The 55,263-nt window shown below is 57.2% G+C and carries 58 protein-coding genes (2 of these 58 running past the window's edge); 32 read left to right on the top strand and 26 right to left on the bottom strand.

All coding sequences use genetic code 11. The features are described from left to right. The 6 genes from AACY11_RS03700 to AACY11_RS03675 all read right to left on the bottom strand — a co-directional run. A protein-coding gene (locus AACY11_RS03700; protein WP_339493895.1) for an ATP-grasp domain-containing protein crosses the window boundary here: on the bottom strand, positions 1-1,195 show its 5' portion. The gene continues 35 nt to the left of window position 1, outside the view; only the first 1,195 of its 1,230 coding nucleotides appear in the window; its start codon is at positions 1,193-1,195; its stop codon lies off the left edge, out of view. Between the two features lie 31 nt (positions 1,196-1,226). Beyond that, positions 1,227-2,558, bottom strand: coding sequence for an ATP-grasp domain-containing protein (locus AACY11_RS03695; RefSeq protein WP_339493893.1), 1,332 nt, complete (start codon positions 2,556-2,558; stop codon positions 1,227-1,229). 71 nt (positions 2,559-2,629) lie between these two features. Beyond that, on the bottom strand, positions 2,630-3,970 hold the full coding sequence (locus AACY11_RS03690) for an ATP-grasp domain-containing protein (RefSeq protein ID WP_339493892.1): 1,341 nt from the start codon (positions 3,968-3,970) through the stop codon (positions 2,630-2,632). Positions 3,971-3,985: 15 nt separating this feature from the next. Next, entirely contained in the window at positions 3,986-4,738 is a 753-nt protein-coding gene (locus AACY11_RS03685) for a hypothetical protein (protein WP_339493891.1), read from the bottom strand. 63 nt (positions 4,739-4,801) lie between these two features. Then, positions 4,802-5,098, bottom strand: coding sequence for a 2Fe-2S iron-sulfur cluster binding domain-containing protein (locus AACY11_RS03680; RefSeq protein ID WP_339493890.1), 297 nt, complete (start codon positions 5,096-5,098; stop codon positions 4,802-4,804). A 96-nt stretch (positions 5,099-5,194) separates the two neighbouring features. Continuing rightward, positions 5,195-6,457: an MFS transporter gene (locus AACY11_RS03675; RefSeq protein ID WP_339493889.1), complete on the bottom strand. Its 1,263-nt coding sequence runs from the start codon at positions 6,455-6,457 to the stop codon at positions 5,195-5,197. 151 nt (positions 6,458-6,608) lie between these two features. On the opposite strand from AACY11_RS03675, the gene AACY11_RS03670 reads away from it, so the two are divergent. Continuing rightward, complete coding sequence (locus tag AACY11_RS03670) at positions 6,609-7,064, top strand: winged helix-turn-helix transcriptional regulator (RefSeq protein WP_339493887.1); 456 nt, start codon at positions 6,609-6,611, stop codon at positions 7,062-7,064. A 162-nt stretch (positions 7,065-7,226) separates the two neighbouring features. Here the strand turns inward: AACY11_RS03670 and AACY11_RS03665 are convergent, their stop codons facing one another. From AACY11_RS03665 to AACY11_RS03650, 4 genes are all read right to left on the bottom strand, one after another. Then, complete coding sequence (locus tag AACY11_RS03665; RefSeq protein ID WP_339493885.1) at positions 7,227-7,793, bottom strand: hypothetical protein; 567 nt, start codon at positions 7,791-7,793, stop codon at positions 7,227-7,229. A gap of 32 nt (positions 7,794-7,825) precedes the next feature. Further along, positions 7,826-8,125, bottom strand: a complete 300-nt coding sequence (locus AACY11_RS03660) for a hypothetical protein (RefSeq protein ID WP_339493884.1) — start codon at positions 8,123-8,125, stop codon at positions 7,826-7,828. 60 nt (positions 8,126-8,185) lie between these two features. Further along, entirely contained in the window at positions 8,186-9,265 is a 1,080-nt protein-coding gene (locus AACY11_RS03655) for an endonuclease/exonuclease/phosphatase family protein (protein WP_339493882.1), read from the bottom strand. A 75-nt stretch (positions 9,266-9,340) separates the two neighbouring features. After that, positions 9,341-10,015: a YciC family protein gene (locus tag AACY11_RS03650; protein ID WP_339493881.1), complete on the bottom strand. Its 675-nt coding sequence runs from the start codon at positions 10,013-10,015 to the stop codon at positions 9,341-9,343. 179 nt (positions 10,016-10,194) lie between these two features. On the opposite strand from AACY11_RS03650, the gene AACY11_RS03645 reads away from it, so the two are divergent. The 3 genes from AACY11_RS03645 (at position 10,195) to AACY11_RS03635 (ending at position 12,217) form a co-directional block, all read left to right on the top strand. Continuing rightward, the gene (locus AACY11_RS03645) at positions 10,195-10,953 is read left to right on the top strand and encodes a DUF2076 domain-containing protein (RefSeq protein WP_339431421.1); all 759 of its coding nucleotides are present in this window, start codon (positions 10,195-10,197) and stop codon (positions 10,951-10,953) included. A gap of 138 nt (positions 10,954-11,091) precedes the next feature. Continuing rightward, a complete protein-coding gene (locus AACY11_RS03640) occupies positions 11,092-11,571 on the top strand; it encodes a LabA-like NYN domain-containing protein (protein WP_007949802.1) in 480 nt (159 codons plus the stop codon). A 40-nt stretch (positions 11,572-11,611) separates the two neighbouring features. Further along, positions 11,612-12,217, top strand: coding sequence for a 3'-5' exonuclease (locus AACY11_RS03635; protein WP_339431375.1), 606 nt, complete (start codon positions 11,612-11,614; stop codon positions 12,215-12,217). A 28-nt stretch (positions 12,218-12,245) separates the two neighbouring features. On the opposite strand, the gene AACY11_RS03630 is transcribed toward AACY11_RS03635, so the two are convergent. The 3 genes from AACY11_RS03630 to AACY11_RS03620 are packed head-to-tail and all read right to left on the bottom strand — an operon-like array spanning position 12,246 to position 15,259. Next, positions 12,246-13,277, bottom strand: a complete 1,032-nt coding sequence (locus AACY11_RS03630) for a nucleotidyltransferase family protein (protein ID WP_339431376.1) — start codon at positions 13,275-13,277, stop codon at positions 12,246-12,248. A gap of 4 nt (positions 13,278-13,281) precedes the next feature. Next, positions 13,282-14,067 carry a CAP domain-containing protein gene (locus AACY11_RS03625; protein WP_339431377.1) on the bottom strand — a complete coding sequence of 262 codons (786 nt, stop codon included), beginning with the start codon at positions 14,065-14,067 and terminating at the stop codon, positions 13,282-13,284. Continuing rightward, positions 14,057-15,259, bottom strand: coding sequence for an MFS transporter (locus tag AACY11_RS03620; protein ID WP_273897722.1), 1,203 nt, complete (start codon positions 15,257-15,259; stop codon positions 14,057-14,059). Before AACY11_RS03620 ends, AACY11_RS03625 begins: the two co-directional genes overlap by 11 nt. Before the next feature lie 287 nt (positions 15,260-15,546). On the opposite strand from AACY11_RS03620, the gene AACY11_RS03615 reads away from it, so the two are divergent. The 15 genes from AACY11_RS03615 (at position 15,547) to AACY11_RS03545 (ending at position 29,122) form a co-directional block, all read left to right on the top strand. Next, complete coding sequence (locus AACY11_RS03615; protein WP_273897723.1) at positions 15,547-15,720, top strand: hypothetical protein; 174 nt, start codon at positions 15,547-15,549, stop codon at positions 15,718-15,720. A gap of 357 nt (positions 15,721-16,077) precedes the next feature. Next, a complete protein-coding gene (locus tag AACY11_RS03610; RefSeq protein ID WP_339431378.1) occupies positions 16,078-16,362 on the top strand; it encodes a hypothetical protein in 285 nt (94 codons plus the stop codon). A 72-nt stretch (positions 16,363-16,434) separates the two neighbouring features. After that, the gene (locus AACY11_RS03605) at positions 16,435-17,145 is read left to right on the top strand and encodes a hypothetical protein (protein WP_339431379.1); all 711 of its coding nucleotides are present in this window, start codon (positions 16,435-16,437) and stop codon (positions 17,143-17,145) included. 37 nt (positions 17,146-17,182) lie between these two features. Then, positions 17,183-18,019 (top strand): hypothetical protein, encoded by an 837-nt coding sequence (locus AACY11_RS03600; protein WP_339493880.1) that lies wholly within the window; start codon positions 17,183-17,185, stop codon positions 18,017-18,019. Further along, the gene (locus AACY11_RS03595; RefSeq protein WP_339431380.1) at positions 18,003-18,794 is read left to right on the top strand and encodes a class I SAM-dependent methyltransferase; all 792 of its coding nucleotides are present in this window, start codon (positions 18,003-18,005) and stop codon (positions 18,792-18,794) included. The genes AACY11_RS03600 and AACY11_RS03595 overlap by 17 nt, the downstream gene beginning before the upstream one ends. Beyond that, on the top strand, positions 18,791-19,651 hold the full coding sequence (locus AACY11_RS03590) for a putative PEP-binding protein (RefSeq protein WP_339431381.1): 861 nt from the start codon (positions 18,791-18,793) through the stop codon (positions 19,649-19,651). The genes AACY11_RS03595 and AACY11_RS03590 overlap by 4 nt, the downstream gene beginning before the upstream one ends. 19 nt (positions 19,652-19,670) lie before the next feature. Further along, complete coding sequence (locus AACY11_RS03585) at positions 19,671-21,080, top strand: PLP-dependent transferase (protein WP_339431382.1); 1,410 nt, start codon at positions 19,671-19,673, stop codon at positions 21,078-21,080. Further along, complete coding sequence (locus AACY11_RS03580) at positions 21,067-22,431, top strand: hypothetical protein (protein ID WP_339431383.1); 1,365 nt, start codon at positions 21,067-21,069, stop codon at positions 22,429-22,431. Before AACY11_RS03585 ends, AACY11_RS03580 begins: the two co-directional genes overlap by 14 nt. 2 nt (positions 22,432-22,433) lie before the next feature. Beyond that, positions 22,434-23,444: a PLP-dependent cysteine synthase family protein gene (locus AACY11_RS03575; RefSeq protein ID WP_339431384.1), complete on the top strand. Its 1,011-nt coding sequence runs from the start codon at positions 22,434-22,436 to the stop codon at positions 23,442-23,444. Positions 23,445-23,447: 3 nt separating this feature from the next. Next, positions 23,448-24,203 carry a hypothetical protein gene (locus AACY11_RS03570; RefSeq protein ID WP_339431385.1) on the top strand — a complete coding sequence of 252 codons (756 nt, stop codon included), beginning with the start codon at positions 23,448-23,450 and terminating at the stop codon, positions 24,201-24,203. Between the two features lie 8 nt (positions 24,204-24,211). Next, positions 24,212-25,021 (top strand): hypothetical protein, encoded by an 810-nt coding sequence (locus AACY11_RS03565; RefSeq protein WP_339431386.1) that lies wholly within the window; start codon positions 24,212-24,214, stop codon positions 25,019-25,021. A gap of 12 nt (positions 25,022-25,033) precedes the next feature. Continuing rightward, positions 25,034-26,026, top strand: coding sequence for a hypothetical protein (locus AACY11_RS03560; protein ID WP_339431387.1), 993 nt, complete (start codon positions 25,034-25,036; stop codon positions 26,024-26,026). A 188-nt stretch (positions 26,027-26,214) separates the two neighbouring features. Continuing rightward, complete coding sequence (locus tag AACY11_RS03555) at positions 26,215-26,799, top strand: GNAT family N-acetyltransferase (protein ID WP_339431388.1); 585 nt, start codon at positions 26,215-26,217, stop codon at positions 26,797-26,799. Next, a complete protein-coding gene (locus AACY11_RS03550; RefSeq protein WP_339431389.1) occupies positions 26,796-27,659 on the top strand; it encodes a putative PEP-binding protein in 864 nt (287 codons plus the stop codon). Before AACY11_RS03555 ends, AACY11_RS03550 begins: the two co-directional genes overlap by 4 nt. Positions 27,660-27,781: 122 nt before the next feature. Beyond that, positions 27,782-29,122, top strand: a complete 1,341-nt coding sequence (locus AACY11_RS03545) for a DEAD/DEAH box helicase (protein ID WP_027612869.1) — start codon at positions 27,782-27,784, stop codon at positions 29,120-29,122. A gap of 117 nt (positions 29,123-29,239) precedes the next feature. Here the strand turns inward: AACY11_RS03545 and AACY11_RS03540 are convergent, their stop codons facing one another. After that, positions 29,240-30,481: a TIGR03862 family flavoprotein gene (locus AACY11_RS03540; RefSeq protein ID WP_339431390.1), complete on the bottom strand. Its 1,242-nt coding sequence runs from the start codon at positions 30,479-30,481 to the stop codon at positions 29,240-29,242. 281 nt (positions 30,482-30,762) lie between these two features. Further along, the gene (locus tag AACY11_RS03535; protein ID WP_339431391.1) at positions 30,763-31,683 is read right to left on the bottom strand and encodes a histone deacetylase family protein; all 921 of its coding nucleotides are present in this window, start codon (positions 31,681-31,683) and stop codon (positions 30,763-30,765) included. A gap of 83 nt (positions 31,684-31,766) precedes the next feature. On the opposite strand from AACY11_RS03535, the gene AACY11_RS03530 reads away from it, so the two are divergent. From AACY11_RS03530 to AACY11_RS03520, 3 genes are all read left to right on the top strand, one after another. Then, complete coding sequence (locus AACY11_RS03530; protein ID WP_339493878.1) at positions 31,767-32,336, top strand: GNAT family N-acetyltransferase; 570 nt, start codon at positions 31,767-31,769, stop codon at positions 32,334-32,336. Positions 32,337-32,445: 109 nt separating this feature from the next. After that, positions 32,446-33,315, top strand: coding sequence for an acyl-CoA thioesterase II (tesB, locus tag AACY11_RS03525; RefSeq protein WP_339431393.1), 870 nt, complete (start codon positions 32,446-32,448; stop codon positions 33,313-33,315). Then, a complete protein-coding gene (locus AACY11_RS03520; RefSeq protein WP_339493877.1) occupies positions 33,312-33,905 on the top strand; it encodes an HAD family hydrolase in 594 nt (197 codons plus the stop codon). Before tesB ends, AACY11_RS03520 begins: the two co-directional genes overlap by 4 nt. A 138-nt stretch (positions 33,906-34,043) precedes the next feature. Here AACY11_RS03520 and AACY11_RS03515 read toward each other — a convergent pair whose 3' ends face one another. Then, on the bottom strand, positions 34,044-34,997 hold the full coding sequence (locus AACY11_RS03515; protein ID WP_339431395.1) for an alpha/beta hydrolase: 954 nt from the start codon (positions 34,995-34,997) through the stop codon (positions 34,044-34,046). Further along, complete coding sequence (gene ypfJ, locus AACY11_RS03510; protein WP_339493875.1) at positions 34,998-35,885, bottom strand: KPN_02809 family neutral zinc metallopeptidase; 888 nt, start codon at positions 35,883-35,885, stop codon at positions 34,998-35,000. A gap of 230 nt (positions 35,886-36,115) precedes the next feature. Here ypfJ and AACY11_RS03505 point away from each other — a divergent pair, with 230 nt between their 5' ends. Together AACY11_RS03505 and AACY11_RS03500 are read left to right on the top strand one after the other, a co-directional pair. Beyond that, the gene (locus tag AACY11_RS03505) at positions 36,116-36,892 is read left to right on the top strand and encodes an IclR family transcriptional regulator (RefSeq protein WP_339493873.1); all 777 of its coding nucleotides are present in this window, start codon (positions 36,116-36,118) and stop codon (positions 36,890-36,892) included. A 146-nt stretch (positions 36,893-37,038) separates the two neighbouring features. After that, complete coding sequence (locus AACY11_RS03500) at positions 37,039-37,917, top strand: DMT family transporter (protein WP_339493872.1); 879 nt, start codon at positions 37,039-37,041, stop codon at positions 37,915-37,917. Positions 37,918-38,032: 115 nt separating this feature from the next. Here the strand turns inward: AACY11_RS03500 and AACY11_RS03495 are convergent, their stop codons facing one another. After that, the gene (locus tag AACY11_RS03495; RefSeq protein WP_339431400.1) at positions 38,033-39,370 is read right to left on the bottom strand and encodes an MFS transporter; all 1,338 of its coding nucleotides are present in this window, start codon (positions 39,368-39,370) and stop codon (positions 38,033-38,035) included. A 261-nt stretch (positions 39,371-39,631) separates the two neighbouring features. On the opposite strand from AACY11_RS03495, the gene quiC reads away from it, so the two are divergent. Beyond that, complete coding sequence (quiC, locus tag AACY11_RS03490; RefSeq protein WP_339493870.1) at positions 39,632-41,533, top strand: 3-dehydroshikimate dehydratase QuiC; 1,902 nt, start codon at positions 39,632-39,634, stop codon at positions 41,531-41,533. Positions 41,534-41,635: 102 nt separating this feature from the next. Next, entirely contained in the window at positions 41,636-42,304 is a 669-nt protein-coding gene (locus AACY11_RS03485; RefSeq protein WP_339431402.1) for a TetR family transcriptional regulator, read from the top strand. A 24-nt stretch (positions 42,305-42,328) separates the two neighbouring features. Here AACY11_RS03485 and AACY11_RS03480 read toward each other — a convergent pair whose 3' ends face one another. From AACY11_RS03480 to AACY11_RS03465, 4 genes are all read right to left on the bottom strand, one after another. Next, positions 42,329-43,183: a shikimate dehydrogenase gene (locus AACY11_RS03480; protein ID WP_339493869.1), complete on the bottom strand. Its 855-nt coding sequence runs from the start codon at positions 43,181-43,183 to the stop codon at positions 42,329-42,331. 5 nt (positions 43,184-43,188) lie between these two features. Beyond that, positions 43,189-43,629, bottom strand: a complete 441-nt coding sequence (gene aroQ, locus AACY11_RS03475) for a type II 3-dehydroquinate dehydratase (RefSeq protein WP_339431404.1) — start codon at positions 43,627-43,629, stop codon at positions 43,189-43,191. 193 nt (positions 43,630-43,822) lie between these two features. Beyond that, positions 43,823-44,902, bottom strand: coding sequence for a tRNA (uridine(54)-C5)-methyltransferase TrmA (gene trmA / locus AACY11_RS03470; RefSeq protein WP_339464702.1), 1,080 nt, complete (start codon positions 44,900-44,902; stop codon positions 43,823-43,825). Then, entirely contained in the window at positions 44,899-46,194 is a 1,296-nt protein-coding gene (locus AACY11_RS03465) for an NCS2 family permease (protein ID WP_339431406.1), read from the bottom strand. Before AACY11_RS03465 ends, trmA begins: the two co-directional genes overlap by 4 nt. 221 nt (positions 46,195-46,415) lie before the next feature. Between AACY11_RS03465 and AACY11_RS03460 the strand changes: the two genes are divergently transcribed. Continuing rightward, positions 46,416-46,865 carry a DUF4879 domain-containing protein gene (locus tag AACY11_RS03460; protein ID WP_339431422.1) on the top strand — a complete coding sequence of 150 codons (450 nt, stop codon included), beginning with the start codon at positions 46,416-46,418 and terminating at the stop codon, positions 46,863-46,865. A gap of 66 nt (positions 46,866-46,931) precedes the next feature. Continuing rightward, positions 46,932-47,483 (top strand): DJ-1 family glyoxalase III, encoded by a 552-nt coding sequence (locus AACY11_RS03455; protein ID WP_339431407.1) that lies wholly within the window; start codon positions 46,932-46,934, stop codon positions 47,481-47,483. A 6-nt stretch (positions 47,484-47,489) separates the two neighbouring features. On the opposite strand, the gene AACY11_RS03450 is transcribed toward AACY11_RS03455, so the two are convergent. After that, a complete protein-coding gene (locus AACY11_RS03450) occupies positions 47,490-48,728 on the bottom strand; it encodes an MFS transporter (RefSeq protein WP_339431408.1) in 1,239 nt (412 codons plus the stop codon). A 392-nt stretch (positions 48,729-49,120) separates the two neighbouring features. Between AACY11_RS03450 and AACY11_RS03445 the strand changes: the two genes are divergently transcribed. The 3 genes from AACY11_RS03445 to AACY11_RS03435 are packed head-to-tail and all read left to right on the top strand — an operon-like array spanning position 49,121 to position 51,799. Beyond that, positions 49,121-50,563, top strand: a complete 1,443-nt coding sequence (locus AACY11_RS03445; RefSeq protein WP_339431409.1) for a cytochrome ubiquinol oxidase subunit I — start codon at positions 49,121-49,123, stop codon at positions 50,561-50,563. 3 nt (positions 50,564-50,566) lie between these two features. Next, positions 50,567-51,574: a cytochrome d ubiquinol oxidase subunit II gene (gene cydB, locus AACY11_RS03440; RefSeq protein WP_339431410.1), complete on the top strand. Its 1,008-nt coding sequence runs from the start codon at positions 50,567-50,569 to the stop codon at positions 51,572-51,574. 57 nt (positions 51,575-51,631) lie between these two features. Beyond that, positions 51,632-51,799: a DUF2474 domain-containing protein gene (locus AACY11_RS03435; RefSeq protein WP_221730131.1), complete on the top strand. Its 168-nt coding sequence runs from the start codon at positions 51,632-51,634 to the stop codon at positions 51,797-51,799. 73 nt (positions 51,800-51,872) lie between these two features. Here AACY11_RS03435 and AACY11_RS03430 read toward each other — a convergent pair whose 3' ends face one another. Beyond that, a complete protein-coding gene (locus AACY11_RS03430) occupies positions 51,873-52,997 on the bottom strand; it encodes a class I SAM-dependent methyltransferase (RefSeq protein ID WP_339493867.1) in 1,125 nt (374 codons plus the stop codon). Positions 52,998-53,174: 177 nt separating this feature from the next. Then, positions 53,175-53,888, bottom strand: a complete 714-nt coding sequence (locus AACY11_RS03425; RefSeq protein ID WP_339431412.1) for an autoinducer binding domain-containing protein — start codon at positions 53,886-53,888, stop codon at positions 53,175-53,177. A gap of 281 nt (positions 53,889-54,169) precedes the next feature. Between AACY11_RS03425 and AACY11_RS03420 the strand changes: the two genes are divergently transcribed. Then, complete coding sequence (locus tag AACY11_RS03420) at positions 54,170-54,946, top strand: ferredoxin--NADP reductase (protein WP_339431413.1); 777 nt, start codon at positions 54,170-54,172, stop codon at positions 54,944-54,946. Positions 54,947-54,989: 43 nt separating this feature from the next. Here the strand turns inward: AACY11_RS03420 and mscL are convergent, their stop codons facing one another. Continuing rightward, positions 54,990-55,263: the 3' portion of a large-conductance mechanosensitive channel protein MscL gene (gene mscL / locus AACY11_RS03415; RefSeq protein WP_339431414.1), read on the bottom strand. 140 nt of this gene lie beyond the right edge of the window; 274 of the gene's 414 nt are visible here — the last part of the coding sequence; the start codon falls outside the window, past its right edge; the stop codon is at positions 54,990-54,992.

The following is a 55,263-nucleotide window of genomic DNA, read 5'->3' as shown; positions in this document are numbered from 1 at the left end:
CCCGGGAAAACAGGTTGTGCATCCAGGCCTTGGTCTGTTGCGGTTCTGTGGTTTTGACGATGCCGGCCAAGGGCGCCTCGAACGCCGAGTAGGTCACGTGACCGGGTAGCACCGCGCCGGGTTGCAACTCATTCCACTGCACGATGAAGGGGCACGCGCGCAATTCGTCCGCGCCGTCGAGGCCTTGATAGACGCGTTCGCGGTGAGTGTGTCCCGGGAATACAAACCAGCCGAAACCGAGGTTCGGCTGCTGCTCGGTGAGCGCAGCGATGTCTATTTCGCCTTCTACATGGATGCGCAGCTCCAGTGACGGCATGTGGATGCCGGTGGCCAGCTCGTAAGTCGCGACCACATCAGCGCCACCGACCCGGTTGCCGACTTCAAGGAACACCGGCTCGTCACCTTCCATGATGGCTTCCAGGTGGAACGCGCCATTGCGGATCTGCACGGCTTCCAGAGCGGCACTGACCCATGCCTGCATTGGCGCTGTGGTCTCCAGGTGCCACGACCCCAGTGGCTGGCCGCGCTCCATGTAATCCAGGCAAGTGCCGACGTATTGGCTGGAGAGCATGGTGAGGATGCGGCCGTTCTGCACCAGACCGTCGAAGTGGCGGATGGGGCCGCTGATAAATTCTTCGACCTGAAACTCATCGATGCCCAAGGACAGATCGCTGAACTTGCGACTGATTTCGTCAAAGGCGCGGGCAGGCTGCTGATGAATGCTGACGTCCATGCTCGATGCACCACTGTGTGGCTTGAGCACGGTTGCGCCGTGCCACGGCACCTGGCCGTGAAGTTCCAGATAACGATCAAGTGCCATGAAACGTGGTACGCGCAGGTGTCGCGCTGCGACGGCGGCCTTCATGTCCAGCTTGTTGCGCGCCAGATTTACCGCCGCCAGCGAAGCGCCTTCTACGTTTAGCGCTTCGCGAAGCCGTGCAGCGTCGAGCAATTCGTACTCGGACATCGAGATGATCCGGTCAAAGTGCTGTGGACGCTGCGCCAGCCAGTGTTGCGCTTCATCGTAGGCGCTGGCCACTCCCGGGCGAATCACACGCTGGCAGCGCAGATTGGCCGGCAGCGTATCGATAGCCGCTTGTTTGCCGAGGTAGGTGACATCATGCAGGTCATGATCGATGCCACGGTGGTACTCGATACGCGGGTAGGGCACTCGGTGAAGAATGAGAATTTTCATGCGCACGGTCTCGAAGCGAAAAAGATAGGGATCAGGACGCAACCTGGAACAGCAACTCGGACGACAGGTTGCGCTCGAGCACCAGCAGCCACTGCTCGCGCAGGACCCGCACCAGATCGCGGATATCGACCGACGGGTCATATAGCGCGACGCAGGCCTGGGCCACGAAGTCGCTGTTGTCGCGCGGGATCGCATGGATCAGCCGTGCTTCGCCTGCAATCCACGCGCTTTCGAGGAGGGCAATGTCTTGCGTGGCCAGCGCCAGTTCCTGTGCCGCCAAGGCCAGCGTGTCGTGGATCAGAGTCTGTATGTCGCCCAGCTCCGCCACGTCGATAATCACATCGTGCGGCACCCCGAACATCACCGTCGCGGCGCTGCAAGTGGCGGCTGGCATTGCTTCCGGTACTGGCCCGGCGAAGACCGAGTCAACCCACGCGGCGTACAGGTCAATCCCGTGTACGGCGTGTGCCAGTGTCCAGATCTTCATGCCGCCGGGACGCCGATTCGGCTCGATCACCGCCGTCTGGTAGCCGCTGTCGCTGAGTTTGATCTCGTTGTGGAATGGCCCGATACGTTGGCCGACCAAGCGGTTTACCTGCTCACCGGCACGGTGAATGGCCCGTCGTTCCTGCTCACTGAGGCGCGCCGGCAGAATTTGCGCCACCTCAACCGGGTAGCGCCCGCTGGCGCTGACTTTCTCGGTGACAAACCAGAGTTTCCCCAGGCCGTCATAGGAGTACTCGCGGGTGAAGGTGATGAACCCTTCGGCCAGCACTCCGCCGTCCAGATAAGGCGCCACTTCTGCAAACGCCTGCTCGCAGTCGCCACCGGGTGCTACCACTACCACACCGCGATTGTTGCCCTCGCAAGCCGGTTTGATCACGAACCCGCCTTCCTGGCGCACGGCAAAATTGTGCACATCGTTCAGGCAGTCAATCCGCACGAAGTCCGGCAACGTGACCCCCAACTGATTCAGGTGCGGGCGGATGCGATCTTCGGCAATGCGGTACGCCAGCTTGTCAAAGGCCCCGAGGGCCAGAACGGCGTCGTCCACCGGCAGTCCGAGGCGCTCCAGCAGCGCCGCACCGCTGGCTACCGCGTTATCGGAAAAGACCATGCCTGCGCTGATCCGGGCCGCGTCATCGCCCAACTGATCCAGTGCCTGGTTGACGAAGTCGGGGTGCAGAGGATCGGCATCGATCACTCGATCGCTGATGTTCTGGTCATGGTCCTGAGGATTGGCCCTGACCAGCCAGGTCTGCGCGCCCCATTGCTGGCGCGCATAGTTACGCAGGTGCAGCACGTCGCTGATCCGGCTCAGGTTGTAATCCACAATTAGCAATACAGGCACTCGCAACGGCATGTTTCTTCATCCTCATCCGTGGGGTTGGTCATCGGCAGCGGTTATGTTCAGGTGATTGTTCACCATTTTTTTTATTGGCTTGGGGCCTGATAGCGGATATCCAGTGCGGTGGCGCTGATGCTGACCAGGCGTTCAAGCTCGGCTGTCCGGTTGGCACGGTCGAACGTCCACAACAATTGCCCGAGGAACACTTCGCGGGCATGTGCGGGAATCACATCGCCGGCTTTCAACAGGATGTGCTGCACGACCGGGTCGAGCGGCAGCTCGTTGAGCGTCACTGAACTCAGCGTTCCCGGCTTGGCGAAATACACCCGAAAGAACGTCGCGACGGACTGTTCGCTGGTGCCATCTGGATGCCATTCAAGCTGAGACAGACGCTGGACGAGGTCCTCGCGTGGCCGGGCTTCGTCCTGACTGGCGAGCAGCAGGTCGAGCCACAGCGAAAGCATGCTGTGCCCGTGGGTGACGGCCTCGACACTGTGGGAAATCAGGCTGCCGCCGACGCGCGGGTTGATTTCGATCAGGTCCCAGTGTTTCTCGGTGAAGCGCGCTTCAACGTGGTAGCAGCCCCACTTGAGCGCCATGCAACCCAGTACGTTTTTCAGCCATTGCAGACCCGCAGCGATCTGCGCCTGGTCGAGGCTGACCGGCGGTGTGGTGCAGCTGTCTTCAAGCACCGTGGCGGCGGTCTCGGTGACTTCGTATTTCTCATGGATGGCCACCACATACGCCTGACCATCGACCAGCAGCGTCTCGAAACTGAATTCGTTGCCGGCGATGTAATCCTCCGCCATGAACGTCAGTCCGTCGTTGAACGCCGAGGCATACACCGTGTCTTCGGCCGAGGCCAGACGCAGTTCCTCAAGGGCATTCCACGTAGTGTCTTTACGCATGGGAAAGGCCGCGTAGGAGGCGATCCCATGAATCGGTTTGATGAAATAGCGCTGATCCTGCGCCTTGAGCTGTTCCAGCACGGGCTCGGTCAGGGCGTAGGCATTAGCCTGCGACAAGCCTGCTTCGGCCAGTCGGTTGCGTACATTGAGCTTGTTGCGCAGCGCCAGTGCCTGGTCTGCGTCAATGTCATAAGTGCCAAGCGAAGCGTTGGCCGATGCCATCAGGTGGCGATAGCCTTCCCACACACTGATACAGCAGGTGACCTGCTCGCCCGACTTGCGCAGAGTCTCAAGAGTAATCTGCACATCCTCCAGCCTCAACTGGTGGGAATCGGTGGTGTAGAGCCGGTCCGCCCAGGCATGAATCTGCTCCAGGCGGGCCGGTACATGTTCTGGAAGCGGCAATGAAGACAGCACGAAACACCGGAGCTGCCGTCGATGAAGTTCCTGCTTCAGGTCTTCCAGGAAAGAAAAGCCGCAGTGGCTCAGGATCAGAACACCGGGTCGATTTGAATTCATTGCCTGCTCCATGGCTTAAGCTGCCTTGTCTTGCGGCTTGGCCAGGGTGTTGATGTACAGCTCGCTGAAGTACATCGCGAGGATCTTCTGGTGCTCCTCGAGGTAGCGTTTCAGTGCAGCGATGTCCTGCTCACCCTTGATCAGGAAACGCAGTGCCGCCCAGACTTCGCCCGGGTGGTCATCATTGATGTCGGTATGCGAGTGAGAAACCTGACCCACGATCTTGGTCTCGCCAACCGACGACTTGAGGGCTTCGAGTTTGCGCGGCTCGAGCTTCACGTTGACGTACTCGACCAGGTAGGAATAAGCGAGCACGCCGAGTGGGCCTTCATGGTCGAGCAGGTACGAGAAGAAACCGGCCAGCAGTTTGGTCGACAGGTACGGTTCGGTGGCGAGGAATTCCTCACGGCTGACGCCGACGCGCTTCAGGTCATCGATGAACAGTTCGTCATGGAGCATTTCTTCCTGTTCGTAGTGCGCCCAGATTTGCGCAGCTGCCGGGCTGACCTTAGCCACTTCCACCAGTGCCTTGGATTCGGCAACTCGCAGCAGACGGATACGCCATGCAGTTTCGATCAGGTGGCGCTTGTAGTACTCACTGTTAACGTCCTTGCCTTCCAGGTGAGCGGCCTGAGGTACGGTGGCGTACCATTGCTCTACTTGCTCGTCGATGATCTTGTCGATTTCTGCGCGCAGATTGACCGAGCCGGCGGCGTTGAGGAAAGGGGTGGTATCACCATAGCCAACATTCTTTACACGGTTAAGCATGAATAAGTCCTTTTTAGTTTGTTTTGAAACGCTTTAATTACAACGGCAGCTCACTTGCAACGCTTAGCCAATAATTTCAATGGCCACTTCTCCTCTTAACAGGCATTGACAGGCCAGCCGGTATTCTTCACCGCTGTAACCCAATACCTCGATAAAAGCTTCTTCATCGTCATCGCGAGGGTTCAACGCCTCGATACCTGATGTAACCCTGATCAGGCAGGCACCACACGCCCCTACACGACAGCCCAGGGGGATGACGTTCTTGCCTCCGGCTTCGTACTCGATATCCGTGAACGGGGCATTGGTCGGTAACACAAACTCAAGTTGATGCGATGCAACAGTTAGTGTGTGCAGTGCCATACATGCCTCATGTCATTATTTAAATTCGTGTGGCAGGCACACAGTTTCACGCCAAAGCCATATGGCCATGGAAGGAAGTTTCGGGGAGTCAGGAAGTTATCGGGACGTCAGCTCCAGATATAACCAGTACAACAGCGCTATTGCACTGAAGGCAGCACCCAACAGGCAAACAGCGACCCAGCCAAAGTGGGCATAAGTGTAAGTAGCCGCAATAGCGCCCACACCGCTGCCCACGGAGTAGAAACACATATACGCGCCCACCAGTCGGCTTTGTGCGTCAGGGCGCGCGGCAAAGATCAGGCTTTGGTTGGTCACGTGCACCGCTTGCACGGCAAAGTCCAGCAGTACCACGCCTACGACCATGGCCAGCAATGAGCTTTCAACAAACGCGGTGGGCAGCCAGGACAGGGTCAGCAGCGCCAGCGCAATGCCGGTCGTGCGATTGCCCAAGCCTTGGTCGGCCAGTCGCCCGGCCCGTGCTGCGGCCAGCGCGCCGGCTACCCCGGCCAGACCGAACAAGCCGATCTGGGTGTGCGACAGCGACAGTGGTGGTGCGCTTAGCGGCAGTACCATTGCCGTCCACAGTACGCTGAATGAGGCGAAGATCAGCAGGGCAAAGGTGCCCCTGACGCGCAGCGTCGGTTCGGTGAGATACAACTGGAAGACTGAGCGCAGCAACTGCAGGTAACTGCCTTTTGCGGGCGGCGTGGTCGACGCTGGCATGGTGCGGTACAGCACCAGAGCCATGCCGATCATCAAGGCTGCCGAAACGAAGTAGACTCCGCGCCATCCGGCCAGATCGGCCACCGCACCAGACACGAAGCGCGCAAGCAGAATGCCCAGCACCACGCCACTGGTCACCGTACCGATGGCCTCGCCGCGCTGCTCGGGGCTGGCCAGTGTCGCAGCGTAGGCAACCACCACTTGCACCACCACGGCCATCAGACCGACCAACACCATTGCGCCAAGCAACATGCCCCAATTCTGCGCCAGCCCTACCGCACACAAAGCTACGGCTGACAGCAGCATCTGTGTCAGGATCAGCCGCTTGCGATTGAGCAGATCGCCCAACGGGACGATGAACAACAGGCCCACTGCATAACCGGCCTGAGTCGCCGTGACCACGATGCCGATGGTGCCAGGCGATACCGACAGGCTGGCACCCATCGACTCGAGCAGCGGTTGTGCGAAGTAGACGTTAGCCACCGCCATGGCGCAGGTGATAGCGAAGAGAAATGTCTGGTAACGACTTAATCCGCTGGTGGCTGCACGTCCCAGAGGGGCTTGAGCGGTGCCGCCGCCGGCAGATTTTTCGGCTTCGACGTCCATTTTCGAAGGCTTTTGAAGGTTCAGCGTCATCATTCCATCCTTGGGAATAACTGGTTTCGAATAAAAACCGATGCGTTGATTTTTATCAAAACTGGTTTTAATCTACAACCAGTTTTACAAAATATTTTCTACTGACGTTAGAACTGTTCTAACGCGCTCTTTCTTTCAAAACTGGAGATTCATGGCCAGACAGATGCTACTGGCACAAAGCGAATGCCCCGTGGCCCGCACGCTAGAGGCTATCGGCGATCGTTGGGTGTTGATGATCATCCGTGACGCCTTCGATGATGTGCGTCGCTTCAGCGAGTTCCAGAAACGTCTGGGCCTGGCGAAAAACATCCTCACGGTGAAACTCAAGAAGTTGGTTGAACTGGGCGTTTTCGAGGTACAGCCGGCATCCGATGGCACCGCTTACAAGGAATACGTGCTGACCGAGATGGGGCGATCGGTGTTTCCGATCGTGATCAGCATGCGCCAGTGGGGCGAGCGCTTCCTGTTCAGCAAGGGTGAGAGTTACTCAGTGTTGCTGGACAACGAACAGTCGGAGCCCGTCGAGACCATTGCGGTGCGTTCCAAAGCGGGCAAGGTGTTGGGTCCGGCGGATTGCCACCGGCGCGTGGTCAAGCGTCGCAGTTGACTGCCGCCATGGCGTGGGTTTTTCAGTCGCCGGCCTTGGCGGTCAGCAACTTGCGTCCCCCCCGCCGGATAGCTGCCTGGCACTGAACCGCAACATGCGCATAACTTTTGGAAGCAGGCTTGCTCCCACAAGTTATGCGTTACGGGCTGCCAGCGGTGCAATTTACTGAAGCGAGAAGACTGTTTTGACCCAACCCGGCAGCGTGTACTTTTCATAGATCCGCACAGGGACGTCCACATACGGATCGGTGATGAAACGCTCCGGAATGACCGGGCAAGCCTCATCAATGACCAAAATGTTCGCCGGATTGTAGAAGTCATAGGCAACAACGCTTTGGGTGGTCGTGATGACTTTTTTTCGCGAGGCCATGGCTTCGAAAAAACGGAAGCTCAAACCGGCCTGGCCGGGTTTGGAAATGTCCAGAATGATCCTCGAGCGTTTGACCAGTTCCCCCACGGATTCCAGCGACATCCTCCGCTCGAAGAAAGTGATGCCGGGATGGGCGCCCGGGATCGGTTTGCTCTGAACCAGAAACTTGTAATCGTTAACGCCGAGCCGATCAAATTCCCGCGCCAGGCATTCGAGCGCCGGCACCCGATCTTTTCCTGCCATCACTACAATTGCTGAGTATTCGACGGGTTCACCGTCCGCGACGTAGTCTTCGTAAATGAAGTTGTAGAGCTTTTTCAGACCGTGACTCGCGGCATTCTCCGGGTCGAATGAAAACACTTCGTCGTAATCGGCCAGCGACTGAAACTGTCTTAGAGGTAGGCGATCTTGCGGTCGGAAGCCTTTAGTCCGACTGCCAACTGGTTCGGGTCGATTTGCGCGGGGTTGATGATCAGGGCCACGTCAAACCGACCGAATGTACGAATGGCCTGTTTGATCTCCCGCAGCCGGGCCCAGTGTTTGAGTGAGCGGCGGAAGATCTTCGGGGCTCGATCAAACCTGTTGGACATCGACGACGTATCGATGAAGCACACGTCGTTATCGACCATCAAATGCTCAGCCAATTTGCGCGCATAGCCGCCGATGTCCTTGCATACCAGTAAGATTTTCATGCGTATTCCGTGTTGTAAATTCGGGGGCCGCTTTGTGTGTGGCGACGGGTTCTGCGTTTTCTACGGCGCAGCCGGCAGCAGGAACCGCGCAATCACCGGTAAATGATCGGAAATGCGCAGCGTGTCGTCCTGACGCACCTTCGCTTCCACCCGTTTGATCTTCGGGCTGTAGAACAGATAGTCGACCGTGCGATCCGGGCCGTTGAGGCCGGGGTCGTTGGGGTAGTGGGTCAGCCACTGTGCGCGGTCGATGCCGCTGGCTTCGCTGTTGGTCGGGATCATCGGGTACTTGTCCCACAGCAGATGCAGCTCGCTGTCGGCGGAGTAGGGCGTGCGCTGCTCGGCGGGCAAACGACGATATTGGCCCAGCGGCAACAGGTTGAAGTCGCCACCGATCAGCCACGGCAGGCCCTGACTTTCATACTTGTCGAGCACCTTGGCCACGGCCGTCACTTGCGCATGCAACGTGTCGTCCGGTCGGTGGGCGCGTTCCAGATGGGTATTGAATACGGTCAGTTGCCCGCCATCGCTGAGCGGCAGTTTGGTCGCGAGCAGGGCGTCTTTGGGCTGGAACTGGCGGCTGATGAAATTGCTTGGGGCCACCGGTAATTGCAGGCGTTCGGCATGTTCGATGCGATAGCGGCTCAGCGTCGCCAGTTGCCGGCCAACGCTGCCATAGATATGGGGCTCAGGGACAAAATCGGCTTTCCAGTCAAAAGCGCTGGCGCTGCACGGGTACAGATCGGCGACCCGCTCCTGCAACAACTTGAGTTGATCCTGATAGTCGCTGGCCTTGGCGCCGTCATCGAGTTCCTGCAACAGCACCAGATCGGGTTGTTCGTCGCGGATTACCCGCGCCACTTCATCGAGGCTGAAGGCCATGTCCTCCAGCGTCGGCGCTTCATCGTTACCCTGGGCCAGGTCATTCCAGAACACATAACGCTTGCCGGCCAGATACTGCACGTTCCAGGTCATGACTTTCAGCGCTTGCCCGGGCACCAGCATGGGCGGTGTGCCGGTGCAACTGACCGGCAGGATTTCGCGGGCGTCGGGGCGCCAGGTCAGGCCGAAAATCAGCGCGCCGATCAAGATGACGGCGAGCAGAGCGAGCAACAGGGTGTAGCGCAGTAGACGGGTCATGGCTCGGCTTATAGCGTTACAGATAGTGGCCTCGAGCATACCTGACGGCGGTCTCGAAGCCCAATTGCGGAGCGGTCAGACCGCGCCGTCACGTTTTTCCGGGAGTTGGCTGATCAACATGAACAGGCGGAACAGCACCACGCTGGTGAACAGTTGCAGGAAGCTGTGGCCGCTGTCGATCAGCACCGACACTATCGGGGTCTGCGGCTCGGGGTATACCGCCAGCGTCGCCCCCTTGAGCAACCACAAAGGCGTCATCACACACAGAATGCACAGCAGAATTCGCCAGAAATGCCCGCGGCTCAGCCGCAGGCTTTCCTTCATGGCGTGCAATGGATTAAGGCCGCGCAGCACCAACAGGTATTCGCCGAACGCCAGCATCACCATCAAAATCAGGCCCGGCAGGAAATACAGCGAAAGGCCCAGCAGAATCAGCAACGTGTTGAGCGCGGTGAGCAGGGCGAAACGCGGCCACAACCGCGCAGACATCGCCAGCAGATCAAGGGTGCGCGGGGCTTCTCCACGGGTGCGTGCGTCGAGAAACAGGATTAATGCGGCGGTGTACAACGGATAGACCAGCAAGCCGACGATCACACTGACGGATGAGAAACTGTCCGGGTCGCTGGCGTGATCCACCACTTGTTGCAGCAGCGCTTCGACGATCACCAGCGGCAGGCACAACTGCACGATGCTGGCCAAATGGCGTTTGAAAAAGAACAGAGAGTCGCGCAGCACTTCGAAGGCATTCATCAGTCGGTATCGCAGGTCGAAAACAGTGGCTCACTTTAACCGATGATGCGCCAGCCCACACAAACGTAAACATTCGGTAAAGGTCATTGAAAGGTTTTGTCGCAGCCTCCATTACGGACGAGCACCTTGTCCAAAAGTGGGCGAGGGCCATGTTATCCCCGGCAATCTACGAGGTCGCCATGAACAGCGAAGAGCAAACCCTGATCGATGGACTGTTTTCCCGGCTGCAACAGGCCGAAACGGAGGCAGCCCCGCGCGACGCCCAGGCCGAGACGCGGATCAAGGAACACCTGACGCGCCAGCCGGCGGCAGGTTATTTCATGACCCAGGCGATTCTGGTTCAAGAGGCGGCGCTCAAAAGCCTGGATGAGCAGAACAAGCAACTGACCCGGCAAGTCCAGCAGTTGCAGGCCGAACTGCAAGCGGCCAAAGCGCAGAGTGCAGCGCCGGCGCCGAGCAGTGGCGGCGGTTTCCTGTCGAGCATCTTTGGTGGCAGCCCGCGTCCGGCACCGACCCCGAGTGCTGCTCCGGCGTCCACGGGTGGCTGGCGCGAGCCTGCACCACAGCAGAACGTTGGTGCTCCACCTGCGCAACAGGGTTTTGCTGCGCCACCGCCCAATTATGCGCAACAAGCCGCACCGGCGGCCGGCAGCAGCTTTCTCGGCGGCGCCTTGAAAACCGCGGCCGGTGTAGCCGGTGGTGTGATGCTGGCGCAGGGAATCAGCAGCCTGTTCCACCACAATCAGCAGCCGCAAGAGATTGTTGAGGTGATCAAGGAAGAGCCGGCTCAAGTCGCCGACCAGAGCAACAACGGCTGGGGTGACGATCAGCGCATGGCCGGTAACGATTCCTACGGCAATGATCAGGGCGGATTTAACGACACCGACTACAGCGATGACAGTTCATCGTTCTTCGATGACGACGATTCCTTCGTCTGATTCACCATTCGTCCGGAGCCTGTGAGGGCTCCGGGGCGATTATTCGCGGAACGTTCCTGTTGGCTGGCATACTGAGCGCCTTTTTCGGGCCCAGCGCCTGATCCCGCTTCGTGCGCTTGCGCGCCCACAGGAACTCCGGTGAAAAAAATCGCAGTGTTCGCCGATGTGCAGAACCTCTACTACACCGTGCGTCAGGCTTATGGTTGCCACTTCAACTATGCGGCGCTGTGGGCGGACATCAGCAAGGATGGGCAGATCGTCGAGGCCTATGCCTACGCGATCGACCGTGGCGACAGCAAACAGCAGCAGTTCCAGCAGATCCTGCGCAACCTCGGCTTCACCGTGAAGCTCAAGCCCTACATCCAGCGCAGCGACGGCTCGGCCAAGGGCGACTGGGACGTGGGCATCACCCTCGACATCATGGACGCCGCCGACCACGTCGACGAAATCGTCCTGGCTTCCGGCGACGGTGACTTTGACATGCTGCTCGAACGCATCATCAGCAAGCACGGTGTACAGGCAGTCGCCTACGGCGTGCCCGGCCTGACCGCCAACTCGCTGATCCGCGCCGCCAGCCGTTATGTGCCGATCGAAGGCGCACTGCTGTTGAAAAACTGAGCGTTGCTCAAGAATTGATTTGAACGGAGTTGAACCCGGTTTGGAACGCATTGCAGTCATCGACTTTGAAACCACCGGCCTGTCGCCGAACAGCAGCTGTCGCGCCACGGAAATCGCCGTGGTCATGCTGGAAAACGGCCGTATCGTCGAGCGTTACCAGAGCCTGATGAACGCTGGCGTGCGCGTTCCTGCGTTTATCGAACAACTGACCGGCATCAGCAACGCCATGCTGCGCAGCGCACCCTCGGCGGAAAAGGTCATGGAAGAGGTCAACGAGTTCGTCGGCTGCACGCCGCTGGTGGCGCACAACGCCTCGTTCGACCAGAAGTTCTGGGACTTCGAACTGGGGCGAATCAAACGCACCCGATTGCAGAACTTCGCCTGTTCGCTGCTGCTGGCCCGGCGGTTGATGCCGGCGGCACCGAATCACAAACTCGGTACGCTCACCACTTTCGCCCGCCTGCCACACACCGGCCAGGCGCACAGGGCGATGGCGGATGCGGAGATGGCGGCGAATTTGCTGGCGCATCTGGCGGATGAGTTGCGGCAGAAGCATGGGGTGCGGGAGTTGAGCCATGATTTGTTGTGCAAATTGCAGAAAGTCCCCGCTGCGAAGGTTGGCGAAACCTTGAGTCGATATCGCTGACAGCCGACGGGATCGACCGGTTCAAGGATTATCTTGCGGTATTGAATTGTGGCGCGGACTCTGGAACGCAGAACAGTTTGTGGATCTGATAGCCGTAGTCGAACCGGCGCGAGGTTTCGTCGCGTAGGGACGTGACGACAGACTGCGGAAACACTTGGGCGTCACAGATCAGATTGATGCTGTCCATCGTATAAAAAAATGGTTTGTAGATTTGCAGTTCCCTGGCGATCGCCAGGAAATGCTCCCAGTCGATATCCACCTCCCCGGCCAGTTTAGCGATATCAAACAGGGGGGGGAGTTTGGTGGAAAGTTTCAACGCCACATCCAGGTAATACAGCAACGAGCTGTGCCACAGGGCATCGGCCGGTGTCAGGCAATGGAGATGGCTGTGCGCTATCTTCGAATGGCTGAAAAAGCGCTGACTGGGCATGCCGGCTACTAGGGAGTGGTGGAAGTTGATGGCCACGATGATCTTCGAATCATGCGGGGTAACGAACGTCGGATGGATATAGGCGTTGGTATTCAGTGTTCTGTGATCCAGAAGCGCCTGCCCGGGCGTAAACGGAAAGGCCTTTGCGACTTTAGCGATTTGCACGGTATCTCGGACGTAAGCCGTGGCGCGCTCGGACTCTGTCAGAGGGATCAACTGCCCGGTAAGCGTATCCATTTTACTTTCTTCATAGCCGAACTTTGCCAGGGCTGACTGCCAGGCTGGCCAGTCCTTTTTATTGATGTAGACGTCGATGTCGCCGCGTCGGCCCATGACATGGCCTTGATGGATGCCCAGAGTGTAATAGGCCCCCTTGGCCAAGAGCAGCGGCAGTCCTTCGTCGCCAGAGATGGTAGAGAGTAATTCAGTCGCCTGTTTCTGGTGGGTCCAGATGAGGTTCGCCAGCGCCGAAGAACTGGTGGGATTGCCCGTCATCAAGGCGTGCACGCCTTCTATGCGGGTGCGTTGAAAATAACTCTCGTCATGTTCAGCACAGGAATGTCTGAGGGGGGCACCTTGAACATAGGCGCGCAACAATTCCATTCCTGCCATATCGGCCTGTTGAACCATGGACTTACTCCCCTGTTGAACAAGTAATGTAGGTGACAAACACATGGGCAATGATTTGCGGTGATCCGCTTTCCCGGGAAACTGTCCAGCGCCAGACCTGAGCCAATCCACAGGCGTTGGTTTCTGTTACGCGAATGTTGTTGTAGTGATTACGGCTGCCCAGCCATTGCTCCAATATCTCGTGGGGGGCGGCCAGCCCTCTGGCGACACATTCACGAATGTGTTTTGCCTCGGGCAAAACTCGCAAAACCCTCTCGGCCGGGCTCGAGCCGTGCTCACCACGATGGGTCATCTCCAGTTGGTGGGCCATATAAAGGGTGTGGCGCAGAGCTTCTTGATCGAGTGCCGGAATCCGTTGCTGAGTCGATAGCCCGGATGCTGCCCGGTATTCATTGATCAAGTCGAAGAGGGCACTGGATCTGCAGGCGTCCGCCAGTGGCTCGACAGGCAATCCCAGTCCGATGACACTTACCTGAGACGATTTTTTTGCAGCCATTGCCATGCACTCAAGCTGGTAGGTGTCCAGCAGATGAATGTCATCGATCACGAATACTGTGTGCCGGTTTTGTACGTATTCTGCGGTATTCAAAAGTTGCTTGTGCATCTTGGCAAACGGCGTGTGGTGTGCCGCGAAACAGACCAGGTCGAAATGCGGATGCAAGGTAGCCCATTGCCGCGCTGCATGGATTGCCTGGGTCTTTCCGGTCATGGGGGCCGACCGGATCAGCAGGTTGGCTCTGAGGTTGTGTTCAAGGTGCCGTATCAGCATCGAATCCAGGCTACTGTCCATAAGCACTTTCCGATCTCCTCGCGTACATCAGCCTGATCGAGCCGACCAATGTCAAAAACATGATCAAGCCCGACACCAGGGGAATATGGCTTTTGTCGGGCACAAGTCCGCTGACAACAAACGGCCCGGCCGCTTGGGCAATCATGCTCAGGCTCAAGTAAGTTGAAAAAACAGGGCCACGAGCGCTGCGAGGAATGGACGTCAGGAACGATGCATAAAGGTTATTGGTTACGAAGGCAAACAGAAGGGAGTTGAGCGAAATCGATACCACAATGACGGCGATGCTTGAGCTCTGCATCATGACAAAGGTCATCAGAAGGAGGGCGATTGCAGCGACATTGAGCTGATTGAGATAAGGCTTGTAGCGTGCGTTGATCTTTGGCGATACCCAGAACAGAAATGCGACGCCCAAGAGTGCGCGTGCCGCCCCGAAGATGCCGAAATATTCATCTTTCCATCCGGACACGCCGGTTAACCATAATGGAAAAGTCCGGTAGAAACCTTCATTGCCGATGGTCAGAAGCATCAACATGAGGATTAGGCAAAAAGAGGTATCGCTGAAGAAAATCCGTTCGGACAGCCGCAATTTTCTCGAATTTGCCTCGCCGTTTTCCTTTGCATCTTCGGTAATCTGATGATGGTTGGCAGAAATGAAAGACATCAGAAAAAATAGCGAGACAAGACAGAACAAAGTCGAGAACGCAAAAATAACCCGGTAACCAAGAGGTTCTATCGGAAGCACCAGAATGATGACGGACCCCAATACTGGCGCAAGACACGCACCAAAAGACCGAGCAGCATTGTATTTGGACATTTCGATCGTAAGATCGAGGTGACGACTAACGCTGGTGATCAATAAATCAACTGTTCGGCCCAGGGAACTGCCAGCGCCCGTTAACAATCGACTTGTCGTGGTCAGAAATAGCGAAGGCGTCAACGTCAGAACCAAGTAACTCAGTGCGTGGAAGATCATCCCGGAACTGCATGTGTGTGCCGCCCCGAGTCTTTTAGTCAGTTGGCCCAGAAGATGGCCAACCGTTAATTGAACCGCAATGGGCAGTGCCAGTAGTAGTGATATTAGCAAGCTGTTTGAAGTGACATGGGATAAGTAAAGTACGAAGTAAGCGCCGATGATCTGTCCGCTGGCACGGGAGAAAAAAGCATAGGTGTACAGCTGGTGTTTTTTATCCATAAAGTGCTTGGTTCATCCCTGTAAGAAAATGTACTCGACACTGCCTCAATAAATAAAAATAGGTAAGATCCAAAAAGGCGTCAAGCCGGGTGGTGAATTGACATTGAAGTGATGCGCGCCTGGCGAGTTACCATGGATAATAGCGAGCCTATAAGGCTACATTCTTTTTGAGGCATAAGAAGATGTCTCATTAGAATCATATGGTATTTGCAGAATCTCATAACTCATCAACAGTTAAGGAGCCGCTCGGCTGAGCGGTGTAAATGATCATTGTCATGGAGAACACTATGAGTAAAGAACTTGAAAAAGGATGTGATGAGGTCGAAAACGAGATCCAGGCAGACGAAGTTCAAACTCCGTTTGGTCTGACGGAATGTATTGTCAGTCTCAACATTCCTTCGGATGTCGCCGATCAACGCTATGTTGCTATCGGCGGAGGGTGTGTCGGTTGTCATAGCTGAAATCTCTGATGGTGAAACCCGTTCGTCTTTTATTGGTAGTCGATGAAGGTGCGAGCGGGTTGTACCAGTCTTAACAAAATGGTCACGGGAGTGCACAGGTAGAGTATCCGGATGGTTACTTGATTTGCAGTTTGCACTCGCAGGTTTTCGACGCGAACAGGTATGTGTGTCGCAGAACCATAGACTATAAAATTGCTTGGATCCAATTTTTTTACATTTTTTTTGCCAACCAAATTGATTTCAGTGTTATTTAATTTTTAGGTTTTAGATGATGGCGTTTTGGAAAAAACCGTAAAAAATATGGATTTGCATAGTTGCCGAAAGCTTGCGAAGAGTTGGTTTTTGCCAGGCGGCTGATTGCTGCTCGTTGACACGGCGGAGCAAGTGTTTACTTTTAGACCGGCAACAACAGTCACAAAAAAAGAAACTCACCTCACATTCATCAGGAATAAAATCATGACTGAGAATACAGCCGCTAAAGGTCTTGTCAGTGCTCAAGTTGAGGCTCAGGAACTCGTTCAGGGCGTTGAAACTCCTTTTGGAGAAAATATCGTCACCCACCTCGTTGTGCCATCGGATGTTGCGGATAAGCGTTATGTTTCCGTAGGCGGTGGTGGCGCTTGGCACGAGAAGGTCAAGTAAGTACCGGTGCGCCTCCTTTCCCCATGGAGGGGAGGTGCATTACTTGCCTCAAAAGGGATTTATGGAGGTTAGATGTCAAATTTTGATCTTTGCAGGATTTACCCTGACGCTCCGGATCCTGTCAAAGCCGGCTTTGCCGAACATGCATTAAGTGCGCGTGCGTTGCGCTATTGTCGCCCTGTAAAAATGGCCTCCAAAATCGGTTGGTTGTTTTATGCGCCCATAGACTTCGCTGTCGTCCTCAAAGAGGACCGAATTCTCTGGAGCTATGGAGCATTTACCGAATGGTATGTTTTGGAAAGTGCCCAACTTCCAGGGATGGCCGGTCTTGTAGACTCCCGGCTTGGTGCCCATCAGGGCGCGTCGCCTCCTTTTTTGACCGCATTGCCGGAAGAACGCTGTATTCAGATCTGGCTCGGTTATTCAGTACGCAGCTCGCAACATATTGCCTTGCAAGTAAGAGGGCCGATCAATCACCCGCAGCGCAGTGCCTATGAAGTGATTGAAGGCGTCATTGAAAGTGAACGATGGCATGGCCCGCTTATTACCGTAATAAAACTGCGTAAAGAAAATGAGCCCGTCATTTTTCGCACGAGTACACCATTGATTCAATGTGTGCCGGTCGACGCGCGATTGTATGAAGCCTCTGCTTGCCAGTCGAATGTCATCAATGCTTTCGAGTCGTTTTCCGAAGTCGATTGGGGTGGTTTTTTTGGCACGCTGCATCGGGTCGGAGACGAGCCATTAAAAAATATCGCCAAACAACGAATAAAACAAAACTGACCACGGACTTGGGCAAGCCCAGAGAGGGGAACTCGATATGATCAATGGGGTTTTCAATAAACCAAAAATAAAACGAGCCATTGAGCAACTGAGCAAAGTGCTCGCATTGGCGCCTGATGACATTGGCTATGCCAGCGGTTCTCTATTCGATGGACTGGGCGACGAAGATTCCGATTTTGATATCTATGTGTTGACCACTGCAGATTCCCTGCAGCGACGCGCTGCGGATTTTGACAGCGAAAGAAAAAACGATCAGCACAATTATAAGTTTGGAATTCAGTACATCGAAGTCGAGGGTGTGTCATTCGATGTCGAGTTTCATGCCAAGGAAAACTTGCTGAAGTTGTTTGATTCACTGGACCGCCTCAAACCGATCAGTCGTCAGTCCCTGCATGAAAACTATCGGTCGTTGGGTGACGTCCCCAGGGACAAGGCTGTCGAAATCCTGCATCGCTTCAGAATCGGTAAACCGTTCTTCAATGAATCGGGATTCGCTTCAGTGAAAGCTCGATTTGACGAGGACGCGTTCTTCTCATGGAATGCGCTGTTTCATCTGATGGAGAGCGAGGATTTTGTCAAAGGAACCAAAAGAAGCCTGAAGGCTGAAGATCCCGAAAGCGCTTATTTAAAGCTGTGTTATTTCCTCAACAGCTTGGCTGATGCACAGGTTTTTTTAGGCAGGGCCAGTTGTGACCGGTGGAAATGGCGACTGCCAAAACTTAGGACGATGAACGTTCCCCAGTTCCTGGCTTTTTATTTGTCTGTCCAGATTCCTCAAGATGTTTCGGCAGAAAATCTGAAAGTGTTCGTGGAAAAAAAGCTGCTGCAGGGAGTTTCCGTCGCCAAGGACATGAACGGTGAATTCAATGGATAGTTGCGTGAGGGAGCGCGTCTTTTCCAGCCTGGAGACGCAAATCAGCCAGCAGTTTTTTCCGATATTGAAAACCATGGGGGCATCCGATTCTGTTCTCAAAAGAATCGAGCGTGGCTTTCTTGACTGTTATGAGCACTCGTCACATCTGGCGTTGTCACACTTGCGCCATGAACTTACTCGGACGGGGTTGCGCGATACCTGGAATCGGGTTCTCGATCACGCCCGCTCTGCTTATCTCGCCGAATTGATTGCGCCTCACGTGGAAGGGGTGACGATGGATCTGCTCTGCGGTGATGGTGCACTGGCTATCGAACTGGAGAAAATGACCGGGCAGCCGGTGCATTTGGTCGAGCGACCAAAAGATGTTCTTAACACTTGGCGACCCTGGATTGACAGAATTCGCCCATTTGAATCGATTGACGTGAGTTTCGAAGGCATTGAAGCCGATACTGTTGTGCTGTCCACCGTTCTGCATCATGAACAGTTCCCGCGAGACTTGATTCGCACGGCTGTTCAGAAGACCAAAAAAAGACTGGTTGTCATTGAAAACTGTATCGATGATGTATTCGACGCCGAATATCAGGTGTTCGTCGACCTTTTTTTTAACACTTGCCTGAATGAAACAAAACTCGATTCGCCCGGGGCTCATTTGCGGGAAGATGAATGGATCGCAATTCTTTATGAGTTCGGGTTCCGTCAGGTCGATGTCGTCGAGCGAACTACTCAAGTTCCAGGCATTCCCCTTTCCCATACTGTCATGGTCGCGAGTAAATGACGGCGCGCTATCTGGGGTTGAACGGCGAGCCGGTTACCCCGCAGGTGATTTCGCATGTGGCAGGTGTCGGCCTGATTCGGGGGGAATACCTGTGTCGATTGTTCGGTAATTACATTACCAGCGAACAAGTGCGAGACGGTATTCGGCACTACATTGGAAAACTTGGTGAATGTACACGAAACAAAGATATCTGGTACCGGCTCGTCGAGATGGAAAGCAGTGAAGTAAACACCTTTGAAGGGTGCGATGTGCCGTTGTATGAAAAGAGCCCAATGATGGGCTTGCGTGGAGCAGCCAGGGCCTTGCAGATACCCGCCACCTTCGATCTGGAGGTCAGCATGCTGGTCGAATGTGCAAAGGCAAATCGTAATTTGCATGTGATCATTCCTTATGTCACCTCGGTCGCCCAGTTCGAAAGGCTTGCCGCACGTATGCGAGCGCTTGGATTCTCTAACAAGATCGGGGCCATGATCGAGACGCCGGCAATGGCGCTGGATCTGGCGCAGTTCAATTCCGCAGAACTCTTTGTCGTGGGCTTGAATGATCTACGCAGCCTTTGCCTGGGTATAGCCAGGGACAGATTGACGGCTGATGTAATCCCTGGCGCGGTTATGACGCTGTTGAAGCATTGCGTGGAAATAGCCGCGGAAAAAAATATTCCTTTACATATCGCCGGTTATATCGGGCCCGATAGTTTCAAGCAGTTGGATATGGCGGGCGTAGATGCGGTGGTTGTGCATTACAGTCACTTGAAAACCGTGTTTCCCGATGATTTTTGTTCGCTAGATGGTGAGCTGGACTATAAAAAAATCAAGAATGAGGTTCGTGCCCGAGTGGGTGACCCAGCCATTCGTTAATTTATTACCGGACAAAGGCATGAATACGGATATCAGCATAAATTACTTGTCAAGACTGTATCGTTTGATAATAGAAGAGCTGCGAGAGACGTGCTTGCGTCATGCAGAAATTTCGCATTCATTACTCGAGTTGGTTGAGCATGTTGTCCGCATTCACGATCAGTACTGGGGACGCCACCAGCATGGAGCCGATATCGGTGCAGCCGAGGAAGCCATGCTCTGGACAGAATACGAAACTGCAGCGGTAAACTTTGCCAATATTCTGAATGCCCGAGCAACCATTGCGACTTGTTATTCCTCCATGGACGAATACTGGCGCGATGCTCAGGCCCAGGCAAATGGCAAAAGCTCAAATACGATCTGGGACATTTACGAACATGGTTCGAGGCGACGACTGGAAGGCAGCTTCGCAGCAGTGCTGAATGTAGAGGCGGCACTGCTGCTCAATAGCGGAATGTCTGCCATCTCGGTGGCAATCAATGCTGTTGGATTGAAGCCGACGGATGCCGTGTTTGTCGGAAAAAGCTCCTATTTTGAAACCAATGAAGTCCTTGAGCATTTTGTAGATGTCATCGGCTGTCGGATTCATAGTATTGATTTTCTGGACATTCCGGCGTTTGAGTCTGCACTGCGCGAGTTTTCACCAAAGTTGCTCGTGGTGGAAACGGCGACCAATTGCCCGACACCAGAATCATTGCCGAATTTCTCTCAGGTGGATTTTGGGAAGAAGTGGCCAATGATCATTTGTGATCAGACTATCGTCGGCTTTCCCGATGCCGACGTTTCACTGAACTACCCGGGTGATGTCGTCTACTTGGCCAGTCTTTCAAAGTTTGTCACGAACAGCATCAGTGCAGGTTTGATTTTTGGCCGGGCTTCGAGCGTCGATCGTTGTCGCAAGATCGCCAGGTTTTCAGGACAGAATCTTCAGGAGCATGCTTTCAATTTCATCCGGCATTCGGATATCACCTGCGTCCACTACCGTATGGAGCTTCACCAACTGAACGTGCAGTTGTTCATGGATGCGTTAACACAGGTTAAGGAGGAGCTTTCTCTGTTGCGAACGCTGGAGCGTGATTTTCTTGGCGATACTGCCAACGGTTCGGGTGCTCACGGTTGTCTGATTTTTTTTGCGCTCATACCTCGTCAGGGACAGGATTATTTTTCGCCCGAGTTAGTTGAGAGTCATCGTGCGGTCGTCTGCCAATGGCAGATGTTCAGTCGGCGTCATGGAGAAACATTTGATATTCGTTCCGGCTTTGGCTGGAGGAAAACCTCGATCCGCTGTTACGAAGGCAGTCAACTTAACCAGTCCAATGCTCCCTCCTACATGAGGATATCGGTGGGGCTGGAGTCTCGACGTGCCGTCATGTGCCTTGCTGCACAACTAGTCGACTCAATCAGGGAGGTAACTCATGGAACCATTTGATGTGCGCAGTGACGCTCATGCGACGTCTATCAATGACATGCTCACGAGACTGTCTCCAGCATTGGGCGAGATTGTTTTCGAACCGTCAGGTCGTCATATGCGCGCCGAATATAACGTTGCGCAGGCCGCTGAAAAACTCATCGATATTCTGAATCTGCTCAGACGTGCGAGCCACATTATTGCTGGCTCGCTAGTAGCGATTCGCTCTTATGAGCTGGAAATCGAAGCGGCTCATCACCTCTATGCCTGTTCCCTGTCGGTCGAAAAGTTTCGGACACGATTGAGTGAACTCAGGATCGATAAAGACAGAATTGAAGAGTGGCAGGGTATTTCCGGGTTCGCCTCATGCACGACAGCCTTGAACGCAGGTTCGGATCTTGTGTTTGTCAGTGTCGTCTATCTGGGCTATTTCCGAGTGATTGAGCACAAAATCAGCGAGTACCTGTCGCTCAGTGATCCCGTCCTGGACATGCCATCCAGACAAATGCTTGTAGAAACACAGAGATTTCTAGAAGAAGCCCTCACGTGGTTTAAAAGTTCATGCTGTTATGCAGCGGGTGAGGTTTCTGTCGCCTGGAGTCAGGAGTTTGCCGCATACATCAGAGAATTGATCCTCGTCGAGTTACGCGATAAAGCCTCCGTGAAGCAATCTGCACCGGCCGGTACATCTGTATTGCGCCAGTGCAAGGCTCGGCGAGACCCGCGGCTGAAAGTGTTTTCGCACAGTCGCAACTATTCCACTGGCGATCTCCCGAGTGCGGTGCCAGGTGGCAATCAGCGCGTATCGAGATTCATGGACACCTTTCGCACACAACGTGACGAACTGGATGCCATCGAAACATTTGCCAATGTGTTGTTCGACCTGGGGGGCAAAAACTTCGAGTTCGAATTGTTTCTGGCGCGATTGGTTTCCGATGAGGCACGCCACTCCGAAATGGGCCAGCAGTGGTTAAGCCGGTCGGGCTATGACCCCTTCGAAGTTCCCTGCAGCACAATTGGCATCGATGTACGGACAACCATGCAGCCTTATACGGCATTCGCCCAGATCAATATCTTTGGAGAACTTCAGCAGGTGGCTAGCCTGCGCCGCTTTTCCCTTGAAGCAAGGTTGTCGGGAGACGAGTTTTCCGCCAATGCGCTGGACTTCACCAATGCCGATGAGTTGATGCATGTCAAAGTGGGGCGGGAGTGGGTAAAGAGCATCGCGCGTTGGCAGTCAACTTCATTTGACTCGGTGCAGGAGACGGCACGCCAGGAAGCGATTGAGCGTCTGCATGAGTTAGGCGTTATCGATGAAGACTACAAGTCGACCATAACCGTAAAAGAAATGGCTGCAATTATCGGGGAGTAAATATGGATATCCTTCCGGATCTAAAAAGTATGGTAGGTCGCACGCCTATTCTTAAACTTGAAAAATTCAGTGGTTCAAGACAATTCAACCTTTATGGAAAATGTGAGTTCCTCAACCCAGGCGGATCGATCAAAGACCGCATTGGTTTTCATATGGTTGAAAGCGCACGCGCCAGCGGTGTTCTGGCGCAAGGCGGTGTTATCGTAGAAGCGACAGCAGGCAATACCGCTATGGGACTCGCGATGGCGGCCGCTTATTATAATCATCCCTTGATTGCGGTGATGAGCAGCAAGATGAGTACCGAGAAGATCAATTTGCTGCGCACTTACGGTGCCAAGGTGGTGATTTGTCCGTATGCGGTTGCACCGTCCTCGCCTCAGCACTTCGTCAATGTGGCTAAACGCATAGCACGCGATCTTCCAAACGGCTGGTTTTGTGATCAATTCAGTAATCAGGCGAATGTCGAAGCACACTCTCTTTCCACGGGCCCAGAGATCTGGGACACCTTCGGCGACAAGCTCGATGTGCTGGTCTGCGGATTGGGCACCGGGGGTACGTTGACAGGAGTTGCGACGTACCTGAAACAACGTAACAGCCGATTGCGAGTAGTGCTTGCTGACCCGCAGGGCAGTACACATATCAATCATTTTCAGAAAGAACAGGTCGACGCCTCACCTTACTGGATTGAAGGCATTGGTGGGGACTTTCGACCTGATATCGCAGACATGTCGCTGATTGACGAAACCATCCTGGTGTCAGATGCGGAGTCCGTAGAAGCCGCCATTGATTGTTTCCAGAAAGAAGGCTTATTTGTGGGAGGTTCTTCAGGGACGATTCTGGCTGCGGCCAAAAAGTATATTGAAAAAAACGAAGGAACTGATCAGCGTATTCTGGCATTGCTTCCCGATGGCGGAAGGTCATATTTAAGTACGATCTACAGTCCACAGTGGCGGGCAGAAAAAGGCCTTGTCATCGGTTCTGATTTTGGCGAGCTTGAGTTTGTTCAGGAGTAGGCTATGTATATCACCGGTCATTGCTTTATTTCTGATGGTTGTAAGCTCTGGTCAAGTCAAGATATATACGGTGAAGGCGTCGGCTATATTACTTTTCCGGATTATGCGCGTGGCCATGATATCGGCTATCAACAGTGTTTTATTCCACGCCAACGCTCTGAAAGCCAAGAGCTTGCAGTCTCGCATTTGTTGGCTGATTGGTGGGTGCACTACGGCCCGGGAGATGAAAGAGCGCGGAAAGGCTGGGCGTATAGAAAAATGGGCATTTTTTCCAAGCTGTACGATGAGTTCTTTGCCACAGCCGAATCCCGAGGAATGAGAAATCCCTTGATCGAGAGAGACTCTTACCGGGGCTTCTCACATACGATGGTCGAGTATTCGATTGATACCTGGATTTCCCGAAATCAACCGGTGGAGCGCTACTTTCGCACCGTCCAGCAGGGCGTCAGCGCGATAGATACGAGGCAGTTGGCGCAGAATCTGGGGTTTATGGCTGATAAATTTGATATGGACGGTCAAGTGTTTCGCCATGACTTGCAAAGTTTTCAGGAGCGGGTAGGGCGCGCTGGAAATACCGGCGAGTGGGTATTGTTTGCTGGGCTGAAGAAGTTTGGGCTGGCTCAATCTCCCCAATCGTTAAGTTTGCTTGCTTCATGCATTGACCGTGGGCTGGCGCAGATATCGGATCAAGACATGACATCCATGTTGGGTGAATGCATCGAGTTTGTCCGTTCCCGTACCTTGTCCAATCGTATATAGGAGCGACCATGGACACGCTTGGACATTGTTACGTAGCGGAGTTAAGTGGAGAGTTTTCGTCGACGGATATATACACTCGAAAATTTCTGACGATGCTCATCCCGAATATCTTTCATTGCCATGACTGGGCTTATCAACACATTCTGAGGACCGCCAGTACCTGCGCAACCAATGCTGAAAAACCACAGCCATTCCGAGAAATAAAGGCTCACCTGATTGCTGACTGGATCATTCATTACGGCAGCGACTGGTCGACGCTGGAGAAAAGAAAATGTGGCTGGGCCTACAGCAAGATGGGGCTTTCGGCTGACGGATTTCGAGACTTTTATAAAGGTCTCAGAGGCTCCGGGTTGCTCCTTGACAGTGCCGAGCTACCAGAAGACTGGACCAAGAAAAGGCGCCTTGATTTTCATCACAGTGCTGTTGAGTACGCGTTGGACATCATCATCGCCGACCACTTTTCAAGCCCTTCGCACTTTGTAGCCCTACAGAAATTTTTCTCGGTCATCGATCCACCCGAGGACGAGGACCAGTTCCGCGCTCTGCTCGCTACGATGACCGACATGGAATTCGACTCTGACAGAAACATCGGAATATGGCGTGATTCCTTTCAGGAAACCCTCGACTCGGTACGGCTGGCGCAGCGCGCCGCAGATATTCCGATCTACGGCTTCGCCAAAAAATATGGCCTGGACATGAGCGATGAAGCATTGGCCCATTCGCGTGGTTTTTTGTACTCGATTGTCAATGAAATTGCACCGCAAGAGGCATTCGAGCTTTGCCAGACTATTTCCCGGGGCATCAGCCGAAACTTGTAGTGAGAGGAACATATGCCTACGCCTGACAAAGAACTGGGGCTGATTACGGTAACGCCGGATGCCATAAACCAGGATTTACTCAAGCCCATCCTTGAGGCTTTGAAAGATGCCGATATCTATGTGGTTGCTGCGATGTCTCATCGGTTTTCGATGCCACAGGTGCTGTTGCTCTACCAGGACCGCATCACCCACGACCGCGGGGAGAGCAGGACGCTGTCGAACTGGCTCTCACCTCGCTCCTTTACGGCAGGCGGTTCAGTCGTGCTGGCCGTCCGATCCCGTCAAGCCCGCCCGCAGGGACTTCAGCCTTACATTGCATCCCTCAAAGGCAGCAGTCGCATGGCTGAGCCAAAAGCCGGGAAACTGCGAGCACTCACCGCATGGTGCGAGCGCAGTTTGTCGGTGGTACACAGTCCAGACGACAACGAGGGTGTCGAACATGAGCTGCAGCTAGTGTTTGGTTCGGAGTTCATTGTCCGGATCAAACATCTGGCGGACGCCGCCCTGGACAACGATGCGCTCTGTTTGCTGGGGCAGCACGCCCGGGAGGAGAGGGCATCTTCGGTCTTCAGTGGATTACCGAGCATTCTGGCAAGAGGAGTAGCGTGTCTGTATGGCAGTCCCGTTTTCGCCAACAAACATCAATTGTTGAAGTTGATCGATGGATTGCGCCAGTTGTCGAAGGATGTTTCCCGGCAAGCGGCTCAAGATCAGGCAGGGTTTTTGTGGTCGGCCCTTGCACCGTTCAAGAAGAACTTCATCGCGCTGCATGAAAACAGCAAGGACGGAGTGATGGACAATGCATCGCTCAAGCAGTCTCTCTATCGGTATCGGTTGGTGTGCATGACCCATACGATGATTGCTGCATGCGATCCGGCGCTGTTCAAGGTCGATGTATCGCAAGAGCTATGCCATGCATTCGGTACAGCGGGGCTTGTCCTTGATCATTGGGAGGAACAGGCGCTGCATGTTCTCGCTGCTTATCACACGGTTACCGCTGGATGATTCGTCACGCCGGTCCTGTCCTTCACCTGGGACGTTGCCACTATGCGGGATGGTCCGACTGGTTGTTCCACATCCGGCACTTGACGCGTTCGCAGCGTGGTCTCTGTTCCCAGGGGCGTACGTTGTATTTTGATTCGCTGGCAGTGCTCAAGCGCAGACGCCGATTGTGGTGTCGGGAGGGAGCCAGATTGCTGGTAAAAGTGCCTTCGAGGGCCGCCAGCTCTACTTCTGCTTTTCTGTCCAGAGAGGGATTCAAAAACGTAGTCGCGCTTTCGGGAGGATTTGTACCTGTCGAGTCCGCATGGGGCGACCGTCGGCAAGGCTCGTGGCCCGATGGTTGGCGCTGTGAACTGACGAATGACTTCACCGCTTCGGCCTTGCTGAAACGCTACCAGTGTTCGCAGCGCCAGTGCGGTTTGACGTCCGTGCCTTTGTGGTTGTTGAAGGATTGTCACCAGGGGCAGACATTGATACTGCGCACCCCTGAGGGAGAGGTCGCCGGGGGCGCCGCAGTGGTTTTTTTTCGAAACGCGACAGGTGCCCGGGACTTCCTGTTGTTTGGTGTGTTTGTGATGGCTGCGTATCGTGGTCGCGGGTTCGGTGAACGGCTGGTCAATCAAGTGCTCGGGTTATCGGAAGTCGTCCGAAGCCGCATGGGTTTTATCATGCTGGAGAAGGGCTCTGTCATTGAGTTCTACAAACGATTTGGATTCATGGCCGCTGATCATTTCGGCTTTTTGTACTGCGATGGATACTCGACGAGGGTCAGATGAATTTCAGATTGTCATTAAGTGGTGAGCTGCCTGCGCCAGCGGTCGCGAAGTTCTTTTCCGGAGTAGGTCTGCTGCGCAGCGAGTTTGTCCTGCGCAGGTATGGGGCCGGACTGAAGGAGCGTTCTGTTCGAGAGGCGCTTACCCGGTACGTGAGCGCGGTCTGCGAGTTGTTTCAAGGTAAGCCGGTCTGGTATCGCCTGGCCGACTTGTGGGCTGATGAGGCTGCTACGCTTACGGCGGAAAAGACCTATCTCGTGGAACAGAATCCGATGCTGGGTATCAGGGGGCTGCGGCGTGCCCGAGTTGATCCCGAGTCATTCCGGATCGAGCTGGAGATATTGGGGGCGCTCGCTGCACGTTTCGACAATCTGCATATCATTTTTCCCTTCATCCAGGATCGGACCGAGTTCGACCATTTTGCGTCGGCACTCAAGACCATGCATTGGCCAAACAGGTTCGGGACAATGCTGGAAGTACCCTCCGCGTTGCTTGAGGTCGAACACTTCATCAACAGCGGTGCGAGCAATCTGGTGTTCGGTCTGAATGATCTTTCCTGTTTGACGCTCGGTCAGGATCGCGGGACCGATGCCATAAAACTGCACCCGGCTTTGTGGCGTCTGATTCATCTGGCAATTGCCGATGTTTCCGGGGCATGCGAGTACGGGGTGGCGGGCAAGTTTTCCGCGCCTATCCTGGAAAGGATCTGCCAGGAAGACGTGAATTATGTTTCCTTGCACTATGGTCAATTGCCGGAACTGTCGGATAACCCGGCGTTTCTGGACCTGGAAGATGTAAACCTGGTCGATCAGATCAAACGGCAGACTAATCAGGCCAAACGCAATTTAAAGCGGGAGATGTAGAGCGCCGCGTGAAAATTAAATCATGCCAAGCGGCTTGCATCGGCAGCATCTGAGGATACTTTTCCTAATTAAGGTAAACTGCCTGCCGCTCTTCTCTTGCAATGATTTTTTTTGGTACTCCCATGACTTTCGCCACCCTTGGCCTGATCGAACCCTTGCTGCGCTCCCTCGAGAAGCTCGGCTACCAGACTCCAACGCCGGTCCAGGCGCAAGCCATTCCGGCCGTTCTGGCCGGTCGCGACCTGATGGCTGCGGCCCAGACCGGCACCGGCAAGACCGCCGGTTTCGCCTTGCCGTTGTTGCAGTTGTTGGCCATGGAAGGGCCGAAAGTGGCCGCCAATTCGGCGCGTGCGCTGATTCTGGTGCCGACCCGCGAGCTGGCCGAGCAGGTTCATGAGTCGGTGCGCCAATACGCTGAAAACCTGCCATTGCGCACGTATGCGGTTTACGGCGGCGTCAGCATCAACCCGCAGATGATGAAGCTGCGCGGCGGCGTTGATGTGCTGGTCGCCACGCCGGGTCGCCTGATCGACCTGTTCCGCCAGAACGCGTTGAAACTCGATCAGTTGCAAACCCTGGTGCTGGATGAAGCCGACCGCATGCTGGACCTGGGCTTCTCCGAAGAACTGGCGAACATTTACCGCATGCTGCCGAAGAAGCGCCAGACGCTGCTGTTCTCTGCGACCTTCTCCGATGACATCCGCCTGCTCGCCGGGCAGATGCTCAACGATCCGCTGAGCATCGAAGTCAGCCCGCGCAACGTCGCGGCCAACACTGTCAAGCAGTGGGTGGTGACGGTGGACAAGAAGCGCAAGCCGGAACTGTTCGTGCACCTGATGCGCAAGAACAAGTGGAAGCAGGTGCTGGTGTTCGCCAAGACCCGTAACGGTGTGGATGCGCTGGTGGAAAAACTCCAGGGCCTGGGCATCAACGCCGACGGCATCCATGGCGACAAACCGCAGGCGACCCGCCAGCGTGCGCTGGATCGTTTCAAGCTCAGTGAAGTGCAGATTCTGGTGGCGACCGACGTCGCCGCCCGTGGTCTGGATATCGAAGATTTGCCGCTGGTGGTCAACTTCGACCTGCCGATCGTCGCCGAGGATTACATTCACCGCATCGGTCGTACGGGCCGTGCGGGCGCGACGGGCGAGGCGATTTCGCTGGTGTGCGCGGATGAAGTGAACATGCTCTCGGCGATCGAGATGCTCACGCGTCAGACCTTGAAGCGTCAGAACGAGCCGGACTTCGAACCTGAGCACCGCGTGCCGGATACCGATGCCAGCGGTCAGGTGATCAAGAAGCCGAAGAAACCGAAAAAGCCGAAGACGTCCGGCGGCGGTGGCGGCAAACGCAATCTGGGCAAGTGGGTCGACAGTGGCGACACCCAGGCGCCGGAGCCGTCGATCAAGCCTGTGCGTAAAGTGCCGGTGTTCAATACCGGGCCGCGTAAGCGCAAGCCTTGATCTGATGTGGCGTCTGTAAGGACGCCTTCGCGAGCAAGCCCGCTCCCACATGGGTCTTCATTGAAATGGAGATCTCCTGTGGGAGCGGGCTTGCTCGCGAAGGGCGCGCCGCGGTCTTCAGCCCTGGCGCTGCAACCACTCCAACATCCCCAGTCCCGCCGCCCGCCCGCTGGCAAAACACCCGGTCAGCAGATAGCCGCCCGTCGGCGCTTCCCAATCCAGCATCTCGCCCGCACAGAACACCCCCGGCAACGCCTTGAGCATCAAACGCTGATCCAGCGCTTCGAACGTCACGCCACCGGCACTGCTGATCGCTTCATCCAGCGGCCGCGTTTTTACCAAAGTCAGCGGTAACGCCTTGATCGCCCGCGCCAACAGCGCCGGATCAGCAAACGTTGCTGCATCGCTCAGCTCTCGCAACAACGCCGCTTTCACCCCATCAATTCCGACCTGACTGTGCAGATGCTTGGCCATCGAACGCGAGCCGCGTGGTTTGCTCAACGCGGCCTGTAATTTATCCACAGGACGGCCGGGCAGCAGATCGATGTGCACCGTGGCTGAGCCGTGTGCATTGATCGCTTCGCGAATCGGTGCCGACAGTGCATAGATCAGGCTGCCTTCGACCCCGTTCGCGGTAATCACGCATTCGCCCAGGCGCGGGATATCGTCGTTCAAACCGATGGCGACATTTTTCAGCGGTGCGCCGGCGAATTTACTGACAAGGAACTCGCTCCAGGCCTGCACCTCGAAGCCGCAATTGCTCGGTTGTAACGGCGCCAGTCCTACGCCTTTTTGCTCAAGGGGCAGCATCCACGCGCCATCCGAACCCAGCCGCGACCAACTGCCGCCGCCGAGGGCGAGCAGGGTGGCGTCGGGTTTGACGATGATTTCGCCGTCGGGGCTGGCGATGCGCAGCGCATCGTGTTCATCCCAGCCGAGCCAGCGATGGCGGGTGTGGATAACCACGCCGCTGTCGCGCAGGCGTTTGAGCCAGGCGCGCAGCAGCGGCGCGGCTTTCATGTCGGTGGGGAATACCCGGCCGGAGCTGCCGATAAAGGTTTCGATGCCCAATTCATGAATCCAGCGGCACAACGCGTCGGCGTCGAAACCGCGCAGTAACGGCGCGATCTGCGGCGCGCGTTCGGCGTAGCGCGCGAGGAACGCCGGGTAAGGCTCGGAGTGGGTGATGTTCATGCCGCCGACCCCGGCCAGCAGGAACTTTCGACCGACCGAGGGCATGCCGTCATACAGATCGACGCGCACGCCGGCCTGGCTCAGCACTTCGGCGGCCATCAGGCCGGCGGGGCCACCGCCGATGATGGCGACGTGAGCGGGGAGGGGGGCGGAGGTCTGGGTCATGGCGTGCGCTGCGGTATGGCGGGATAAGGCGCGCATTCTAACAGCGCAGACCTTTGTAGGAGTGAGCCTGCTCGCGATGGCGGTTGATCAGGCGACATGAGTGCTGAATGTCGGTCCGCCATCGCGAGCAGGCTCACTCCTACAAGGAGATCGAGGTGAATTCAGTATGTGGTTAAAAAATAACCATCGCGCTGTACACCATGTTCGCTGTGGCCTGTAGTCCCTTTCGCTCAGGTTATCCACAGGCCGTTCCACAGCGATTGTGGGTAACGCAGCACAGCTTAGTGACAACCGTGTGACGTCCAGACCCGTTGCGCACTGTGATGCAGGATGCCGTGGCGGCGGGCGAGGGCGTGGCGATCCTTGCTGTAGCCGCCGCCGATCACGCCAACCACCGGGATGTCGCGGCCCAGGCAGTGACGCATTACGCTTTCATCGCGGGCGGCGACGCCGGCGTCTGTCAGCTGCAGATAACCGAGGGCGTCGTCCTTGTGCACATCGACCCCGGCGTCGTACAGCACCAGGTCCGGTTGATACAGCGGCAGCAGGTAGTTAAGGGTGTCATCCACCACCTGCAGATAGTCGGCATCGCCCATACCTTTGGGCAGCGGAATGTCCCAGTCGCTTTCGGCCTTGCGTGCCGGAAAGTTCTTTTCGCAGTGCAGGGAAACGGTGATCGCCTCCGGCGTGTCCTGGAGGATCCGCGCGGTGCCGTCGCCCTGATGCACGTCGCAATCGAAGATCAGCACTCGGTTCACTCGACCGCTTTGCAGCAGGTAATGGCTGATGATCGCCAAGTCATTGAAGATGCAGAACCCGGCCGGGTAGTCGTAGTGAGCGTGATGGGTCCCGCCGGCCAGGTGACAGGCCAGACCATGCTCCAAGGCTTTTTCCGCCGCCAGAATCGAGCCACCGACCGCGCGCACCGTACGCCGCGCGAGCGCTTCGTTCCATGGCAGGCCGAGGCGCCGCTGGTCTTCGCGGGACAACTCGCCGCTCATGTAACGTTCGATATAGCGACGGTCATGGGCCAGGGCGAGGATGTCGTTGGGACAGATCTCGGGACGCAGCAGGTCGGCGTCGCGGGTCAGGCCGCTGTCGACCAGGTGATCGCGCAGCAGACGGAATTTATCCATGGGGAAGCGGTGATCCGCCGGAAACTCGGGGCTGTAGTCTTCGTGATAGATCAGCGGCAGTGGCATGGCGACTTCATGTAGGAAACGTAGGAAAGAGTGAGCGATCCTACCAGCGATGTAGACTTGCGGCATGGAAACGGAGGAGCACGATGGAGCCGATACTGGAACTGGAAAGCGCACGCCTGCTGATGCGTCAGTGGCAGGACGAAGATTTGCCGGCATTTGCGGCGATGTGTGCCGATCCTCAGGTGATGCGCTACTTTCCCGCTCGGTTGAGCCGTCTGGAATGCGCCGCGCTGATCGGCCGTGTGCGCGGGCATTTTGCTGAGCATGGTTTCGGTTTGTGGGCGCTGGAGCGCAAGGACAGTGGCGAGTTCATCGGTTTCACCGGACTTTGCGTCGTCGGTTTCGATGCACTTTTTACGCCGGCAGTGGAAATCGGCTGGCGCCTGGCCAAGGAACATTGGGGCTTGGGTTATGCCAGTGAAGCGGCATGGACTGCTCTGCGTTGCGGGTTTGACCGGTTGGCCCTGAAGGAAATGGTGTCCTTCACCGCGAAATCCAATCTGCCTTCGGAGAAAGTCATGCAGGCGATCGGCATGCACCACGCGCCGGCGGATGATTTCGATCACCCGAAACTCGCCGTCGGTGATCCGTTACGCAAACATGTGCTGTACCGCATTACCCGGGAGCAGTGGCTGCAAACCTTGCATGGATAAGCCGACACGGACGTTTACAATGGCCGCCATATCATTGGCCCGCGCCAGAATCTGAATCGGCCGCCGCAGCCAAGACTGCGCGGCATAGCTTTGTGTGAGGAGAGTCTGAATGAGCCAAGTGTTGGAAGATCTGGTCGACCTGCTGACCCTGGAACCGATCGAAGAAAACCTGTTCCGTGGCCGTAGCCAGGACCTTGGTTTTCGTCAGTTGTTCGGGGGGCAGGTACTCGGTCAGTCGTTGTCGGCGGCCAGTCAGACGGTTGAAGAGACGCGCCATGTGCATTCGATGCACGGCTATTTCCTGCGTCCGGGCGACGCCAAGTTGCCGGTGGTCTATTCGGTGGACCGCGTGCGCGATGGCGGCAGTTTCAGCACTCGCCGGGTGACGGCGATCCAGAAGGGCCATCCGATTTTCACTTGCAGTGCTTCGTTCCAGTATGACGAAGAGGGCTTCGAGCATCAGAGCCAGATGCCGGTCGTGGTCGGGCCGGAAAACCTGCCATCGGAACTGGAACTGACCCAGCAGCGCGCGCACCTGATTCCGGAGCACATGCGCGAAAAACTGCTGTGCCCGAAACCGATCGAGGTGCGCCCGGTCACCGAGAAAGACCCGTACAACCCGCAACCGGCCGATCCGGTGAAGTATGTGTGGTTTCGCGCCGACGGCGCCTTGGCCGATCTCCCAGCCTTGCATAAATACCTGCTGGCCTATGCCTCGGACTTCGGTCTGTTGACCACCTCGATGCTGCCCCACGGCAAATCGGTCTGGCAGAAAGACATGCAGGTCGCCAGCCTCGATCACGCGCTGTGGTTCCACAACGATCTGCGTGCCGATGACTGGTTGCTCTATGCGATGGACAGTCCGTGGGCCGGCAATTCCCGTGGTTTCTCCCGTGGCAGCGTCTACAACCGCGCCGGGCAACTGGTCGCCTCGGTGACTCAGGAAGGCCTGATTCGGCATCGCAAGGATTGGGCATGAGCCTGGCCGATGTGAAGCATTGGGTGTTCGACATGGACGGCACGCTCACCGTTGCCGTCCATGACTTCGCGGCGATTCGCGTGGCGTTGTCGATTCCGCCCGAGGACGACATTCTCACCCACCTTGGCGCGCTGCCAGCCGCTGAAGCGGCGGCGAAACATGCCTGGTTGCTGGAGCACGAACGTGATCTGGCGCGGGGTTCGACCCCGGCCACCGGCGCCGTGGCACTGGTGCGTGACCTGCACTCGCGCGGTTATCGCCTCGGCATTCTCACCCGTAATGCCCGCGAACTGGCGCATGTCACGCTGGAGGCGATTGGCCTGGCTGACTGCTTTGCCGTGGAGGATGTGCTGGGCCGTGATGACGCGCCGCCCAAGCCGCATCCGGGTGGATTGCTGAAGTTGGCCGAGGCGTGGTCGGTGCCGGCCAGCGAGATGGTGATGGTCGGCGATTACCGCTTTGATCTGGATTGCGGTCGGGCAGCAGGGACGCGGACGGTGCTGGTGAACCTGCCGGATAACCCATGGCCGGAGCTGACGGACTGGCATGCGCAGGATTGTGTTGAGTTGCGGCGGATAGTGTTCGCCTGAGCCGTTGAGTGTCTGGACGGACGCCTTCGCGAGCAAGCCCGCTCCCACGGGGGATTATCAGTGGATACAACGTTGAGTCCGAAGCCCGTCCTCTGTGAGAGCGGGCTTGCTCGCGAAGAGGCCGACATGGCCACCGCATTACTGATCAAACAGAGCTTTTTGTCCCTCAGGCGACGTCAACATCCCATCGCCGTTGTGCCCAACCCCGGGTACTTCAACCAGCCGCTGATTCACCCCTTCCGGATGGCGGCGTAGCAGGTAGCCAAAATACAGCTTCCCGCGCGTCAGGCGGTCAGCCCCTTGCGCCTCGGCCTCGCAGCCTTTGTCCAGCGCCGGATGCTGCGGGTCGATGTCCTGCTGTCCGAGCAGATAAATCACCTCGCGTTTGATGTAACGGCTTTCAAGCTGCAACGGCGTTTGCCCACCGGCGTATATCGGCATGTCTGACAGGCCGTACTTCCAGCGATTGAAGTTGGGGCATTGCGCGTGATCGAACGCGACCGGTCGCTGTTCGTTGAAATAGGCATACGAAGACGGATTGGCCACCACGTAGCGCAGGTGAATTGCGTTGGCCTTCAGCGCGGGTTGATCCTTGGCGAGCAAAGCGTATCGCTGCACCACCTGCCCCCCGCCGGAGTGACCGAAAATCACGATCTGTTTCACGTCCGGAAACTGCTTGCGATCAGTAATCCGGGCGACGATTTCGTCCAGTGCCGCATAGGAACTCAGCGGATTCGGGCCTGTGGATAACCGACCGCCCATCCACTCATTGCCTTTCCAGCGCAACACGGTGGCAGGCAAGGAGTACAGGGCTGTATCACTTTCATTGAGGAACTGCGGAGCGATGACCAGCGTGTGGGCGGTTTGCCCTGCCAGTTCAGTGGCGCTTTCGGCGCTTTTGCGATAGGTCTCGGCGTTGCGCAACCGGCCATGAATGATGATCAGCACTCGCTCGATCTTTTCCGGCGCCGGGCCGATGCCCACCGCCATTTCGCCGGCCTTGAGTTGCAGGCGCCCGGGGCTGATGGCGTCGACCCCGGCCGCTTGCGCGGTGCTGCCAATGATCAGTAAAGCCAAAAGCCACTTATGCATTTACAGGTTTTTCGCCGCGAAGGTATCGCACTGGCCGACTTGGCCTTGCGCGAATCCGGTTTTGAACCAGCGCACCCTTTGCGCCGACGTACCGTGGGTAAACGAGTCCGGCACCACACGGCCCTGACCTTGTTGCTGCAGGCGATCATCACCGATGGCGTTGGCGGCGTTCAAGGCTTCTTCGATGTCGCCCGGTTCCAGCCAGTTCAAACGCTTCTGCGCGTTATAGGCCCAGACACCGGCCAGGCAGTCGGCCTGCAATTCCTGACGAACCAGTAGTCCACCAGCACCTTGCATCTGCCGGCCTTGCTGGCGGGCTGTCTGAATTTTCGCCGAGACGCCAAGAAGCGTCTGCACATGGTGTCCGACTTCGTGAGCGATCACGTAGGCCTGGGCAAAATCGCCGGCAGCCTTGAAGCGTTGCGCCATTTCCTGGAAAAACGCCATGTCCAGATAGACCTTCTGATCCGCCGGGCAATAAAACGGTCCGGTGGCTGAGGTGGCCAGACCACAGGCGGAATTGACCCGATTGCTGAACAGCACCAGGGTCGGATCCTTATATTGGCGGCCGGCCTGCTGGAAAATCGCGCCCCAGGTGTCTTCGGTATCGCCGAGGATTGAACGGACGAATTCGGCCTGTTCATCATTGGCCGGCGGCGCCTGGCGGGTTTGCGAGGTGGGTGCCGTTTGCTGGCCCGTCTGGCCGGTGAGTTGACCGAGGATCTGCAACGGATCCTGGCCAGTGATCCAGCCGATGCCAACGATCAACAAAATGGCCCCAAGGCTCAGGCCCTTGCCGCCACCGAAACGCATCCCGCCGCCACCGCCGGTATCACCCCCACGGGCATCGACGACGTTGTCACTGCGTCGGCCTTTTTTCCATAGCATGCGGGAATCCTCTTTCTGATCGTGGTGATGAGTGTTGCTGGTGTGTGAGTGTGGCGCCAGTCCAGTCGTCCGTCCATTCGTACGCCCGCAGCGAAGCCGACGGGTAAGAACCTGTCGTGTTCGGCGAATTCCATTCAACACCGGTTTTTTGTGAACCGTTCAAGCTGTTCCAGATTTTGCTTTGTGTCGCGCGTATTCTAGAATCCACGACATTTCATTGGGATCTCACCATGGCCGGCAGTCAAATCGAACGGGTTTTCAGTGTGCTGGAAAACCTCACCAGTGACCCGCGTGGTTTAGCGCTGCAAACGCTCGCCGAGCAGATCGACATCCCGAAAAGTGCGACTCACCGTTTGCTCGCCGAACTGGTCCGCTTGGGGTACGTGCGGCAAAACCCGGAAACCTTGCGTTATCACTTGTCGACGAAACTGGTGGCGATGAGTTTTCGTTACCTGTCGAGCAGTGGCGCGGACATCGTGCAACCGGTGCTTGATCGCCTGGCTCATGACACCGGCGAACTGGTGCGACTGGGCGTCATCGACGGCGAGCGGCAGACGTGGATTGCCAAAGCTCAGGGGGCGCGCACCGGCTTGCGCTACGACCCGGACATGGGCCGCGATGCTCCGCTGTTCTACACCGCTTCGGGCCATGCCTGGCTGGCGTGCATGACGGATGCCGAGGCGCTGTCGCGGGTTGAGCGGCAAGCGGCTGAGGTGCCGGTGGATATCGGGCCGAATGCACCGCGCTCCAATATCGAACTGCTTGAACGCCTGCGATTGGCGCGCGAGCAGGGCTATGCCTGCGTCGAGGAAAGTTCGGCCGTAGGGACGTCGGCGATTGCGGCGGTGGTGCGCCATCCCGCGGATGGGCGAGTGATCGGTGTGCTGAGCATCGCCGGGCCGAGTGCGCGGATGCCGGGCGCCAGGTTGCACGAACTGGCACCGTTGCTGTTGCGGTTTACCGAAGAGCTGTCTGCAGCGAGTCTGGCTTCGGAGCTGTTCGTCTAACCTGAAATTCTGTGGGCGTTGCCCGTTTATGAAAGTGTGCGTTGTTCGCACACTTTTACGGATGATGGTTGTCTGAAAGTGGAATCGGGTTCTAGATTATTGCTCGAGGCTCTTCTCTCAGTTTGTTCCTCTCTTAGAGATATTCAATGACCGTCAGCACCCCGCTATCCGGAGTCAACCAACCCTTCAAAGGGATCTTGTTGATTGTCGTGGCAACCTTCCTGTTCTCCAGTCACGACGCGCTGTCGAAATATCTCTCGGGTTTCTATCCGATCGTGATGGTGGTGTGGGCCCGGTATGTGGTGCACACCTTACTCATGGCAGGGATTTTTTTACCGCAGTCCGGGCTGCGCGTCCTACGCACGAAAAAGCCTTTATGGCAGTTGGCTCGCGCACTTTGCCTGCTCGGCACCAGCCTGTTCTTCACCACGGCGCTGCTGCATATCCCGCTGGCAGAAGCCACGGCGGTGAACTTCCTGGCGCCGGTATTGGTGACGGCGTTGTCGGTGCCGCTATTGAAGGAGCGGGTCACCCGCGGCCAGTGGATTGCGGTCATTTGCGGTTTTATCGGCGTGCTGATCATCGTTCATCCGGGGGGTGAACTCTTCACGCCCGCCGTGTTGTTGCCGTTCTGTTCGGCGCTGTTTTTCTGCTTCTATCAATTGCTGACTCGCAAGCTCGCCGAGATAGACAGCCCGACCACCAGCAACTTTTTCGCCGGGCTGTGCAATACGCTGGTGATGAGTGCGCTGGTGCCGTTCTTCTGGCAGGTGCCGACGTTGACTCACGCCGCACTGATGCTGGCGTTGGGCAGTTGCGGGATGACGGCGCACTTGTTTCTGACGCAGGCATTCCGCCATGCCGCACCGGCACTGTTGGCACCGTTCGGTTATTGCCAGATCGTGTTTGCGGGGCTGCTGGGCTGGGTGGTCTTCAATCACACACCGAGTCTGTTGACCGTGATCGGTATTGCGGTGATCTGTTGCAGCGGTCTGGCGGCAGCGTGGCAACAAAGCCGTCGATAAGAACGTGTGGGAGCGGGTTGCTCGCGAAGGCGGCGTGTCAGTCATTTTTGCTTCGACTGTCAGTCCGCATTCGCGAGCAAACCCGCTCCCACAAAGGGCCGATGAGGTGGCCGGGTTACTCGGTGACGTCAGGAATCTTGCGCGGTGCCATGAAGTACATCCAGATCAGCGCGATGAAGTACATCGCCGGAATCAGGGTGAACAACACGGTGTAGTTGTTGTGGGTGACGGTCAGGATATGGCCGACGATCTGGGTCATGAACATCCCGCCGATCGCCGCGCACATGCCGCCGAAACCGAAGACGGTGCTCATCATGTGCTTGGGGGTGTAGTCCATCACCAGGCTCCAGATATTCGCGGTCCAGGCCTGATGCGCGCCGATGGCCAGGGAAATCGCTGCCACCGCCACCCACAGACTGCTCGAACCGGCCGCCATGATCACGCCGATGATGCAGCAGGCGAACAGGAACATCGACAGCAGCCGCGCCTTTATCGGGTTCATGCCGCGACCGATCAGGAATGAAGACAGGATGCCGCCGCCGACACTGCCGAAGTCGGCAGTGAGGTAGATGATGATCAGCGGGATGCCCATCTGGGTCACGTTGATGCCCAGGTTGTATTGCTGATTGAGAAACGGCGGTAGCCAGTACAGGTAAAACCAGAACACCGGAGCGGTGAGCGAGTAGGCGAGGGCGAAGGCCCAGGTGCCGCGCATCCGCAGGATTTTCGAGAACGGCACGCGAGCCTGTTCTGGCTCGACTTCCTGCTGGATGTAATCGAGTTCCGATTGTTTGACGCTCGGATGATCTTCCGGGTTGAAGTATTTCAGACCCCAGAACAGCAGCCAGATCCCGCCCAGTGCCGACATGCACAGAAACGCCGCCTGCCAGCCCCATACATGGAGAACCAGCGGCAGAAGCATCGGCGTGAACATCGCGCCGACGTTGGTGCCCGCGTTGAAGATGCCTGTGGCGACTGCGCGTTCACCGGCCGGGAACCACAGGCGTGTGGTTTTCACGCAGGCCGGATAGTTGGCCGCTTCCGTCAGGCCGAGGATGAAACGGCAGACCATAAAGCCGACCGCCGACGTTGCCAGACCGTGGGCGCCGGTGGCCAGGCTCCAGAGCAGCACCGCGCAAAAGAACACGCGCTTGACGCCGACCCGGTCGATCAAGCGACCTTGCAGAACGAAGCCGATCGCGTAACCGACCTGAAACCAGAAGTTGATGTTGGCGTAATCCATCGCCGTCCAGCTCATTTCCTTGGCGAGTATCGGCTGCATGACCCCGAGCGCGGCGCGGTCGATGTAGTTGAGGGTTGTGGCGAAAAATACCAGCGCCAGCATGCCCCAACGGGTCTTGCCGACGGCCATGGCGCCGCGGATCTTGTCGCCGATGCCACCCGTGGCAGTGCTCATGGCTGGCGCCATGCGGGAAGTCTGTGAAGGAATCATGTGTTCCACCCGTTTTTGGAGTTGTTATTTGGTGTTCTTTTTTCTTGAACGCTGCGACCGGTGCGTCGCGACCGGACTCAATGTGCTGTGGATGTTGGGCAGTGGACGAAAACTCGTCAATTCGTCAAACCGGCATTGTGTTCGATAATCGCACGCAAAACTAACTGGGTAGTACACTTTAAATTGCTGCGAGAAGTGATGCAGCCAATAATTTCCCCACGACAAAAAACGAACAACGCGGCGCAGTCCGGGAGTTGAAACATGCAGCGTTCCATTGCCACCGTTTCCTTGAGCGGCACCCTGCCGGAAAAACTCGAAGCCATCGCCGCCGCCGGTTTCGACGGGGTGGAGATTTTTGAAAACGATCTGTTGTACTACGACGGCAGCCCCCGGGACATTAAACAGATGTGCGCCGATCTCGGGATCGCCATCACCCTGTTCCAGCCGTTCCGCGATTTCGAAGGCTGCCGCCGTGACCGTCTGGCGCGCAACCTGGAGCGGGCCGAGCGCAAGTTCGATCTGATGCAGGAACTGGGCACCGATCTGGTGCTGGTCTGCAGCAACGCCTCGCCTGACAGCGTTGGCGATCAGCAGATTCTCGTCGATGACCTGCGCTTGCTGGCCGAACAGGCCGGTGCTCGTGGGCTGCGCATTGGTTATGAAGCGCTCGCGTGGGGGCGCCACGTCAATACCTGGCAACAGGTCTGGGACATCGTGCGTCAGGCCGATCACCCCAGCCTCGGCGTGTTGCTCGACAGCTTTCATACCTTGTCGTTGAAGGGCGATCCGCGCGCTATCGCTGACATTCCCGCAGACAAGATTTTCTTCGTGCAAATGGCCGACGCGCCGATTCTGTCGATGGATGTCCTGGAGTGGAGCCGGCATTTTCGCTGCTTCCCCGGCCAGGGTGAATTCGATCTGCCGGGGTTCCTCGCACCGATCATCCAGAGCGGCTACACCGGGCCGCTGTCGCTGGAAATCTTCAATGATGGGTTCCGCGCCGCACCGCCGCGGGCCAATGCCGCCGACGGTTTACGCTCGCTGCTGTACCTGGAAGAGAAAACCCGTCAGCGCCTTGAACAAGAAACAGCGCCCGTGGTCAATCGCGAAATCCTCTTCGAAACCCCCAACGCCCGCGAGTACAACGGCATCGAGTTTCTCGAATTCGCCGTCGATGAAAGCCTCGGCGCCAAGCTTGCGCACTGGCTGGAGCGGCTGGGTTTCGTCAAGGCTGGCCAGCATCGCTCCAAGAGCGTCAGCCTGCTGCGTCAGGGTGATATCAACCTGATCCTCAACTGCGAACCCTATTCGTTTGCCCACAGTTTTTTTGAGGCTCACGGCCCATCGCTGTGCGCCACCGCTGTGCGAGTCAAGGACAGCACCCGTGCGCTGGCGCGTGCAGTGGCTTACAAGGGCCAGCCATATCGCGGGTTGGTTGGCCCGAACGAATTGGAGCTGGCGGCGGTGCGCGCACCGGACGGCAGCCTGATTTATCTGGTGGATGAAGAGGCGGATGTCTACGGCACCGACTTCAATCTGCTGCCAGGTGCATCGGCCCGTGGCGGTCTCAAACGCATCGATCACATGGCCATGGCGCTGCCGGCTGACAGCCTCGACAGTTGGGTGCTGTTTTACAAAAGCTTGCTGGATTTCGAGGCCGACGATGAAGTCGTGCTGCCCGACCCTTACGGTCTGGTGAAGAGCCGTGCGTTGCGCAGTCGCGACAGTTCCATCCGCTTGCCGCTGAACATTTCCGAGAATCGCAACACCGCGATCTCCCATGCGTTGTCGAGTTATCGCGGCTCTGGCGTGCATCACATCGCCTTCGATTGTGACGATATCTTCGCCGAAGTCAGTCGTGCCAAAGCATCCGGTGTACCGCTGCTGGATATTCCCCTGAACTACTACGACGATCTTGCCGCACGCTTTGATTTCGACGACCAATTCCTCAGCGAACTGGCGTATTACAACGTCCTCTATGACCGCGACCCGCAGGGTGGTGAGTTGTTTCACGTCTATACAGAGCCGTTTGAAGGGCGATTTTTCTTCGAGATCATCCAGCGTAAAAACGGTTATGCCGGTTACGGCGCGGCGAACGTCGCGGTGCGTCTGGCGGCGATGGCCAAATCTCGCAGTGGCGCTGTGCGCCAGGTGAAGTTGTAGGAAATTCGTAAACGCGGGATTAAACACATGCCGCGCGGCTTCCTTCACTGTGCCGCGCGGCCCATAATCGCCAGCCTGTGCAGTGATGGCCGTGAGCCCGCAATGACAATGACTTCAGAACTCCCCGCCGCTCCCGTTGCGGAGCCGCGCAAGAGTCGCAAGAACAATCCGGAAAAAACCCGCGAGAATATCCTGCAAGAGGCGATCGTCGAGTTCGTCCAGCAAGGACTGTCCGGTGCTCGCGTCGACGCGATCGCCGAGCGCATCCACACCTCCAAACGCATGATCTATTACTACTTCGGCAGTAAGGAGCAGTTGTACGTCGAGGTCCTGGAAAAACTCTACGGCGATATCCGCAACACGGAAAACCGTCTGCATCTGGACGAGTTGTCGCCGATTGTGGCGATTCGGCGTCTGGTGGAGTTCACGTTCGATCACCACGATCACAATGTCGATTTCGTGCGCATTGTCAGTATCGAGAACATCCACAACGCCGAATACGTGAAGCGTTCCGATGCGATCAAGGCAATGAACAACACCATCCTCGATTCACTGGGCGAGATCCTGCGTCGGGGTGTTGAACAAGGTGTGTTCCGTACCGGGCTCAATGCGCTGGACGTGCACCTGCTGATCAGTTCGTTCTGCTTCTATCGCGTGTCGAACCGACATACGTTCGGTGAGATTTTTCAGATCGATCTGCCGGACGAAAGCATCAAGCAGCGTCATCGCGAGATGATCTGTGAGTCGGTGTTGCGTTACTTGCAGGCCTGACGCATTCCCCTTGTGGGAGCGAGTTCAACCCTTCATGCTTTGAAAATGCGCCAGCATCCGCTGCGCATCCGGCACTACACCGCTGAACAGCTCAAACGCCTTCACGGCCTGAAACACCGCCATGTTGCCGCCATCCAGCGTGCGGCAACCCAAGGCGCGGGCGTTGCGCAGCAGTTCGGTTTCCAGCGGGAAATACACAATTTCCGCTACCCACAATTCCTTGCGCAGCAACTCCACCGGTACGGGCATGCCCGGCAGTTTGGCCATGCCCATCGGCGTGGTATTCACCAGGCCGTCCGCCAGACTCAGTGTGCTCGGCAGATCACGCCCGGCCATGGCGCGAGCGAAACCGAAATGCTGATTGAGATTGTTGGCCAGACTTTCGGCGCGCTCGCCGTCGACATCAAAAATGCTCAGTTGCTGTACGCCTTCGCTCAGCAACGCGTGGGCCACTGCCGCGCCTGCGCCACCGGCGCCCATCTGGACGACACGTTCACGGGGCGCATCCTTCAGGCCGCGGCGAAAACCCTCCGCGAAACCCAGGCAATCGGTGTTGTGACCGACGCGTTTGCCGTCCTTCAACACCACGGTATTCACCGCGCCGATGCCACGGGCCTCTGGAGACAATTCGTCGAGCAGCGGGATGATCGCCTGCTTGCACGGGAACGTGATGTTCAAACCGGTGTAATTCATGCGCTCGGCGGCCAACAGCAGGTCGGAGAGGGCGGTGCAGTCCACATGCAGTTGATCAAGATCGATGAGTCGATAGAGATAACGCATGCCCTGCGCATCGCCTTCGTGTTCATGCAAGGCCGGGGTGCGAGAGGCCTGAATGCCGGCGCCGATCAGCCCGGCGAGTATCGCGTTGTGGCGGGACATCGGATTCACCCCTTCAATCGCTGGCTGAAATGTTCCAGGGCCAGGCGATAGCCATGGCTGCCGAAACCACACATCACTGCCGTGGCGATGGCCGAGACGAACGAATGATGACGAAACGGTTCGCGCGCATGGACATTGGACAGATGCACTTCGATGACCGGCAATTGGCTGGCAACCAGCGCATCGCGAATCGCCACCGAGGTGTGCGTCCACGCCGCCGGGTTGATCACGATCCCGGCGCAACGGCCACGGGCCGCGTGAATCCAGTCGAGCAGTTCGCCTTCGTGATTGGTCTGGCGAAACTCCACGGCCAGACCGAACTCCTCGGCGGCACGTCCACACAACGCAGCAATATCAGCCAGGGTTTCGTGGCCGTAAGTCGCCGGTTCACGGGTGCCGAGCAAGTTCAGGTTCGGGCCGTTAAGCACCAGAACGATAGGAGGCATGAGGGGAAACTCCACTTATTGTTTTTGGCTTTGGCTGAGGGGGGGCAGCCAGTGGAGATAAAATGTACTAGATGGTTACTTGGGTCAATTGCACAGCTTTGCCGTGTTTTTTTTTTGTTCGGTGATCGCACAGTCAACACTTATCCACAAAAAAGCCGTCATCACGACGGCTTTCTCGTATCCGGTATCGGCATCAACGGCGGGTCAGCAACACACCCGATTCCATGTGATGCGTCCACGGGAACTGGTCGAACAACGCGCAGCGCGTGATGCGGTGCGTGTCGTGCAACTGGGCGATGTTGGCCGCCAGGGTCTGCGGGTTGCAGGAGATGTACAGGATGTTGTCGAAGCGCCGGGTCAACTCGCAGGTGTCCGGGTCCATGCCCGCGCGTGGCGGGTCGACGAATACGCTACCGAACTCGTAGCTCTTCAGGTCGATGCCCTGCAAGCGACGAAACGGACGCACTTCGTTGAGCGCTTCGGTCAGCTCTTCGGCGGACAGACGCACCAGGGTGACGTTATCCACAGCGTTTTCGCTGAGGTTACTCAGTGCGGCGTTGACCGACGTCTTGCTGATTTCGGTGGCCAGCACTTTGCGCACGCGGGTGGCGAGCGGCAGGGTGAAGTTGCCATTGCCGCAATACAGCTCCAGCAGGTCGTCAGTGCGATCGCTCAGTGCTTCGTAAGCCCAGTTCAACATCTTCTGGTTCACGGTGCCGTTAGGCTGGGTGAACGCGCCCTCCGGCTGGCGGTAGCTGAAAGTGCGGCCGCCGACTTCGAGTTTTTCTACCACGTAGTCGTGGCCGATCACTTCGCGTTTGCCCTTGGAGCGACCGATGATGCTGACCCCCAGGTCTGCCGACAGCTTGGTGGCCGCCGCCTGCCAGTGCTCGTCCAGCGGACGGTGATAGCACAGGGTGATCATTGCGTCGCCGGCCAGCGTGGTCAGGAACTCCACTTGAAAAAGCTTGTGACTGAGCGCCGAACTCGCCTGCCACGCGGCCTTGAGCTGCGGCATCAACTGATTGATGCGCAGGCTGGCAATCGGGAACGCTTCGATCAGGATCGGCGTGCGTTTGTCGTCCTGGGAGAACATCGCGTAGTGACGCTCGCCGGCCTCGCGCCACAGGCGGAATTCGGCGCGCAGACGGAAGTTCTGCAGCGGTGAGTCGAACACTGTCGGCTCGGGGGCATCAAACGGTGCCAGCAGGTCACGCAGGCGCGTCACCTTGTCTTCGAGCTGAGCGGCGTAGGCTTGGGAATCGAAAGTCATGCGTTGAACCAACCCAACTTGATCACGAACAGAATCGACAAAATCACCAGCGCCGGGTTCAGTTCACGGGCGCGACCGGACAACAACTTGATCGCGGTCCAGGCGATGAAACCGAACGCGATACCGTTGGCGATCGAGTAAGTGAACGGCATGGCCAGCGCGGTCACCACGACCGGGGCGGCAACGGTGATGTCTTCCCAGTCTATTTCCGCCAGACCGGAAGTCATCAGCACGGCGACGAACAACAGCGCGGGTGCGGTGGCGAATGCCGGAATGCTGGACGCCAATGGCGAGAAGAACAGCGCCAGCAGGAACAGGATCGCGACGACGACGGCAGTCAGACCGGTGCGGCCGCCCGCACTCACGCCAGCCGCGGATTCGATGTAGCTGGTGGTGGTCGAGGTGCCCAGCAGCGAACCGGCCATGGCGGCGGTGCTGTCAGCGATCAGCGCACGACCCATTTTCGGCATGTGGCCGTCCTTGCCCATCAGGCCGGCGCGCTTGGCAACGCCGATCAGGGTGCCGGAGTTGTCGAACAGGTCGACGAACAGGAAAGCAAAAATCACGCTGACCAGACCGATGTCCAGTGCGCCTTTGATGTCCAGTTGCAGGAAGGTCGGGGCCAGCGAAGGTGGCATCGAAATCACACCGCCGAACGGGGTGAAGCCCAGGGCGATCGAGACAACGGTGACCGCCAGAATGCCGATCAGCACCGCGCCGCGTACTTTGAGTGCTTCGAGGGCGACGATCAGGGCGAAACCGAGGGTGGCGAGAATCGGCGCCGGGGCTTTCAGGTCACCGAGGCCGACCATGGTCGCCGGGTTGCTGACCACGATGCCGGCGTTGTGCAGGGCGATCAGCGCCAGGAACAGGCCGATACCGGCGGCAATCGCCGAGCGCAGCGGCAGCGGGATGCTGTTGATGATCCATTCACGGATGCGGAAGATCGACAGCAGAAAGAACAGCACGGCCGAAATGAACACCGCGCCCAGTGCCACTTGCCAGGTATGGCCCATGTGCAGCACGACGGTGTAGGTGAAGAAGGCGTTCAGACCCATGCCCGGAGCGAGGGCAATCGGATAGTTGGCGATCAGGCCCATGACCGTCGAACCGATCGCGGCGGCCAGACAGGTGGCGACGAACACCGCGCCCTTGTCCATGCCGGTCTCGCCGAGGATGCTCGGATTGACGAACAGAATGTAGGCCATGGCCAGGAACGTCGTGATACCCGCAAGAATCTCGGTTCGCACGTTGGTGTTGTGTGCCTTGAGTTGAAACAGCCTTTCCAGCATGTCTGCTCCCCGTGGCGCGCATGGCGCCGTGAATGTATCGACCTCAACAGCAAAGCACAGACCGTCGCAAGCGCCTGGAAAATTGTGATGGGCCGGAAAAAGCCGCGCATCATACCAGCAGCGTGGGCAATATGGCGGTTGTTGGTGTCGATCGTCGGCGAAGTTTTGCCGTGAGAGCAACTGCGCCATACTGCGCGCTGATTTTTGGGGACGGGGAACGCATGAGCATGGGCTGGGTAAAGGCTTTCGGAGTAATTGCAGGGCTGATGGTCGGGACATCGGCTGTGTGGGCGGCATCGGCACCGCCCTTGAGTGAAGTGAAAGTCATCAAGGTGCAATCGCCTGCCTGCGGTCTGGAGGACATCGCTGATGGCCAGACGCAAACTCAATGCAATCACAGCGGACCGAGCATCAAGGTCTACGTGCTGGAAGTCGGGTATGGTCAGAGTCAGCCGCATGCCACGTTGGACGGCTTCGAAGTGGACGGCACCCGGGCTCCGGTATGTGCCTTTGGTAACGGCAATCTGACCGAGTGCACGCCCGGCAGCAATACCGTCGGCTCCCTCTATACCTTTGATCTGAAAGGTAAGCAGGAGGGCACCTTCCTCTTCAGTAACACCTCGATCAATGCCCCACGCAACACGATGTCGACGCAGCTTTACATCAAGTAATGGCAGCCGCTGCGCGATCTGGAGGAAGCTGACTACGCTTTGAAGATCACCCAGCGGAAATCGCCCATGACCTTTAGAGCCCTGATTACCCTCGCCGAGGGGATCGATGACCTGCAAAGCGTGACCCTGATCGACGTGCTGCGCCGCGCCGGCATCGAAGTGATGGCAGCCAGCATCGAAGGACGGCGCATGCTGACCTGCGCGCGCGGTACCCGCCTGACGGCTGACGGCATGCTGGTCGATGTGCTGGCGCAGACTTTCGATCTGATTGTCCTGCCGGGCGGCGACGTCGGTTCACAACACCTTTCGGCACATCAGCCGCTGCAGCAACTGCTCAAGGATCAGGCCAGCGCCGGGCGCCTGTTCGCCGCTATCGCCGAAGGCCCGGCAGTCGCCTTGCAAGCCTTCGGCGTTTTGCGTCAGCGACGCATGACCTGCCTGCCGGGCGTCAGTCATCAATTGTCGGGCTGCACGTTTGTGGATCAACCCGTGGTAGTTGATGGCAACTGCATCACCGCCCAGGGTTCTGGTGCTGCGCTGGAGTTTGCGCTGGTGCTGGTCGAACAACTTGGCGGCAAGGCTCTGCGGGGGAAAGTGGAGGGGGCGTTGCAGGTTTGACGAGCGCTAAACCTTCGCCTCTTCCACCAACTCCGTCATCCGGTCCCGTTTGGCCAGGGTCGGGAACAGTTTGATCCATGTTCCGGTCACCACCAGTGTGCCGATCCCGCCCATCACCACCGCCGGCACAGTACCGAACCAGTGCGCGGTGATGCCGGATTCGAACTCGCCCAACTGGTTCGAGGCGCCGATGAACAGTCCGTTGACCGCACTGACCCGGCCGCGCATTTCGTCCGGTGTTTCCAGTTGCACGAAGGACGCGCGGATCACCATGCTGATCATGTCCGCCGCGCCGAGCACCACCAACACCGCCAGCGAGAACCAGAACGAGGTCGACAGGCCGAAGGCAATGGTCGCGACGCCGAAGACCCCGACGGCGGTGAACATCACCCGGCCGACGTTGCGCTCTACGGCAAACCGCGCCAGGAACAGTGACATCAACAAGGCGCCCACGGCGGGCGCCGAACGCAGCAAACCCAGGCCCCACGGACCGGTCAGCAAGATGTCCTTGGCAAATACCGGCAGCAGCGCCGTGGCGCCACCGAGCAACACTGCAAACAGGTCAAGCGATATCGCCCCGAGGATGTCGGGACGGCTGCGAATGAAACGAATCCCCGCGAGCAGCGAATCCAGCGTGGCTTTGCCTTTGTTCAAGGGCGTTTGTCGTGCCGGCAGGTTGAGCATCAGCGAGCAGGCAATGACATAGAGAATCACCGTCGGGCCATACACCCAGACGCTGCCGAACGCATAGAGCAAGCCGCCAAGGGCCGGGGCGACGATGGTTGCGGATTGTTGCGCCGATTGCGCCGCCGCCACTGCACGCGGGAACAGTGCACCGGGCACGATGCTCGGCAGCAGTGCCTGGGTGGTTGGCATCTCGAACGAGCGTGCGGCACCGAGCAGAAAAGCGAGGATAAAGATCATTTCCCGGGTGACGTGATCGGTGGCGCTGCCAATTGCCAGCGCCAGCGCAATCAACGCTTGCAGCGACTGACAGATCGCTGCGACCTTGCGCCGGTCATAGCGGTCGGCGACGTGTCCGGTGTGCAACATGAACAACACACGCGGGGCGAACTCGACCAGGCCAACCAGACCCAGATCAAGCACGTTGCCGGTCAATTGATAGAGGTTCCAGCCAATGGCCACGGTGAGCATCTGAAAACCGCTGGCGGTAAAGATCCGGGCCAGCCAGAACGCAAGAAAAGGGCGGTGGTGACGTAACAGCAGGGGCTCTTGGCTGGGCATCTGAAGGCAGGTCTGGCTGGTGGGGAATCGCGAGATTATCACCAGTCTGTAACAGGAAGTTGCCAAGGTAGAAAATTTAGTTAGCCAGACATCGACTTTCTTTCAGGGCACAGATCAACGCATCGCTGGGGCGCCAAGGTGATGAGGCAACTTGTCACGCGGCAAACAACCACGCCGTTCATCACTCAAAATGGGACTACTCTTTCAACGTTGCATGATCCAGATCAAAACCCTGAGCGGAATTGATCCGGTGGCCCGTTGGCCAGACTCCCTGCGTTGCGATGGTTGTTAAAAAAGAACGAATCAGAATTCGCCGCACTCCATATCCGTGGGGGCAGTAGGCGTTGGGGCCACAAGCCCCACAGCCGGTATTACCTGACAGAGGAAGACTTATGTTCGGTTTAGAGGCACTCGATCTCGCCCGAATTCAGTTCGCGTTCACCGTCTCGTTCCACATCCTGTTCCCGGCCATCACCATTGGGCTGGCGAGTTACCTGGCGGTACTCGAAGGCCTGTGGCTCAAAACCCATAACGACACCTACCGTGACCTTTACCATTTCTGGTCGAAGATCTTTGCCGTCAACTTCGGCATGGGTGTGGTCTCCGGGTTGGTCATGGCTTATCAATTCGGTACCAACTGGAGTCGCTTCTCTGATTTCGCTGGCGCCGTCACCGGGCCGCTGCTGACGTACGAGGTGCTCACGGCGTTCTTCCTCGAGGCCGGTTTCCTCGGGGTGATGCTGTTCGGCTGGAACAAGGTCGGACGTGGCCTGCATTTTTTCTCCACGGTGATGGTGGCCATCGGCACGCTGATTTCAACGTTCTGGATTCTCGCTTCCAATAGCTGGATGCAAACCCCGCAGGGCTTCGAAATCGTCAACGGTCAGGTGATCCCGACCGACTGGTTTGCGATTGTCTTCAACCCCTCGTTCCCGTATCGCCTTATGCACATGGCCACGGCGGCGTTCGTCGCGACCGCTTTTTTTGTCGGCTCCTCGGCGGCCTGGCATTTGCTGCGCGGCAAGGACAATCCGGCCATCCGCACCATGCTGTCGATGGCGATGTGGATGGCGTTGATCGTTGCGCCGATTCAAGCCGTCATCGGTGACTTCCATGGCCTCAACACGCTGGAACATCAGCCGGCGAAAATCGCTGCGATTGAAGGTCACTGGGAAAACAAAGGTGACGAAGCCACACCGCTGATTCTGTTCGGCTGGCCGGACATGAAAGAAGAGAAAACCAAATTCGCCGTTGAGATCCCGTACCTCGGCAGCCTGATCCTGACCCACTCGCTGGACAAGCAGGTGCCGGCGCTCAAGGAGTTCCCGCCGGAAGACCGGCCTAACTCGACCATTGTCTTCTGGTCGTTCCGGGTCATGGTCGGCCTCGGCTTCCTGATGATCTTCACCGGTTTGTGGAGCCTGTGGCTGCGCAAACGCGACACGCTGTATACCTCGCGGCCATTCCTGTACCTGGCGTTGTGGATGGGGCCGTCCGGCCTGATCGCGATCCTCGCGGGCTGGTTCACTACGGAAATCGGTCGTCAACCGTGGGTGGTTTACGGGTTGATGCGCACGACGGATGCGTCCTCCAACCACAGCTTCATGCAGATGAGCATCACGCTGATCATGTTTGTGGTGGTGTATTTCGCGCTGTTCGGTACAGGTCTGGGCTACATGATGCGTCTGGTGCGCAAGGGGCCGATAACCGACGAAGGCAAGGAAACCAACGACGGTGGTCCTGGCCAGAAACGTACGCCGGCCAGGCCGCTGTCGGCGGCTGACGACGATGGCGCCGAGGCTGACCACAGCCCCACCCTGAGCAAGGAGATTTGAATCATGGGTATTGATCTTCCGCTGATCTGGGCCGTGATCATCATCTTCGGCATCATGATGTACGTGGTCATGGACGGCTTCGACCTGGGGATCGGGATTCTCTTCCCGTTCATCCCGGGCAAGACCGACCGTGACGTAATGATGAACACCGTCGCCCCGGTGTGGGACGGTAACGAAACCTGGCTGGTGCTGGGCGGTGCGGCGTTGTTCGGCGCGTTCCCGCTGGCCTATTCGGTGGTGCTGTCGGCGTTGTACCTGCCGCTGATTTTCATGCTGATCGGTCTGATCTTCCGTGGCGTCGCGTTCGAGTTTCGCTTCAAGGCCAAGGACGATAAACGTCATCTCTGGGACAAGGCGTTCATCGGTGGTTCGGTGGCGGCGACGTTCTTCCAGGGCGTGGCGCTCGGTGCGTTCATCGATGGTCTGCCCGTGGTCAATCGGCAGTTCGCCGGTGGCTCACTGGACTGGCTGACGCCGTTCACGCTGTTCTGCGGTGCCGCGTTGGTGGTGGCTTATGCCTTGCTCGGCTGCACCTGGCTGATCATGAAGACCGAAGGCAAGCTGCAAGAGCAGATGCACAACCTGGCGCGGCCGCTGGCCTTCGTGCTGTTGGCGGTGATCGGTATTGTCAGCCTCTGGACACCGCTGGCCCACCCGGAAATCGCAACACGCTGGTTCAGCATGCCGAACCTGTTCTGGTTCATGCCGGTGCCGATTCTGGTGTTGATCACGTTGTACGGCTTGATCCGCGCCGTGGCGCGCAACGCCAACTACATGCCGTTCCTGCTGACCCTGGTGCTGATCTTCCTGGGCTACAGCGGTCTGGGCATCAGCCTGTGGCCGAACATCGTGCCGCCGTCGATCTCGATCTGGGACGCCGCCGCGCCGCCGCAAAGTCAGGGGTTCATGCTGGTGGGTACGTTGTTCATCATCCCGTTCATCCTGGGTTACACCTTCTGGAGCTACTACGTGTTCCGCGGCAAGGTGACTCATGAGGACGGTTATCACTAGTCGTGACCACGAAGGCGTCGCCAGCGGCGCCATCGCCCCCAACCGGAGGATGAAGCAATGCCCGGCAAACATTCCCTGCACGACATCGAAGAGGCTGAAAAAAAACCGCTATGGCAGCGGCTCGGCTGGTTGGCCATGATCTGGGTGGGCAGTGTCGGTGCGCTGTTTATCGTTGCCAGCCTGATGCGCATGTTCATGAACGCCGCAGGCCTGACCACTCACTGAATCACTTCGTCCCGGCGCCTTCGGGTACGGATTTGCAACCCTCCTGACGGAGGGTTTTTTTTCGTCTTGCGGATTACTTGCGGGCCTTGAGAATCACGAACTTCGGCGTTGCCGCCACCTGCTCGACACCCCGGAAAAGTCGCGCCAGTTTGCTGTGGTAACCCAAGTGACGGTTGCCGACGATGTACAGCGCACCACCGACCACCAGCGCTTCGCGAGCCTGCTGAAACATGCGCCAGGCAAGGAAGTCGCCCACCACTTGCTGCTGATGGAACGGCGGATTGCACAGGATCACATCCAGCGATTGCGCTTCCTGCCCGGCCAGACCATCGCCGGCCCGCACGATCACGTCGCGATCTCCCAGCGCGGCGCGCCAGTTCTCGGTGGCCGATTGCACCGCCATGAACGACTCGTCGACCAGCGTGTACTGCGCGTCGGGGTTTTGCAAAGCACTGGCTATCGCCAAAACACCGTTGCCGCAGCCGAGATCGGCAACCCGTGCGCTACCCAGACTCTTGGGCAAATGCGGCAAAAAGGCGCGGGTGCCGATATCCAGGCCTTCACGACAAAACACGTTGGCGTGGTTGAGCAATTCGATAGACGGTGTGTCGAGACGATAACGCGATGGGTAGGGCGACACCGCCGGTGTCTTTGCTTCTGGTGTGGCGATGAGCAATCGGGCTTTTTTCACTGCCAGTGAAGCTTGCACCGGGCCGATGTAACGTTCCAGCAGATCACCGGCAGCGCGTGGCAGATGTTTGACCATCGCCGCAGCGATCACTTGCGCGCCGGGAGCCAGTTGCCCATGCAGGCGAATGAGTTGTTCTTCGAGCAAGGCGAGGATTTTAGGTACGCGGATCAGCACGCGGTCGAAGGGCCCGACCACAGGCTCGCTGGCCGGAATACCGCAGATCGCATCGAACGCTTGGCCGTTGCGCAGCAGGTTTTTTTCCAGACCTTGAAAACCCAGAAACGAATCACCGCTGCTGGTCACTTGCACCTTGCCCAGCAGGCTGGCGGCCAGTGCGCCGAAGCTGTCGTTGAGCACCAAGATTCGGGTGTCGGCCGTCGGTTGCTGTGCGGCCAGATGGTTGAGCAAGTATTCGTCGGCCGCATCGAAAGCCTGCAGTGGTTCGTTCTGCTGTTCGGGCTGGCGGATCAGGTCGAGTTGGGCGAAGGGCGTATCGAGCAAAGGCATGGGGCGGGGACTCAGGGTGATCAACGGGTATCCCGCAGCCCTGGTGTCATGCGGCGGAACCGATCAAGTGAACTGCAACGCAACAAAGCTTCACGTTATCACTCAGAAAGGCCACAAATGGTACGTTTTTTTCTCCGCAAATACCCGTGAGTTTTAATCCGGATGCAAGGCAACGCTTTAGATGATTCCGGCTCTGGCGGCCGCGATGACGGCGGAAATCTTGTTGCAGACGTTGAGTTTCTCGATCACGTTTTGCACGTGATAGTTCACGGTGCGTTCGCTCAGACTGAGGATTTTCGAGATCTCATAAGCTGTTTTTCCACCGGCGGACAATTGCAGAACCTCCAGTTCTCGTGGCGAAAGGTGTGGTTTGTCGGATTTGGCCGGATTCACGGGCAGGGTGCGGGCGAACAGTTCGCTCAAGTGACTCGCGGCGTAGAAGATATAACCAAAGTGCTCGTACAACTCGAGCGGACTGATCGGGCAGTGCTTGCGTGCAAGGCTGATAATGCTGCACAACCCCGTATCTTCATGATGGAACGCCTGGGACCAGCCATATTGCAGTTTGTGCTCCTTTAACGCCTCCCATAGTCGCGGCGTATCTGCAAAGACTGTTTCATTCCATACAATCGGCATGACGGAGTGATTGCAATGCGCTACTACTGGGTCAATTACGCTGAATTTTTGTTGTTCATATTGCTGGTTCCATTCTTTGGGGTAGTTGTTGATATTAAACGCATCAAGATGCACTTCCTGGTCGGGTGACGTGACCGAAATTGCACAGAAATTGAAGCCAAGATTTTCGGCGAATCTGAGCAAAATCGGATAAGCGGCATCTATCCCTTTAGCGAAAGTCAGTTGCCTTAACTGCGACTCCTTCCACGTTTCCATTACATGCTCTCCGTTGGTGTTGCATAGGGGGCGCCGAATGGATCCAAAAACCCGGCACGGGTCGAAGTGTAGGATATTTCCTGCGTGTGGTTTTAAATTATTTCGCTCTTGAAGATGCCGGTGTGTTCAGTAAATGTTCTTAGCGATGAAAGATTTTTAACTCATGTGGTCATTCTGAATTTTAACTAAAGGGTGGGTTTTCCGAATGCCATTACCAATCATCGGTGTTTAGACGGGGGGAATTGCGGGACACTGGTGGCAATCGTTTATCGGAGCGCCCCATGACCGCCAGTGCAGAGAAGTACACGGTTCAGACATTGATCGACGTGCAGCCGTTGACCCCCAGTCTATTCACCTTGCGCACCTGTCGTGATGCAGGCTTTCGCTTCCGTGCGGGGCAGTTTGCCAGGCTTGGCGTAACCAGGGCCGATGGCAGCACCGTGTGGCGCGCTTATTCGATGGTGTCGTCACCCTTCGACGAGTTTCTTGAGTTTTTTTCGATCGTGGTACCGGGCGGTGAATTCACCAGTGAATTAAGTCGGCTGCAGATCGGCGATAGCTTGCTGGTGGATCGGCAGGCATTCGGCTATCTGACCCTTGATCGCTTCGTCGACGGTCGGGACCTGTGGTTGTTATCCACAGGCACGGGGGTGGCGCCTTTTCTGTCGATTCTGCAGGACTTCGAGGTCTGGGAAAAATTCGAACGGATCATTCTGGTGTACAGCGTGCGCGAAGTGCGGGAGTTAGCGTATCAGCCGCTTATTGCCGGGCTGGCGCAACGTGAATACCTGAGCGAGCACGCACACAAGTTGCAATTCATCCCGACAGTCACGCGACAAGCGCATCCCGGCGCGCTGAGCGGTCGCATCACTGCGCTGATCGAGAACGGAGAGCTTGAGCGTGTCGCGGGTGTCGAGCTATCTGCAGAACACTCGCGGGTCATGTTGTGTGGCAATCCGCAGATGATCGACGACACTCGTGCACTGTTGAAAAAACGGGGGATGAGCTTAAGCCTCACTCGCCGCCCTGGCCAGGTGGCCGTGGAAAACTACTGGTAAACAAACGGCGCCCGAAGGCGCCGTTGTTTATCGCGTGCAACGTTCAGGGCTGATTGTTCTGGGCCTTGAGCAGATCGCGGATCTCGCCCAGCAATTCTTCTTCTTTGGTTGGCACCGGAGGCAGGGTCGGGGCCACGGCTTCTTCGCGTTTGAGGCGGTTGATGGCTTTGACGCCCATGAAGATCGCGAAGGCGACGATTATGAAGTCGAGCACGGTCTGAATGAATTTGCCGTAAGCCATCACTACCGCAGGGGCGCTGCCCTCGGCGGCTTTCAGCGTAATGGTCAGGTCACTGAAGTCGACACCACCGATCAGC

The sequence above is a fragment of the Pseudomonas sp. RA_105y_Pfl2_P56 genome, from assembly GCF_963970845.1.
GTDB lineage: Bacteria > Pseudomonadota > Gammaproteobacteria > Pseudomonadales > Pseudomonadaceae > Aquipseudomonas > Aquipseudomonas baetica_A.
This window is presented reverse-complemented; position numbering and strand designations above follow the sequence as displayed.

What these genes read in the sequence shown, in the direction of transcription:
- AACY11_RS03425 (WP_339431412.1), bottom strand. Translation starts at nt 53,888, where the DNA reads ATGGAAACGTGGAAGGAGTCGCAGTTAAGGCAACTGACTTTCGCTAAA.
- AACY11_RS03575 (WP_339431384.1), top strand. Translation starts at nt 22,434, where the DNA reads ATGGATATCCTTCCGGATCTAAAAAGTATGGTAGGTCGCACGCCTATT.
- AACY11_RS03580 (WP_339431383.1), top strand. Translation starts at nt 21,067, where the DNA reads ATGGAACCATTTGATGTGCGCAGTGACGCTCATGCGACGTCTATCAAT.
- AACY11_RS03485 (WP_339431402.1), top strand. Translation starts at nt 41,636, where the DNA reads ATGACAATGACTTCAGAACTCCCCGCCGCTCCCGTTGCGGAGCCGCGC.
- AACY11_RS03655 (WP_339493882.1), bottom strand. Translation starts at nt 9,265, where the DNA reads ATGACCCGTCTACTGCGCTACACCCTGTTGCTCGCTCTGCTCGCCGTC.
- ypfJ (WP_339493875.1), bottom strand. Translation starts at nt 35,885, where the DNA reads ATGCTATGGAAAAAAGGCCGACGCAGTGACAACGTCGTCGATGCCCGT.
- AACY11_RS03515 (WP_339431395.1), bottom strand. Translation starts at nt 34,997, where the DNA reads ATGCATAAGTGGCTTTTGGCTTTACTGATCATTGGCAGCACCGCGCAA.
- AACY11_RS03600 (WP_339493880.1), top strand. Translation starts at nt 17,183, where the DNA reads ATGATCAATGGGGTTTTCAATAAACCAAAAATAAAACGAGCCATTGAG.
- AACY11_RS03650 (WP_339493881.1), bottom strand. Translation starts at nt 10,015, where the DNA reads ATGAATGCCTTCGAAGTGCTGCGCGACTCTCTGTTCTTTTTCAAACGC.
- AACY11_RS03480 (WP_339493869.1), bottom strand. Translation starts at nt 43,183, where the DNA reads ATGTCCCGCCACAACGCGATACTCGCCGGGCTGATCGGCGCCGGCATT.
- AACY11_RS03685 (WP_339493891.1), bottom strand. Translation starts at nt 4,738, where the DNA reads ATGCTTAACCGTGTAAAGAATGTTGGCTATGGTGATACCACCCCTTTC.
- AACY11_RS03535 (WP_339431391.1), bottom strand. Translation starts at nt 31,683, where the DNA reads ATGCCACTGCCGCTGATCTATCACGAAGACTACAGCCCCGAGTTTCCG.
- AACY11_RS03435 (WP_221730131.1), top strand. Translation starts at nt 51,632, where the DNA reads ATGCCCGGCAAACATTCCCTGCACGACATCGAAGAGGCTGAAAAAAAA.
- AACY11_RS03445 (WP_339431409.1), top strand. Translation starts at nt 49,121, where the DNA reads ATGTTCGGTTTAGAGGCACTCGATCTCGCCCGAATTCAGTTCGCGTTC.
- AACY11_RS03620 (WP_273897722.1), bottom strand. Translation starts at nt 15,259, where the DNA reads ATGGATAAAAAACACCAGCTGTACACCTATGCTTTTTTCTCCCGTGCC.
- AACY11_RS03430 (WP_339493867.1), bottom strand. Translation starts at nt 52,997, where the DNA reads ATGCCTTTGCTCGATACGCCCTTCGCCCAACTCGACCTGATCCGCCAG.
- AACY11_RS03460 (WP_339431422.1), top strand. Translation starts at nt 46,416, where the DNA reads ATGAGCATGGGCTGGGTAAAGGCTTTCGGAGTAATTGCAGGGCTGATG.
- AACY11_RS03465 (WP_339431406.1), bottom strand. Translation starts at nt 46,194, where the DNA reads ATGCTGGAAAGGCTGTTTCAACTCAAGGCACACAACACCAACGTGCGA.
- AACY11_RS03660 (WP_339493884.1), bottom strand. Translation starts at nt 8,125, where the DNA reads ATGAAAATCTTACTGGTATGCAAGGACATCGGCGGCTATGCGCGCAAA.
- AACY11_RS03560 (WP_339431387.1), top strand. Translation starts at nt 25,034, where the DNA reads ATGCCTACGCCTGACAAAGAACTGGGGCTGATTACGGTAACGCCGGAT.
- AACY11_RS03565 (WP_339431386.1), top strand. Translation starts at nt 24,212, where the DNA reads ATGGACACGCTTGGACATTGTTACGTAGCGGAGTTAAGTGGAGAGTTT.
- AACY11_RS03545 (WP_027612869.1), top strand. Translation starts at nt 27,782, where the DNA reads ATGACTTTCGCCACCCTTGGCCTGATCGAACCCTTGCTGCGCTCCCTC.
- AACY11_RS03420 (WP_339431413.1), top strand. Translation starts at nt 54,170, where the DNA reads ATGACCGCCAGTGCAGAGAAGTACACGGTTCAGACATTGATCGACGTG.
- AACY11_RS03540 (WP_339431390.1), bottom strand. Translation starts at nt 30,481, where the DNA reads ATGACCCAGACCTCCGCCCCCCTCCCCGCTCACGTCGCCATCATCGGC.
- AACY11_RS03680 (WP_339493890.1), bottom strand. Translation starts at nt 5,098, where the DNA reads ATGGCACTGCACACACTAACTGTTGCATCGCATCAACTTGAGTTTGTG.
- trmA (WP_339464702.1), bottom strand. Translation starts at nt 44,902, where the DNA reads ATGACTTTCGATTCCCAAGCCTACGCCGCTCAGCTCGAAGACAAGGTG.
- AACY11_RS03695 (WP_339493893.1), bottom strand. Translation starts at nt 2,558, where the DNA reads ATGCCGTTGCGAGTGCCTGTATTGCTAATTGTGGATTACAACCTGAGC.
- AACY11_RS03630 (WP_339431376.1), bottom strand. Translation starts at nt 13,277, where the DNA reads ATGGTTCAACAGGCCGATATGGCAGGAATGGAATTGTTGCGCGCCTAT.
- AACY11_RS03500 (WP_339493872.1), top strand. Translation starts at nt 37,039, where the DNA reads ATGACCGTCAGCACCCCGCTATCCGGAGTCAACCAACCCTTCAAAGGG.
- AACY11_RS03690 (WP_339493892.1), bottom strand. Translation starts at nt 3,970, where the DNA reads ATGAATTCAAATCGACCCGGTGTTCTGATCCTGAGCCACTGCGGCTTT.
- AACY11_RS03455 (WP_339431407.1), top strand. Translation starts at nt 46,932, where the DNA reads ATGACCTTTAGAGCCCTGATTACCCTCGCCGAGGGGATCGATGACCTG.
- AACY11_RS03585 (WP_339431382.1), top strand. Translation starts at nt 19,671, where the DNA reads ATGAATACGGATATCAGCATAAATTACTTGTCAAGACTGTATCGTTTG.
- AACY11_RS03570 (WP_339431385.1), top strand. Translation starts at nt 23,448, where the DNA reads ATGTATATCACCGGTCATTGCTTTATTTCTGATGGTTGTAAGCTCTGG.
- AACY11_RS03615 (WP_273897723.1), top strand. Translation starts at nt 15,547, where the DNA reads ATGAGTAAAGAACTTGAAAAAGGATGTGATGAGGTCGAAAACGAGATC.
- aroQ (WP_339431404.1), bottom strand. Translation starts at nt 43,629, where the DNA reads ATGCCTCCTATCGTTCTGGTGCTTAACGGCCCGAACCTGAACTTGCTC.
- AACY11_RS03590 (WP_339431381.1), top strand. Translation starts at nt 18,791, where the DNA reads ATGACGGCGCGCTATCTGGGGTTGAACGGCGAGCCGGTTACCCCGCAG.
- tesB (WP_339431393.1), top strand. Translation starts at nt 32,446, where the DNA reads ATGAGCCAAGTGTTGGAAGATCTGGTCGACCTGCTGACCCTGGAACCG.
- AACY11_RS03605 (WP_339431379.1), top strand. Translation starts at nt 16,435, where the DNA reads ATGTCAAATTTTGATCTTTGCAGGATTTACCCTGACGCTCCGGATCCT.
- AACY11_RS03670 (WP_339493887.1), top strand. Translation starts at nt 6,609, where the DNA reads ATGGCCAGACAGATGCTACTGGCACAAAGCGAATGCCCCGTGGCCCGC.
- AACY11_RS03520 (WP_339493877.1), top strand. Translation starts at nt 33,312, where the DNA reads ATGAGCCTGGCCGATGTGAAGCATTGGGTGTTCGACATGGACGGCACG.
- AACY11_RS03505 (WP_339493873.1), top strand. Translation starts at nt 36,116, where the DNA reads ATGGCCGGCAGTCAAATCGAACGGGTTTTCAGTGTGCTGGAAAACCTC.
- AACY11_RS03675 (WP_339493889.1), bottom strand. Translation starts at nt 6,457, where the DNA reads ATGACGCTGAACCTTCAAAAGCCTTCGAAAATGGACGTCGAAGCCGAA.
- AACY11_RS03530 (WP_339493878.1), top strand. Translation starts at nt 31,767, where the DNA reads ATGGAGCCGATACTGGAACTGGAAAGCGCACGCCTGCTGATGCGTCAG.
- cydB (WP_339431410.1), top strand. Translation starts at nt 50,567, where the DNA reads ATGGGTATTGATCTTCCGCTGATCTGGGCCGTGATCATCATCTTCGGC.
- AACY11_RS03450 (WP_339431408.1), bottom strand. Translation starts at nt 48,728, where the DNA reads ATGCCCAGCCAAGAGCCCCTGCTGTTACGTCACCACCGCCCTTTTCTT.
- quiC (WP_339493870.1), top strand. Translation starts at nt 39,632, where the DNA reads ATGCAGCGTTCCATTGCCACCGTTTCCTTGAGCGGCACCCTGCCGGAA.
- AACY11_RS03625 (WP_339431377.1), bottom strand. Translation starts at nt 14,067, where the DNA reads ATGGACAGTAGCCTGGATTCGATGCTGATACGGCACCTTGAACACAAC.
- AACY11_RS03645 (WP_339431421.1), top strand. Translation starts at nt 10,195, where the DNA reads ATGAACAGCGAAGAGCAAACCCTGATCGATGGACTGTTTTCCCGGCTG.
- AACY11_RS03550 (WP_339431389.1), top strand. Translation starts at nt 26,796, where the DNA reads ATGAATTTCAGATTGTCATTAAGTGGTGAGCTGCCTGCGCCAGCGGTC.
- AACY11_RS03495 (WP_339431400.1), bottom strand. Translation starts at nt 39,370, where the DNA reads ATGATTCCTTCACAGACTTCCCGCATGGCGCCAGCCATGAGCACTGCC.